Source organism: Pseudoalteromonas sp. NZS71 (assembly GCF_015864715.1).
Lineage (GTDB): Bacteria > Pseudomonadota > Gammaproteobacteria > Enterobacterales > Alteromonadaceae > Pseudoalteromonas > Pseudoalteromonas arctica.
Genome location: NZ_JADYWS010000001.1, coordinates 1 through 57671 on the forward strand (window position 1 = coordinate 1; position 57671 = coordinate 57671).

48 protein-coding genes (1 of these 48 running past the window's edge) are annotated in these 57671 nt (G+C 38.9%); 13 read left to right on the plus strand and 35 right to left on the minus strand.

Annotation, left to right across the window (positions count from 1 at the left end):
- The 4 genes from I6E85_RS00005 to I6E85_RS00020 form a co-directional block, all read right to left on the minus strand.
- Window positions 1-563, minus strand: a 563-nt coding sequence (locus I6E85_RS00005; RefSeq protein ID WP_197236432.1) for a transposase, incomplete at its 3' end; no start/stop codon positions are given.
- 222 nt (window positions 564-785) lie between these two features.
- Window positions 786-1178, minus strand: coding sequence for a hypothetical protein (locus tag I6E85_RS00010; RefSeq protein WP_101163157.1), 393 nt, complete (start codon window positions 1176-1178; stop codon window positions 786-788).
- Between the two features lie 328 nt (window positions 1179-1506).
- Window positions 1507-2598, minus strand: a complete 1092-nt coding sequence (locus I6E85_RS00015; protein WP_197236433.1) for an IS91 family transposase — start codon at window positions 2596-2598, stop codon at window positions 1507-1509.
- On the minus strand, window positions 2595-3428 hold the full coding sequence (locus I6E85_RS00020; RefSeq protein ID WP_101162798.1) for a tyrosine-type recombinase/integrase: 834 nt from the start codon (window positions 3426-3428) through the stop codon (window positions 2595-2597). Before I6E85_RS00020 ends, I6E85_RS00015 begins: the two co-directional genes overlap by 4 nt.
- A 304-nt stretch (window positions 3429-3732) precedes the next feature.
- On the opposite strand from I6E85_RS00020, the gene I6E85_RS00025 reads away from it, so the two are divergent.
- Window positions 3733-4701 carry an integron integrase gene (locus I6E85_RS00025; RefSeq protein ID WP_165735938.1) on the plus strand — a complete coding sequence of 323 codons (969 nt, stop codon included), beginning with the start codon at window positions 3733-3735 and terminating at the stop codon, window positions 4699-4701.
- Between the two features lie 191 nt (window positions 4702-4892).
- On the opposite strand, the gene I6E85_RS00030 is transcribed toward I6E85_RS00025, so the two are convergent.
- The 5 genes from I6E85_RS00030 to I6E85_RS00050 form a co-directional block, all read right to left on the minus strand.
- Entirely contained in the window at window positions 4893-7148 is a 2256-nt protein-coding gene (locus tag I6E85_RS00030; RefSeq protein ID WP_197236434.1) for an acyl-CoA dehydrogenase, read from the minus strand.
- Between the two features lie 339 nt (window positions 7149-7487).
- Entirely contained in the window at window positions 7488-8516 is a 1029-nt protein-coding gene (locus I6E85_RS00035) for a zinc-binding dehydrogenase (RefSeq protein ID WP_024599805.1), read from the minus strand.
- Window positions 8517-8526: 10 nt separating this feature from the next.
- Window positions 8527-9939 (minus strand): TolC family protein, encoded by a 1413-nt coding sequence (locus tag I6E85_RS00040; protein ID WP_197236435.1) that lies wholly within the window; start codon window positions 9937-9939, stop codon window positions 8527-8529.
- Complete coding sequence (locus I6E85_RS00045; RefSeq protein ID WP_007582022.1) at window positions 9932-13084, minus strand: efflux RND transporter permease subunit; 3153 nt, start codon at window positions 13082-13084, stop codon at window positions 9932-9934. The genes I6E85_RS00040 and I6E85_RS00045 overlap by 8 nt, the downstream gene beginning before the upstream one ends.
- Window positions 13085-13093: 9 nt before the next feature.
- Entirely contained in the window at window positions 13094-14263 is a 1170-nt protein-coding gene (locus I6E85_RS00050) for an efflux RND transporter periplasmic adaptor subunit (protein WP_197236436.1), read from the minus strand.
- Between the two features lie 119 nt (window positions 14264-14382).
- Here I6E85_RS00050 and I6E85_RS00055 point away from each other — a divergent pair, with 119 nt between their 5' ends.
- Complete coding sequence (locus tag I6E85_RS00055; protein ID WP_076925596.1) at window positions 14383-15321, plus strand: LysR family transcriptional regulator; 939 nt, start codon at window positions 14383-14385, stop codon at window positions 15319-15321.
- 10 nt (window positions 15322-15331) lie between these two features.
- Here the strand turns inward: I6E85_RS00055 and I6E85_RS00060 are convergent, their stop codons facing one another.
- From I6E85_RS00060 to I6E85_RS00090, 7 genes are all read right to left on the minus strand, one after another.
- Entirely contained in the window at window positions 15332-16369 is a 1038-nt protein-coding gene (locus I6E85_RS00060; protein ID WP_197236437.1) for a GGDEF domain-containing protein, read from the minus strand.
- A gap of 168 nt (window positions 16370-16537) precedes the next feature.
- Complete coding sequence (moaA, locus tag I6E85_RS00065; protein ID WP_170071385.1) at window positions 16538-17509, minus strand: GTP 3',8-cyclase MoaA; 972 nt, start codon at window positions 17507-17509, stop codon at window positions 16538-16540.
- A gap of 186 nt (window positions 17510-17695) precedes the next feature.
- Window positions 17696-19987, minus strand: a complete 2292-nt coding sequence (locus tag I6E85_RS00070; RefSeq protein WP_101217026.1) for a xanthine dehydrogenase family protein molybdopterin-binding subunit — start codon at window positions 19985-19987, stop codon at window positions 17696-17698.
- Between the two features lie 12 nt (window positions 19988-19999).
- Window positions 20000-20488, minus strand: coding sequence for a (2Fe-2S)-binding protein (locus I6E85_RS00075; RefSeq protein WP_007582016.1), 489 nt, complete (start codon window positions 20486-20488; stop codon window positions 20000-20002).
- 199 nt (window positions 20489-20687) lie between these two features.
- On the minus strand, window positions 20688-21281 hold the full coding sequence (locus tag I6E85_RS00080) for a nucleotidyltransferase family protein (RefSeq protein ID WP_024591793.1): 594 nt from the start codon (window positions 21279-21281) through the stop codon (window positions 20688-20690).
- Window positions 21275-22303 carry an XdhC family protein gene (locus tag I6E85_RS00085; RefSeq protein ID WP_024591794.1) on the minus strand — a complete coding sequence of 343 codons (1029 nt, stop codon included), beginning with the start codon at window positions 22301-22303 and terminating at the stop codon, window positions 21275-21277. The genes I6E85_RS00080 and I6E85_RS00085 overlap by 7 nt, the downstream gene beginning before the upstream one ends.
- Before the next feature lie 85 nt (window positions 22304-22388).
- Window positions 22389-23252: a DUF6279 family lipoprotein gene (locus tag I6E85_RS00090; RefSeq protein ID WP_024591795.1), complete on the minus strand. Its 864-nt coding sequence runs from the start codon at window positions 23250-23252 to the stop codon at window positions 22389-22391.
- Window positions 23253-23939: 687 nt separating this feature from the next.
- On the opposite strand from I6E85_RS00090, the gene I6E85_RS00095 reads away from it, so the two are divergent.
- A complete protein-coding gene (locus I6E85_RS00095) occupies window positions 23940-24665 on the plus strand; it encodes a tetratricopeptide repeat protein (protein WP_007582012.1) in 726 nt (241 codons plus the stop codon).
- Between the two features lie 144 nt (window positions 24666-24809).
- Here I6E85_RS00095 and I6E85_RS00100 read toward each other — a convergent pair whose 3' ends face one another.
- From I6E85_RS00100 to dnaK, 12 genes are all read right to left on the minus strand, one after another.
- Complete coding sequence (locus tag I6E85_RS00100) at window positions 24810-26228, minus strand: coniferyl aldehyde dehydrogenase (protein WP_024591796.1); 1419 nt, start codon at window positions 26226-26228, stop codon at window positions 24810-24812.
- Window positions 26229-26406: 178 nt separating this feature from the next.
- The gene (locus I6E85_RS00105) at window positions 26407-27882 is read right to left on the minus strand and encodes a DASS family sodium-coupled anion symporter (protein ID WP_024591797.1); all 1476 of its coding nucleotides are present in this window, start codon (window positions 27880-27882) and stop codon (window positions 26407-26409) included.
- A 9-nt stretch (window positions 27883-27891) separates the two neighbouring features.
- Window positions 27892-28848: a porin gene (locus tag I6E85_RS00110; protein WP_024591798.1), complete on the minus strand. Its 957-nt coding sequence runs from the start codon at window positions 28846-28848 to the stop codon at window positions 27892-27894.
- 174 nt (window positions 28849-29022) lie between these two features.
- Window positions 29023-30387: a sigma-54 dependent transcriptional regulator gene (locus I6E85_RS00115; RefSeq protein ID WP_024591799.1), complete on the minus strand. Its 1365-nt coding sequence runs from the start codon at window positions 30385-30387 to the stop codon at window positions 29023-29025.
- Window positions 30380-32110, minus strand: coding sequence for a cache domain-containing protein (locus I6E85_RS00120; RefSeq protein WP_024591800.1), 1731 nt, complete (start codon window positions 32108-32110; stop codon window positions 30380-30382). The genes I6E85_RS00115 and I6E85_RS00120 overlap by 8 nt, the downstream gene beginning before the upstream one ends.
- A 170-nt stretch (window positions 32111-32280) precedes the next feature.
- Window positions 32281-32544 (minus strand): hypothetical protein, encoded by a 264-nt coding sequence (locus I6E85_RS00125; protein ID WP_010553937.1) that lies wholly within the window; start codon window positions 32542-32544, stop codon window positions 32281-32283.
- A gap of 203 nt (window positions 32545-32747) precedes the next feature.
- The gene (locus I6E85_RS00130) at window positions 32748-32999 is read right to left on the minus strand and encodes a hypothetical protein (RefSeq protein WP_007585454.1); all 252 of its coding nucleotides are present in this window, start codon (window positions 32997-32999) and stop codon (window positions 32748-32750) included.
- Between the two features lie 147 nt (window positions 33000-33146).
- Window positions 33147-33515, minus strand: a complete 369-nt coding sequence (locus I6E85_RS00135; RefSeq protein WP_010553939.1) for a response regulator — start codon at window positions 33513-33515, stop codon at window positions 33147-33149.
- 92 nt (window positions 33516-33607) lie between these two features.
- On the minus strand, window positions 33608-34012 hold the full coding sequence (locus I6E85_RS00140) for a DUF1761 domain-containing protein (RefSeq protein ID WP_024591801.1): 405 nt from the start codon (window positions 34010-34012) through the stop codon (window positions 33608-33610).
- A 150-nt stretch (window positions 34013-34162) separates the two neighbouring features.
- Window positions 34163-34624, minus strand: a complete 462-nt coding sequence (gene ybaK, locus I6E85_RS00145) for a Cys-tRNA(Pro) deacylase (RefSeq protein WP_024591802.1) — start codon at window positions 34622-34624, stop codon at window positions 34163-34165.
- Between the two features lie 97 nt (window positions 34625-34721).
- Complete coding sequence (gene dnaJ, locus I6E85_RS00150) at window positions 34722-35861, minus strand: molecular chaperone DnaJ (RefSeq protein ID WP_010553942.1); 1140 nt, start codon at window positions 35859-35861, stop codon at window positions 34722-34724.
- A 202-nt stretch (window positions 35862-36063) separates the two neighbouring features.
- Entirely contained in the window at window positions 36064-37977 is a 1914-nt protein-coding gene (dnaK, locus tag I6E85_RS00155; RefSeq protein WP_024591803.1) for a molecular chaperone DnaK, read from the minus strand.
- A gap of 243 nt (window positions 37978-38220) precedes the next feature.
- Between dnaK and I6E85_RS00160 the strand changes: the two genes are divergently transcribed.
- Window positions 38221-39036, plus strand: coding sequence for a thioesterase family protein (locus I6E85_RS00160; protein WP_024593153.1), 816 nt, complete (start codon window positions 38221-38223; stop codon window positions 39034-39036).
- On the opposite strand, the gene I6E85_RS00165 is transcribed toward I6E85_RS00160, so the two are convergent.
- Entirely contained in the window at window positions 39025-39714 is a 690-nt protein-coding gene (locus tag I6E85_RS00165; protein ID WP_308807807.1) for a transporter substrate-binding domain-containing protein, read from the minus strand. The genes I6E85_RS00160 and I6E85_RS00165 overlap by 12 nt on opposite strands.
- A 221-nt stretch (window positions 39715-39935) precedes the next feature.
- On the opposite strand from I6E85_RS00165, the gene I6E85_RS00170 reads away from it, so the two are divergent.
- The 3 genes from I6E85_RS00170 to I6E85_RS00180 are packed head-to-tail and all read left to right on the plus strand — an operon-like array spanning window position 39936 to window position 43362.
- Window positions 39936-41102: a paraquat-inducible protein A gene (locus I6E85_RS00170; protein ID WP_010553945.1), complete on the plus strand. Its 1167-nt coding sequence runs from the start codon at window positions 39936-39938 to the stop codon at window positions 41100-41102.
- Window positions 41099-42754, plus strand: coding sequence for an intermembrane transport protein PqiB (gene pqiB, locus I6E85_RS00175; RefSeq protein WP_007582433.1), 1656 nt, complete (start codon window positions 41099-41101; stop codon window positions 42752-42754). Before I6E85_RS00170 ends, pqiB begins: the two co-directional genes overlap by 4 nt.
- Window positions 42754-43362: a PqiC family protein gene (locus I6E85_RS00180; protein ID WP_007582431.1), complete on the plus strand. Its 609-nt coding sequence runs from the start codon at window positions 42754-42756 to the stop codon at window positions 43360-43362. The genes pqiB and I6E85_RS00180 overlap by 1 nt, the downstream gene beginning before the upstream one ends.
- Here the strand turns inward: I6E85_RS00180 and I6E85_RS00185 are convergent.
- Together I6E85_RS00185 and I6E85_RS00190 are read right to left on the minus strand one after the other, a co-directional pair.
- Entirely contained in the window at window positions 43359-43700 is a 342-nt protein-coding gene (locus I6E85_RS00185) for a GNAT family N-acetyltransferase (protein ID WP_308807808.1), read from the minus strand. The genes I6E85_RS00180 and I6E85_RS00185 overlap by 4 nt on opposite strands.
- A 272-nt stretch (window positions 43701-43972) precedes the next feature.
- On the minus strand, window positions 43973-44128 hold the full coding sequence (locus tag I6E85_RS00190) for a hypothetical protein (RefSeq protein ID WP_231620984.1): 156 nt from the start codon (window positions 44126-44128) through the stop codon (window positions 43973-43975).
- A 323-nt stretch (window positions 44129-44451) separates the two neighbouring features.
- On the opposite strand from I6E85_RS00190, the gene I6E85_RS00195 reads away from it, so the two are divergent.
- Complete coding sequence (locus tag I6E85_RS00195) at window positions 44452-45834, plus strand: Na+/H+ antiporter NhaC family protein (RefSeq protein ID WP_165724927.1); 1383 nt, start codon at window positions 44452-44454, stop codon at window positions 45832-45834.
- Between the two features lie 69 nt (window positions 45835-45903).
- On the opposite strand, the gene I6E85_RS00200 is transcribed toward I6E85_RS00195, so the two are convergent.
- Window positions 45904-48786, minus strand: a complete 2883-nt coding sequence (locus I6E85_RS00200) for an insulinase family protein (RefSeq protein WP_197236439.1) — start codon at window positions 48784-48786, stop codon at window positions 45904-45906.
- A 238-nt stretch (window positions 48787-49024) separates the two neighbouring features.
- Here I6E85_RS00200 and I6E85_RS00205 point away from each other — a divergent pair, with 238 nt between their 5' ends.
- Window positions 49025-49441, plus strand: coding sequence for an MAPEG family protein (locus I6E85_RS00205; protein ID WP_024591809.1), 417 nt, complete (start codon window positions 49025-49027; stop codon window positions 49439-49441).
- A 67-nt stretch (window positions 49442-49508) separates the two neighbouring features.
- On the opposite strand, the gene I6E85_RS00210 is transcribed toward I6E85_RS00205, so the two are convergent.
- Window positions 49509-50249, minus strand: a complete 741-nt coding sequence (locus I6E85_RS00210) for a peptidylprolyl isomerase (RefSeq protein ID WP_024591810.1) — start codon at window positions 50247-50249, stop codon at window positions 49509-49511.
- Window positions 50250-50497: 248 nt separating this feature from the next.
- On the opposite strand from I6E85_RS00210, the gene I6E85_RS00215 reads away from it, so the two are divergent.
- Complete coding sequence (locus I6E85_RS00215) at window positions 50498-50683, plus strand: hypothetical protein (RefSeq protein ID WP_024591811.1); 186 nt, start codon at window positions 50498-50500, stop codon at window positions 50681-50683.
- 88 nt (window positions 50684-50771) lie between these two features.
- Entirely contained in the window at window positions 50772-52403 is a 1632-nt protein-coding gene (ushA, locus tag I6E85_RS00220) for a bifunctional UDP-sugar hydrolase/5'-nucleotidase UshA (RefSeq protein WP_197236440.1), read from the plus strand.
- A gap of 26 nt (window positions 52404-52429) precedes the next feature.
- Here the strand turns inward: ushA and I6E85_RS00225 are convergent, their stop codons facing one another.
- Both I6E85_RS00225 and I6E85_RS00230 read right to left on the minus strand, forming a co-directional pair.
- Window positions 52430-53374 (minus strand): hypothetical protein, encoded by a 945-nt coding sequence (locus I6E85_RS00225; protein ID WP_197236441.1) that lies wholly within the window; start codon window positions 53372-53374, stop codon window positions 52430-52432.
- A complete protein-coding gene (locus I6E85_RS00230) occupies window positions 53367-54233 on the minus strand; it encodes a hypothetical protein (protein ID WP_029751213.1) in 867 nt (288 codons plus the stop codon). The genes I6E85_RS00225 and I6E85_RS00230 overlap by 8 nt, the downstream gene beginning before the upstream one ends.
- A 251-nt stretch (window positions 54234-54484) precedes the next feature.
- Between I6E85_RS00230 and I6E85_RS00235 the strand changes: the two genes are divergently transcribed.
- On the plus strand, window positions 54485-55339 hold the full coding sequence (locus tag I6E85_RS00235; protein WP_197236442.1) for a S1/P1 nuclease: 855 nt from the start codon (window positions 54485-54487) through the stop codon (window positions 55337-55339).
- Window positions 55340-55382: 43 nt separating this feature from the next.
- Window positions 55383-57671: the 5' portion of a TonB-dependent receptor gene (locus tag I6E85_RS00240; RefSeq protein WP_024607515.1), read on the plus strand. Its footprint extends 885 nt past the window's final position; 2289 of the gene's 3174 nt are visible here — the first part of the coding sequence; the start codon lies at window positions 55383-55385; the stop codon falls past the right edge of the window.

Below are 57671 nucleotides of genomic sequence, written 5' to 3' on the forward strand. Positions count from 1 at the left end.
TCTTCGCCCAGTCCATCTTGTGATTGGTGGCGTTCAATAATACGTTTGCTTGCGCGTTCTAGTTTTGCTTTTTTGCGACCTAGCTCATCGAATGTGCCGCTCCACTCTTTACTCGCATTGGACTTTAATTTACACCCATCAATGGCAAACATGTTGCGGCCTATCAAGCCTTCCTCATCACATATCATCAGCACTTGCGTAAAAAGCGGCTCAATCTGTTCATGCATTTTAGCCACAAAACCCGCTATAGATGTGTAATGTGGCTGGATATCTCCCGACACACTCATGAATAAAATGTTCGTCTCACACGCTTTAGCAATTCTGCGGCTACTGATCAAACCATGTGCATAGCCCAGTAAAATAATCTTTAGCATTACCGAAGGTGGATACGCAGCAGCGCCCGTTTTGTCATTGTTGTACCACGCGTCAAATCCCGATAAATCGAGCTTATTTTCGATAATATAACAAAGGGCATACTCAAAGGTGCCAGGCAAAATTTGCTCAGCGAAATTGATAGGAATGAATTTATTTTGACAGGATAAGTCAGGCTTGTAGTTAGCCATAACGGTTTACCGTGGGTGAATAATATCTATTAGATCACAGCGAACGGATGGGTTCAAGGTTAAAAAGCAATCAATTTGAAATAGTAGAATACGTTCCTAAAAAGAGTAATTCTACAACCTCAACGCCCTGTTAACAGGCAATAAAATAGTTGGTTAAAATAAGCGACGAAGGAGCAAAAACCAACTGTTTTTTGTCCTTGTTTAACAGCTTGTTAGGCATATTTACAACCCATCTAGCTCTATCGTATAACCCAATAAATTTACCAAAAAACTAAGTATTATTGGAAAAAGCATAATGATGATAAACGACAAACCAATTTGATACTTTTTATTGCTCATATTTGATGTGGCAAGGCTAAATAATACAGTTAAAACAAGCCACTGAAAGATATTTAATATATTTGCTATAAAAGGAGAAAATACTAGATTGCTTTTATAAGCCTCTCGTATCACTAAACTATCATATGGCAAACTTAATTGAGGCCAAAAAAACATATAATTACTAACGAGCCGAGGAATAAAACTATTAGTGTAAACAGCTAAAACAGGCAGGAAAAATAAGCTTAAAAAGCAAACTATAAAAATAACTCCAGCAGTAATATATTTGCGATCCATCGATATGCCTAACACTTTAGTATTTATGCGACACGCAGTTTGTGTTGCATAATCGCTTGTTGGACTGAGGCGCTACCTGCTCGGTGTGTCAGAGTTGGTGTTGTTTATGCTATGGGAATTTGCTTTTTAGAGGCTCTAGCTAAATCAGCTAATTTAATAAGCTTACCTATTATAATTTAAGCTTTCCCTGCATTGCTCAGCGTTTATTATCTATTCATTAAACCGAATGTTTAACCGTTAAGCAAGGATATTTTTCGCTCGCATAGTCGCTATTAGCCTGAGCAATTAAGCAGGTTAACTTATTGATTTGATGCAGCAAGCAAGGCTGCTAACTCGTTCGCGCTATTTTATTTGTCGCCTCATCTAAATTCATCACACCAATAAATCGTAAGGTACCCGTCTTGCATGACTGGCAAGACCAATGGGGTATTAATCGTTCTTGCTCTACCTTCGGCTTCACCGCTTTGCATGGGGTTGCTGATACTTGAGCCTTTATTAACCCTAACTTTCGCTTGCGACATGCATTAGCTAAAAAGCCATAGTGGCGAATGCGCATAAACCCTTTGGGCAATACATGTTGTAAGTAGCGCCGTAAAAATTCATCACAACTCAGAGTCATGACTTTATCGCGGTTGTTATCTGCATAATCGCGGTATTTAAAGCTCACTGTTTCTTCAGTCGCTGACACTAATCGCGATTCTGACATCACGCCTTTTCGGGTATAACGTGCAAGGTAACTGACTAACTTTTCACTGTACGTTAAACAGGCTTTGCTATACACGCACCATTTGGTTGGTGTGCTTACCTTCGCGAATGAACTATCGCATTCATTGAGCGCCGCGAGCATTTTCCCTCTAAACACTGTTGATAATGCTTTAACGGGGTATAAATAGCCTTTTTCTATTTCATCCCAGTGCGCTTTATCAAGCGCGCCTGCGGATATCAAGCAATGCAGGTGAATATGCTGACTTAAGTTCTGCCCCCACGTATGCAGTACGCTTGTCATGCCTAGCTGGCCATGCCTCTTTCGTTTCGCAAATTTACACAGCGTTTGCCATGCGGCTTTAAATAAACAGTGATACAACGCGTTTGGGTTGTAGTGCGCAATGATATTTAACTCATGCGGGAGCGTAAAAACAAGGTGGAAATAGCGACACGATAATAAATCCTCTTGTTGTCTTTGCACCCATTTAGCCGTTGCCATACCTTGGCAACGTGGGCAATGTCGATCTCGACAGCTACATCCAATTTGTTGTACTTCACTACAGTTATCACATTGCCATGCTTGATAACCGAGCTGTCCCGTTCTGCATGATTGAAGGTGTTGGCAGACTCGTAACTGCTGATAACTCATTATGTGGTGCTGCCGATAATTCCCAAGGCCAGAATTTAAAATATCAGCGAGGTGCAAGCCGCTCATTGGTTTCCCCAACTTGCGAGTAAATCAATACCACCATGCCCTAATTCAGGTAACCAGTGTAAGTAACTTTGCGTGGTTCTAATGTCACTGTGACCAAGCTGATGTTGAAGTTGATGAAGCGGCATCCCTAACTCAAGTTGATGTGTTGCATAAGCATGGCGTAATACATGTGGATTACAGTGCTTTAAACCACACATTTGTGCATGTTTTTTCAATGCCTTTCTGAAGCTTGAGGGTGACATGGGTTTATCCATTAACCATCGTGAATAAAACATCCAGCCCGTTGGGTGATACATTTTCCAATAGCAACGTAATTGATTTAGCACGCTATCTGATACAACAACATAGCGTGACTTATCTCCTTTACCATGTTCAATTAAAATGGTTTTACGCTGTCCATCGATGTCTTGCACTTTGATGCGCAGCAGTTCGCCAATACGCAAACCACATCCATAACACACCACTATCAATGTTTTTAAGCGCATATCCGTGCAACTTTCTATAAGTCGTCGAATATCATCACGCGATAAATAAGTAGGTGCCCGAGGTTTTGCTTTAGGCAAGGCTATGTCTAAGTTCAGTGGGCGATGTAAAATATTCTTAAACAGAAACCAAATGCTGTTTATTTGTATTTTTTGACTCGCTCTGGAGAGCTTGCGAATAGCGGGATCTTTAAAAAAGATATTCAGCTCATCATCAGTAATTAAATCGAGTGGTTTATTAAAATAATGGCTGAGTTTAAGTAAATGCTCGCAGTAACTTTTACAGGTACTTTGTGAATAACCAAGATAGGCTATTTCAGTTTTGACTTGTTCAATGAGTGTATTCATTACTTACCTCCAAATATGGGATAACCCCAAGGTAAGTGTGGCTCAAATGGTCAGAATAGGATCTCCGCGTAGCGGCTTAGTTCAACAATTTAATAGTGCGCTCATCGCGCATATTTCTGCCAACGATACGCTCATGTTTTTTATAAATCTTTTTTACCAAATAACTTAATACATTGCTATATATAATTTTTATTAGCACTCAAACTCTCAATAAAAGACAAAATGCGCTCGCCGCTCATTTTCTTGAATATGTGTGCATCACAACTATACTGTATATAAAAACAGCACTATTGTTGGTAATAGTATGAAAACACGTTCCCCATTTTTAAATTACATAGCTGAATATATGCTAGTTCGTCAATATTCATTACGCACCGTCGATACCTACCTAAGATGGATTGCATCTTATATCCATTTTCATAATAAACGCCATCCCGCCTCAATGGGGGACAATGAAGTCGAACGCTACTTAGAACATTTAGTGTTAAAGCAAAACGTTGCACCACGTACGCAAGCTACCGCACTCAATTCATTGTCATTTTTATACAAGCACATAATAAAAAAAGAACTCTCATTAAATTTAAATTTTGCCCGTAGTAAAAAACAAGCAAAGCTCCCTGTAGTGATGACCCCAGAGGAAGTTAAAATGTTGATGGCTCATTTAAATAAGCGCTATTATTTAATTGCAGCCCTTATGTATGGAAGTGGCTTAAGAGTAATGGAAGCGGTGCAATTAAGGGTGAAAGATATTGATTTTGATTATAAATGCATTCAAGTATGGAATGGAAAAGGTAATAAACACCGCATTGTTACGCTGGCCACAGAGCTAATTCCTATGCTGAGAAATCAAATTTTGAACGTTGATGACTATTTAAAACTGGATTTAAATAATACGGAATATTCTGGCGTATGGATGCCATATGCTTTAACAAAAAAATATCCAAGTGCCGCAAAATCGCTTGCGTGGCAGTATTTATTTCCTTCTCATATATTAAGTTCAGATCCTCAAAGTGGTGAAATAAGACGACATCATTTTCATCACTCTTGTATTAGAAAAGAGGTTAAAAAAGCCGTCCAAAAATCAGGGTTAACAAAAATAATAACACCTCATACATTAAGACACTCTTTTGCTACTCATCTACTGCAAAATGGCGCCGATATAAGAACTGTTCAAGCTCAGCTTGGCCATTCTGATGTTAAAACCACACAAATATATACTCATGTATTACAGCAAGGCGCTAACGGGGTTGTTAGCCCTTTTTCAAGATTATAAACTTTTCTTTTCAACACCCTAAAAATACATACTTGTTTACAAATCAATACTGCCATCTGTTACTACTTTAAAACACATAAAAAAAGCCCCGCTTGTTTTTACACAAACGGGGCTCCACACTAATTTTTTAATCAAAAATAAAAGCGCCGATACTACGGGCGCTTTGCATCATTGAATATTGTTACTTTAACTTACTGATTAACTACACTTTTAAGCGGATTAATCGGCTGTGCGTTATCGTCTAGTAGATTCATATCAAAATCGAACTCATCTACACGAATCGCTTTTTCACGTTTGATGTTGTAATCAATTAACTGAACGTGTTCAGCTTGCGTGATTACGTTTGCCGCTAGTGCGTTATCAAGCGTGATGTTAAAGCGTATACCTGGTTTAATTACTTTAGCACGTAGTGCTTTTTTAACTTTAGCCAGCTCGCCAAGTGATGCCATTTTAGCTTTGTAAGCTTGCTCATTAATATGATGACCATCGCCTACTACTGGTTTAACTAAATGCGTAATTTGCGCTTTAAATGCGGTATCTAGCTGAGCTTGCTTAGCTAGTTCGCGGATTAAATCATCGCTAATTTTTGGCATTTTAGTTGAGTAGTTCATTGTAATGAAACGAATAAACTTACGTGTACCACTTGCAGGGAAGTTATCTAAAAACTTATGCAATGCTTCTTCAGCACTTTGTAGTGCAAAACGAGTCGCGTAATGGAAATACGGCGCTGCTTGCTCACGGTCACTACTTGATACTTTTTGCTCGTAGTATTTAATTGATGCCATAGCTGCATATAAGAAGCTCATTACATCACCTAAACGTGCCGATAGCATTTCTGCTTGTTTTAATTTACCGCCAAGTACCAGTAACGAGAAGTCTGCATATACCGCTAATTTAGCTGATAATTTATGCACAGCTTTTTCGTAGTCGCGTACTTCTGGTAATTCAGAGTTTGCACTTGCTGTAAATGGTAAAACACCAAGGCGAAAAGCACGTAAGCTGTTTGCTGTGCTGTAACCAATTGTTTTACGTAAAATGCCGTTAAATTCTTTATCTGCGCCTTTGTCTTCGCTGTGAATTGACTCAACCATAGATTGTAAATATGGGTGACAACGCATAACACCTTGACCAAAGATCATTAGGTTACGTGTAAGAATGTTCGCGCCTTCTACCGTAATGGCAATCGGCTGAGCAACATAACCACTTGCTAATGTATTTTGTGGACCATTTTGAATCGCTTTACCCGCTTGAATATCCATTGCTGAATCAAGCACGTCGCGACCAAGCTCTGTCATGTGGTATTTAGCGATTGCGGTTACTACTGATGGTTTTAAGCCCATGCCTAAGCCTTCAGTTGTAAGTACGCGCATTGCTTCTTGTAGGTATGTTTTACCTGCAATGTCAGCTAGTTTTTCTTGAATACCTTCAAACTGGCCAATGGCTAAACCAAACTGTTCACGCACTGCTGCGTATTCAGATGCTGATTTAAATGCAACTTGTGCTGTACTAACACCTAGCGCAGGTAATGAAATACCACGGCCAGCACCTAAACAGCTAACCAGCATTTGCCAACCACGGCCGATATTTTTTTGCCCGCCAATAACAAAGTCCATTGGTACAAATACTTTGTTACCACGTGTAGTACCGTTGTAAAAACGAATACCCATTGGGTCGTGACGATTACCAAGCTCTACACCTGGGTGCTCTTTTGGAATTAGTGCACAGGTAATACCTAAGCTTTCTTTACCACCTAATAAACCATTAGGGTCCATTACTTTAAAGGCTAAACCAAGTACAGTAGCAATAGGTGCAAGCGTTATGTAGCGCTTGTCCCATGTTATCTCAAGGCCAAGTACTTCTTCACCGTTGTACATGCCTTTAGTTACTGTACCAATGTCTGGAATGCCACCTGCATCAGAACCCGCTTCTGGGCTTGTTAATGCAAAACATGGAATGTCTGTACCATTTGCTAGGCGTGGTAAGTAATGCGCTTGTTGTTCTTGCGTACCAAAGTGAAGTAATAACTCACCCGGGCCTAACGAGTTAGGAACCATGACGGTTACCGCTACTGCTGAGCTTTTAGTCGCAATTGTGCCAACAATAGTAGAGTTTGCATAAGGGCTAAACTCTAAACCACCAAACGACTTAGGAATGATAAGCGAGAAAAAACGCTCTTTTTTCAAAAATTCTAAGATGTCATTTGGTAAATGAATGCCGTTTTGAATCACTGAATCGTCAATCATGCCCAGTAACTCTTTTACTGGACCGTCTAAGAATGCTTGCTCGTCTGCGCTTAATTTAGCAGCAGGTACGTCGCGAAGTGCACTGAAATCAGGCTTACCTTGGTAGATAGAACCTTCAAGCCATACATCACCCGCGTCTAGCGCTTCTTGTTCTGTGATAGAAATACTTGGTAATACTTTTTTTAGTTTTGTACGTAAACTCATGATTGAACTCATCCGACCAGCTAAATAATACCTACATTACGTCATAAAAAATCGTTTAGATCAATTACTCTATTCAATTAATTAACAGTTTTTTCAATTTATTTTCTTTACCTGAACGTAAACTGTTGAAACACAAAGGCTTACAGCTGTACGCTGAAAAAAAGTATTTTAACTAAAATGATGAATAAAACAGCAAAAGCGCTAGCGCTGTATCTATTTTTTGATGGGCATAAAAAAACGCAGCACAAATAGGCTGCGTTTTTATTCAATTTGTAGAGGCTACATTATCAGTTAATCTAGCTAAAACTACTTAAATTTAAATCAAATTGTATAAGCGCTTCACTTAGCAACTTTAACAACTTGCTTGCCGGTAAAACCACCAGCAAGTTGTTTATTAAGTGCTTGCGATACTGACTCTGCACTAAAATCTACGGGCGTTATTTCTGGGTGTTTAATGTCGCCACTAACAGCTCCTTCAAGTAACAAGTTGCCCATAAAACTCAAACGTTGTTGTGCACATAAACTATTAGCAAGCCATGCACCACCAATCGATACAACGCTAATATTGGGCGCTCGGTGATACATTAAGTCTTGATCAAAACAAGGTAGCGGATTTAAGCAGGCAATACGTCCGCAAAAACGCATTAACTCAATATTACGCTGAGTACACTCTCCACCTATCGTATCAATAACCGCGTCAAAACCTTGTGGGCCAAGTTCTCTACGGATTTTTTCGCATAGCTTTTTATCGCTATAGTCAAAAACCACATCAGCGCCTAGCTGCTTAACCAATTTATGGTTACGCTTTGATGCCGTGGTAAATACATCTGCACCGCGCTGTTTTGCATATTGAATAGCAAACTGCCCTACCGCTCCGGCTCCGCCTTCAATAAAAATAGTATCGCCTTCACTAATGCCTATTTTATCTAAGCTGATAAGTGCTGCCATACCGGCGCATGGAAGTGTTGCTGCAATGGCCGGATTTAAACTGCTTGGCACAACCGACACTGCAAAGTTAGGTACTTTGGTGTATTCGCTCAAAGCACCTTGCTCACCAATGTTGGCATGCCACATAACCCGCTCGCCAACATTTGGAAACACACCTTTATTAGCTTTAACCACAACACCTACGGCATCTAAGCCTAAAATGTGTGGATACTGCCACTTACAAAAGCCTGTTTTAGCAAATTGACCATCAACTGGATTTAAACCAACGTACTCTACTTTTACAAGCAGCTCGTTATCTGCACAAATAGGAACAGGCAGCTCAGCATCCGCTAAGTCAATTGCTTCATTTGGTTCTGGCAGTACAATAGCGCGCATCGTTTGCGGGATAATGTATTCATGTAAATTTTCAGTATTTGGCATCAATATAACTCTACTTATTAGTGTCGTTTAACGCATAACTCCATTGGCCATTAAATGACTGGTAAGCATTTACTTTGGCAAGCAGTGAAGTGATTGTTGTTTCAACAGCATTTTCTTGTGCTATTAAAACATCCTGGCGCGCATCTAACAACTCAAGATAAGGAATTTGACCTTCTTCATACATTGCTTGTGCTTGTAAAAATGCTTTATTAGCAAAGTCATAGCGTTCGTCGGCAAAGCGTTTTTGCTGTGCTTGATTGACCAACAATTGCAGTGAAAGTTCACTTTCACTTAGTGCAGTTAATACCACTTGTTGATAATCGCTGTAAGCGGCTTCACTTAAAAACTGCTGCGCGTCGCGCTGTGCTAATAATGCTGGGTAGCTTAATAACGACCATTGTAACTGCGGCGCTATTTGCCACTGTTGATCGGTATTTTTTAAGCCTGTGCTATCTATACTCACAACCCCTGCAAATGCAGATAAGCTAATATCGGGTAATAACGCTTTGCTCGCTGCAACACTTAAACTATTTGCTTGGCTAAAGTCAAATAGTGCACGGCTAATATCTGGACGTAAGGCAATGGCATTATTAGCGTTTTTTAGTGCGACGCTAAAGTCACGTTCCAGCACGCTTTGCTCGTTTTCAATAGCAATATTTTGCGTTAACTTACCGCTTAGTACTGCAAGTGCAGATAAATCGCTGTATTTTGCATATTCAATAGCAGGCATTAGTGCTTGTTGCTGCCTAAGCTGCGCCATCGTACGATTTAAATCAAGCTCATTTGCTACACCTTCGTCAACGCGAGCTTGAAGAACGTCAATACTTTGCTCAAGCGCTTCTATTTGAAGCGTAACAATGTGTTGTTTTTCAACATTTCCTTGATAACTTACAAAGCCTTTAACGACTGACGAAACAACTTCAATTTGCAGTAAACGTACTTGCTCTGCTTGGCTCATGGCTGATGCATTTGCAGCATCAACCAACGCCGTTATACGACCAAATAAATCTAGCTGCCAATCAAGTGCAACGTTTGCACTTGATTGACGGTCATAAACGCTTGGTGCATCGCTTCGAGCTGCGCCAACATTTACGCCACCTTGCGGAAGGTACTGGGCTTTTTGCTCTCCTAGTCGCGCTAATGCACTTTTAAGTGTTAGCTGGCTTGTTTGCAAATTATAGTTATTTGCAAGCGCACCGGTAACAAGCTCATTTAGTTGATCAGAATTAAGCTTTTTCCACCAGTTTGTTTCATCAGCAACGCTAACGTTACTAGCAATATTAGCTTTGGCAACAAATTCGTTAACGGCTTTTTGCTCGCTCATGGTGTCTATTTTACTCGCACACCCGGCTAAAAACGCAGCGACTAATACTGCACTGGCGGTCAGACTTGTTTTAAGTCTTTTTTGCATTAATTTAGTCATGAGTATTCTCCTGCGCTTTCTCTTTTTTGTTAGTCACTAACATATAAAATACCGGCGTAAACAATAGGCCAAACACGGTTACACCTATCATCCCTGAGAATACTGCGTTACCCATTGCGTGTCGCATTTCGGCGCCTGCACCGGTGGCAAGTACTAACGGTACAACACCTGCTGTAAATGCAATTGAGGTCATTAATATTGGGCGCAAGCGCATACGACATGCCTCAAGTATTGCCTCTAAGTGCGATAAGCCTGAGTCGTGTCTATCTTTTGCAAACTCAACCATCAATATTGCATTTTTAGAAGCCAACGCGACCAGTACTATTAACGCTATTTGAGTGAATATGTTGTTGTCAGAGCCAACAAACCACACACCTAACAAGGCTGAGAAAATAGTCATTGGTACAATTAATATAATTGCCAGTGGTAAACGTAAGCTCTCGTACTGCGCTGCAAGTACCATAAATACAAGTAATACAACTAACGGGAATACATAAACCATGGTGTTACCGGCAAGTACTTGTTGGTACGTTACTTCAGTCCACTCATATTCAATACCTGTTGGTAGTGTGTCTGCGAGTACTTTTTCAATAGCAACTTGTGCTTGATCAGAACTATAACCTGGCGCTGGGCTACCATTTAGCTCTGCACTTGGGTAACCGTTGTAATGCATAACACGGTCAGGACCAATTGTTGGTGTTACAGTTAGTACAGATCCCAGTGGCACCATATTACCTGAGCGGTTACGTACTTTTAAATTAAGTATTTGATCAGGGTCTAAGCGGTAGTCAGCATCGGCCTGTGCATTTACTTGGTACGTACGACCAAACATATTAAAGTCATTTACGTACACAGAGCCTAAGTAAATTTGCAGTGCGTTAAATACTTCATCAAGTGGAATACCTTGAATAAGCGCTTGCTCACGGTCAATATCAATATCCATTTGTGGAACTTGGATACGGAAACTTGAGTACAGGCCCATTAATGCAGGGTCTTGTTGCGCTTTAGTAATTACGGCTTGCAGACTATTAAATAGTGCTTCAAATCCTTTATTAGCTCTGTCCTCTATTTGCAGTTTAAAACCACCGGTAGTCCCTAAACCTTGAATTGGCGGCGGTGGAAATACCGCTACAAATGCCTCATCAATGGCGGCAAAACGTTTATTCAACTGCGCCGCTATCGCCATCGCTGATTGGCTTGGGTCGGTACGTTTATCAAAGCTCTCAAGTGGTGTAAATACAATGCCGCTGTTAGGGCTATTCGTAAAACCGTTCACTGATAAGCCAGGAAAAGCAACAGTATGTGCAACGCCTGGTACTTCTAATGCAATTTGCTGCATTTGAGCAAGTACGTCTTCAGTACGATCAAGGCTTGATGCGTCAGGTAACTGCGCAATAGCCACTAAATACTGTTTATCTTGCTGTGGAATAAAGCCACCTGGTACGGTATCAAATAACTTAATTGTGCCGCCAACAAGTGCGATGTAAGCCACCATTACAACAACGGTCATACGAATTAGTTTTTGTACCAGTTTTTCGTAACCTTTAGCACCACGGTTAAATACGCGGTTAAATGGTTTAAACAACCAACGACCAAACAATTTATTAAGTAAACGTGTGAAGGCATCTGGTTTTGCATCGTGCGATTTTAATAACAATGCAGCAAGCGCAGGCGATAACGTTAATGAGTTAAATGCTGAGATAATAGTCGAAATTGTAATTGTAAGTGCAAATTGCTTATAAAACTGACCTGATAAACCGGTAATAAACGCAGTAGGAATAAATACAGCACTTAGTACTAGCGCAATGGCAATAATAGGCCCTGTTACTTCGCTCATTGCAACGCGGGTTGCTTCAAGTGGCGATAAGCCTTTTTCAATATTACGCTCTACGTTTTCAACAACTACAATCGCATCATCTACAACAATACCTATGGCCAATACTAAACCAAACAACGACAAGGTATTAATTGAGACACCTAACCACTGCATTACGGCAAACGTACCAATGAGCGAAATAGGCACAGCAATTAGCGGAATAATTGATGCACGCCACGTTTGTAAAAATACAATAACAACAATAACTACCAGTACAATTGCTTCAAGCAACGTTGCAATTACCGCGTCAATTGAGCCGCGAACAAATACCGTAGGGTCGTACACAATGTCGTATTCAACACCAGTAGGAAAATCTTTAGATAAGCGCGCCATTGTTTCACGTACTTGATCGGAAAGCTCAATAGCGTTTGAACCTGGGCGTTGGAATATTGGCATTGCAAGAGCTGGTTGGTTATCAAGCTCTGCACGCAGTGCGTAAGTGTCTTGACCTAAATCAACACGGGCTATATCAGATAAACGCGTTAACTGACCTTCGTCGCCTACTTTAATAATAACTTGTTCAAATTCTTCAATACTGTTTAAACGACCTTTAACGTTTAACAATATTTGAAATTGACTGTCGTTTGAAATTGGTTGCGCACCTAAGCTACCTGCAGCAACTTGCTGGTTTTGCGAGCGAAGTGCTGTCACTACATCTGTTGCTGTTAATTCGCGTGCAGCAAGTGCATCTGGGTTTAGCCATACTCGCATTGAGTATTTGCCAGCACCAAACATGCGAATATCACCTACGCCCGGTAAACGCGCAATTTCATCTTTAATGTTTAAATCGGCATAGTTAGATAAGTAAGCTGTGTCGTGCGTTTTTTCAGGTGAGTATAAATGCACTACCATGGTTAAATCTGGTGATGACTTTTCAGCCACAACACCTAAACGTTGTACTTCTTCTGGCAAACGCGGAAGCGCACTGTTTACACGGTTTTGCACTTGTACTTGAGCACGGTCTAAATCGGTACCTAAAGCAAAGGTTACCGTTAGTGTCATGCGGCCATCACTGGTACCTTGCGAAAACATATATAGCATGTTTTCAGTACCGTTAATTTCTTGCTCCAGCGGTGTTGCCACTGTTTGCGCAATAACGGTAGGGTTAGCACCTGGGTAGTTGGCGGTAACAACAACTGTTGGAGGAACTACTTCTGGGTATTCACTTACTGGTAATTGGAATAGTGATATACCACCAGCAATTAAAATAACCAATGACAGCATGGCCGCAAATATTGGACGCTGTATAAAGAAATGCGAGAATTTCATCAATAAACCTTATTGCTTAGCCACAAGTTGTGCGTTGTCATTTAACAATGTAAATGCCACACCACTTGTATCAATTGTTACTGTTTGCGGAGAGATTGGCATACCAGGGCCTACGCGAGCAGGGCCATTTACGGCAATAACATCACCTTCATTAAGGCCTGATGTAACCGCACGTAATGCACCGTAACGCTCACCTGTAGTGATAAGCTTGTATTCAAGTACGTTGTTTTCGCCAACCGTTAATACAAAACGATTTTTTAAGTCGGTACCAATTGCACGTTCTGGGATAATAATCGCGTCGCTAATAGAATTTGCAGCCAGCTTTATACGTGCAAACGAGCCTGCGCGTAACTGGTTGCTGTTTTCATTAAATACCGCACGTACACGTAATGTACCCGTTGATGAATTAATTTGGTTATCAATAAAGTTAATGTAGCCTTTGTATGCAAAATCGTTTTGACCGACCTTTTGCATTACAACAGTTTGATGGCTCGCAGCAGTAACATCATTGAAAGAGCTATTCCATGTGCGTTCATCAACATCAAAATAAGCATACATAGCTTGGTTTGAAACAATTGACGTTAATACGCTTTGACCCGCAAGTATGTTATTACCTTTGGTAATATTTGCGCGAGAAATAATGCCATCAATTGGTGATACTACTGACGTAAACTCTAAATCAAGCTCTGCTGAAGTAAGTTGTGCTTGCAGTGCAGAAAGCTGTGCTTCGCGTTGGCGCAGTGTTGAAGTACGCGCTTGTGCTTGCTCAGTTGAGATTGCCTTGCGGTCTAACAAACGTACCGCACGTTTGTCTTCACTTTTAGCTTGCTCTAAGGCAGCTTCTGCACTGTTGATTTGCGCTTTTAAGCTAGCAACCACAGCAGCAAATGGGCGAGCATCTAATTGAAATAAAACATCGCCTTCTTTAACCACATCGCCTTCTTTAAATTCAATGCTATCGATGATTCCCGATACGCGCGGCATTAAAGCAACTTCTTGTGGAGACTCTAAACGCGTTGTATATGTGTGCCAGCTTTGTACCGGCTTAACAAGCACCTGTGCTACATCAATTGGTTGAAGTTGCTGTGCAGGTGCTGATTGAGCTGTGCTCTCATCAGCACAACCCGCAAGTGTTAAAGATGCCGCAGTAAGTGCAGCAGCAATTAGATGTTTGTTCATGAAGACGCTCCATTGTTGATTAGCCTCGCATAATACGGATTAAACCCGTGTGTAAAAACCATAGATTTTTAAATTCATTAATGCCAAAATGGCATCAATAGATTAGTTAAGGTGTAATAATGGATACAACAAGTCGACTTTTAATGTTACTTGAAGTGGTTGAGCAAGGCTCTTTTGCTAAAGCTGCAGAAATACGCAACATAGATCGCTCTGTTATATCTAAACAAATTAGCCGTTTAGAGGATGAGTTAGGCGTTAGGTTACTTAATCGAACTACCCGTTCATTTTCGCTCACAGCGGCGGGTGCCGAAATGATCAAAAAAGCCGCTGAGCTTAGAGAGCTGCTCGGCGAAACCGTACGCATGGCTGAAAACTACCATTTAGAACCGCGTGGCGTATTAAAAATCACTTCATCAACACTTATTGGTCGTCGTTATTTACAACCTGTACTTAATGATTTTCAAAAACGCTTTCCTCAAGTAGAAGTTGAACTGCGTTTAGACGATAGATTAGTAGATATAGTCTCTGAAGGATTTGATTTGGCTTTTCGTGTAGGTGAGCCTAAAGATTCGTCACTTATTGCACGTAAAATAGCGCGTAACCGGTTATTAATTTTAGCTGCGCCACAGTTTATTGAAACTTATGGTATGCCAAAAACAATGGAAGAGTTAGCGCAATTACCAGCAGCAAGCTATGCCAGTAATTCTATTCGAGTAGAAGCTATAGATTACTACGATAGTAAAGGTGAACGCTGCGAGCAAAAAATAAAAAGTGTGTTTCGTGCAAACGATGCAGAGTCATTGTTAATGAAAACATTATCGGGCACAACTTACTTTGTCGCCCCTGCATTTATTATTGGTGATGAAATAATACAAGGTAAGCTAGTGCCTTTATTAACAGATGTGAAACTCATGGAGTTTAGTGCGATGTATGCCGTATATCCGCATCGAGATTTACCAGTAAGGACCCGGTTGTTTTTTGATGCTGTACGCGAGCATTTAGGAAAAGACAAACCGATTTGGGAAAATGGGATCCCCAATTTTGAGCAAATGTACTAAGTGACCCTACTTAAGCAACTACCGCCTCACGGTCGTGTTCTTGTTTAAACTTACAATACACTTTATTGCGGCCAAACTGTTTTGCTTTGTATAACTGCTTATCCGCTTGGTTTACAAAGCTTTCCAATGAATTAGTACTTTTAAATTTTGCGACACCAATACTTGTTGTCACATTAATAGCAAGGCCGTCAATGTCAAATGTTGTATTTTCAAAACGTGCTCTTATTTGTTCAGCGGTATTAAGTGCGGCCTCTTCATTAGCAAAAGAGCTAAATAAAGCAAACTCTTCACCGCCTACTCTAAATACGTACCCTCTACCAAGCACAACTCTTAGTAAAGTGGCCACTTCGATAAGTACTTGGTCACCGACACCATGACCATGCTCATCATTTATCTGCTTAAAAAAGTCTAAATCGAGTAAAAACAAATATAGCTGTGACTTATCTTGTAGTTCAACTTCAAAGTAGTGGTTCATTGAAAGGCGATTACCTGCACCCGTTAGCGGATCAAGTAATGCTAAATTTTTAAGGCGCTTTGAAAAATGTGAGCGGCTCCCTTCAAAAACATGAGAAATCGCCCAAATACTAAAATAAGCACAGATTAAATTAAGAGATAGGTTAAAATTTTCAAAGGGGGCAAGTGTAGACTTACTCCCTAAAATAAACACTTGGATAACTAATAAATTTGCAGAGAAAATTACACCGTATTGTTTACCTAATAACAGGTAGTACAAAATAGGTAATGCAAACGACCATACAAACACAGCATTACGAGGCGATGCTAAAGATGTACCCAAAATAACAATTAGCGTTATGAGCACACACATTATCAAGGATTGCCAAAACTGTAGTGGACGGCGTATAAGTGAAATATAAGTAAATATACAATAAATAGAAAAACAGATTTCGATATAGCCAAGCAATGGAAAGTTATTTACGGTTAAATTAAAACCCGCAAATCCTACCGATAAAAAACCAAAACAAAGACACATTCCTCGCAGAACGTCTTTTCTTAATGATTTAGTGCTATTAAGGGCGGCGATATCCATTCTAATCACTTAATAAAAATAAAAGTAAGTTTAACGTGAAAATACAATTTAACAAGCTTTGTTGATATAAAACCATGTAGATACAACCAGTTATTTACCTTTTAGGGATAATGTAGTGTATTTTAGGAACACGTTTAGTGCTTTTACTTTTCTAGGTAGCTTTAAAAGCTAGCCACCTAGCATTGATAAATTAGTCGTAATACCTGTATTGCCTTGGTGTAAAAGGTGAGTTGGCTTTTTGGTTTTAATATAACGAGATAGCAATGCCATTAATTTACTGTTTGAACTGTCGTTCATATATTCTCTTAGCGAAATACCCTCTTCAGAAAACAAACACAAGTGCAGGTTCCCTTTTGCTGTAACCCTTAATCGGTTACAGGTACTACAAAAGTCGTTGCTGTAAGGCATGATCAAACCAATTCTGCCTTGATAATCAGGATGAGCAAACTCTTGAGCAGGACCTGCTGATGCACTACGCGCAACTTGCTGCCAACCCGTTTGCAATAGCTGAGTTTTTAAAACTTGCCCAGATACATGGTTAGCATCAAAAAAGGCTTTGTTGTCGTTTGTTTGCATCAACTCAATAAAACGAATAGTAACGGGACGGTGTTTAACCCAATTTAAAAATGTATCAAACTCTTTCGCGTTGTATTGCTTCATCAGCACACTGTTTATTTTTACCGAATCAATACCCGTTTCAAGCGCAGTATCAATACCTTTCATTACTGAGGTAAATTTGTCATGCCCAGTAATGGTGTTAAACATGCGCGGATCTAAGCTATCAATACTTACATTAATGGCGTTTAAGCCCGCATCTACCCAGTCGTGGATATTCTTATGAAGAGAAAAACCATTGGTAGTCATTGCAATTTTTTTTATGCCCGCGACATCTTTTGCCGCGCGAACAACATCTATAAAGTCTTTTCTAAGAGTTGGCTCTCCGCCAGTGATCCTTACTTTTTCAATACCATGGTGCGCAAACGCTTTAAGCGTATTGCTAATTTCATCAATTGTGAGAAAACCACGGTCTGGCCCCCCCTGATAACCATCTGGTAAACAATAAACACACTTAAAATTACATACATCAGTAATAGACAAACGTAAGTAACTAAACTCTCGCCCTGTTGGGTCGATTAGCATAAATAAACCTTAACTAATATCAACAAGTAATAATAACCTAATACCAATTTGCAATAATACTTAATCATTTAATTAAGCGAATTGGTATAAACAACGCTACTTATTGATACATAAATAATAATTACATAAATATATTTAATAACTAAAAAGGGCTGCATAAAGCACACCCCTTTAGTTATTTTTGTTTTACGCTTCTAAGCCTTTTTTAAGTTCGCTTGGCTTCATTGGTAGGTCACGTAAACGCACGCCTACTGCATTAAATACAGCATTACCAATCGCAGGAGCCACCCCTATAACGCCAGGTTCGCCTAAACCAACTGGAAATTCATCGCTTTGTAAAAATTCAATGTCAATATCTGGCACGTCTTGCATTCTTAGCGGTAAATAAGTATTAAAGTTAGTCGCTGATACCTGTCCATCTTTATACGTATTTGATTCATGCAATGCAAGGCTGCTGCCCCATAGTAACGACCCTTCAATTTGCGCTAGTGCGCCATCTGGGTGAACTATTAAGCCCGCATCTACAACAACATAAAGCTTTTTAAGCGTTATTTTACCACTATCACGGTTAACATGAACATGCGCTGCGGTTGCAAGCCATGCTGGCATAGTACGTTCTTGCCCTGAGCTTACAGAAAAGCCAATGCCTTCATCTTTAGCTAATTTAACAGAAGCTACTTTGTCTGACACTGTTTTAAGCACATTACGTAAGCGCAGTGCTCCACCTACACTCTCAGGTGCTTTTCCTGCTTGCTTGCCTTTACCGTCTAACATTTCAATTCTAAATTGAACTGGATCTTTGCCTTGCTTATGGGCAATTTCATCAATAAACGACTCAAGACTCCAAGCAATCCAACCTGGCCCTACTGAACGTAACCAACCTGGAGTAAAGGTGCTTTGTGCAACTTCGTTATTAATAGCGCGTGCACGATGACTGCTCATGCTATACCAATGATCAGCGCCCGATGCCGAAAATGCATCAAATTTACCTTTACCATCAACACCCGGTGATAAAAACCCTGGTGCCATTGCTTTAGTAGGCCAACCTGCAGCAAATGCATGCTCTAAACCAGTAAAAGTACCATTTTTATCAAACGACGCTGTCATTTTTGCAGCAGATGCAGAACGAGACTGATCGAATAAACTATCGTCTGCTCGTGTAAATACCAGCTTTACTGGTTTACCTACTGCTTTTGCAGTTAGAGCTGCAGGTACAGTCCAGTCACCAAATAATCGACGACCAAAACCACCACCTAAATAATAAGGACGAATAATTACTTTGTTTTGTTCTATATCGAGTGCTTTAGCAAGCGCTGGTAACGTAAGTGACTGCCACTGGTTACCTGTATGAATAATCCAATTTCCGTCTTTAAATTCTGCAACCGCATTTAATGGCTCTAGCTGATAATGACTCGCTGTCGCTGTGGTATACATTGATTCTAACGACTCACTGGCGTCTGCTTGAGTTTTCTTTATATCGCCTTGATCAACAAATAAAGTACCCGAGTCGCGTTGCTCGCATAATCGCTTACCTTCTTTTTGAATATCAGCTTCAGATATATTTGCTGACTCACCCTTTTTGTAACTCACCTTTAAAGCATCTACTGCTTTAATGGCACTTGGGTAACTATCAGCTAATACAACAACCCAGCCTTGCACTGTGTTACTAGGGTCATTTAAAATTTCATAGCCTTTGTAACCTTTAATAGCTTTTGCTGCACTATCGTCAACGTTTGTTACTGTGCTGCCATAACGGGTTGGCGGTATTACTGGTCGCGCGTACAGCATGCCTTCAACTTCTACATCTATCCCGTATACTGCGGTACCATTTGTTTTGGCTGGTATATCAAGCGCTTTAAAGTCTTGTTTAAGCCCAGTTAAATGACGTTTATTAGCAGGTTTTAGTGGAAGGTTTGCAACTTCATCGCTGGTAAATGTACGATTAAACTCGCCTTTTTTAACTATGTCAGCATAACTAACCGATTTTTCGCCTGCAATAATATAGCCCTTTTCAGCACGACATTTGTCTGCAGGCACGCCGAGCATTTTAGCTCCGGCTTCTATTAATGCAATTCGACCCGCAGCGCCGGCTTGAGATAATGGCTTGAAGCTTTGAAATACAGACCACGAACCACCCGTTACCATAAAGCCCCATTTTTCATGGGTATCTACGTAGGTAATTGATACTTTATCCCAATCACATTCAAGCTCATCAGCCACAATGCGCGCAAGAGCAGTACCAATATGTTGACCCATTTCAGCTTTTGCAATACTTACTTCTACGGCGCCGTCGGTGCTCATAGTCCACCAAATAGTGGGTGAAAAAGCTTGTTGCGCAATTGATTCTTTTGCACTGAGCGAACCCGAAAATAACGCAGGGGCAAACGCCATGACTAAACCTGCGCTAGCAGTGCCAATCATAAACGAACGACGATTTAAATTAACGGTTTCGCTATTTTTTTGAAATAATTTTTTCATTATCGGCTCCAGTTAAGCGTCTTGTGCATTTGGATCAAATATATTTACTACACTTTGTGACTCATCTGCAGCGCGTTGAATAGCCGTTTTAATACGTTTATAAGCCATACAGCGGCAGTAGTTACCATTCATATGGCTTACTATTTCTTCATCTGAAGGACTTGGATTAGCTGCCAGCAAAGTAGCAGCTTGCATTATTTGCCCCGATTGACAGTAACCGCACTGTGGTACTTGCTCTTCAACCCATGCTTTTTGAAGTGGGTGTTCGTTATTAAGCCCTTCAATTGTGGTAATGTTTTTTCCTGCAATTGCGCCAATTGGTAAAACACATGAGCGAGTTGCTTGCCCATCTAAATGCACCGTACACGCACCACACATTGCAATACCGCAACCAAACTTCGTCCCTTTTAATCCAATTTCATCACGAATAACCCATAACAATGGTGTATCTTCACTTGCGTGTGATTCAACCACCTTGCCATTAATTGTAAACGTCACCATAGCTTGCCCCTTGATTAAGCTTTATAACCTGTGTTTAAATTATCCAATTTAAACACAGGTTATAACAGTTAAGATTGTTGTAACTACTAATCCATAACACATATAGTTACCGCATCAGCTACATTAACAGCTAAATACCATAACCACTGCACTAAAGCGTTAGCGCAGCTAAAACTTATTTTGCCCTACTAATACTTTTTCACTCATTTTTAGCTATAAAATTACTTAGCTGCTTTTGAGTATCTATGTCTAAACTCGCACTACGTAAACTAATTGTATTGACGACCTCACTGCTGGAGCGCAGTAATTGCTGTGCACCTCTATCTGAAGTTAAGCTTGCAAGCTGAGATAAATCAACCACTGGGAATATAGCGGGTACACCTAAACGCTCGCCATAGTTTGCGCACCAGCGCGATGGATTACGTGTAAAACCAGTAACTAGCTCACTTAAGTGCGCTACTTTTAGCTCAACCTGATCCGCGAGCATAAATAAAATCCCATCAAAGGACTTATTTTTAAACACAGTTTGAGAAGCTGTCGCGATTGAATGACCCAAACCTTGGCTCCATTGCTTGTTCTCAATCAGCTCTATGTTTTTATAACCTGCCAGTGCTTGCGCTACTTCTTTATGCCATGCCCCGGTAACTACATACACGGGCGTGTCATCAAGTGCATGCAGTGTATTTACAGCATGCTCAATCATTGTTTTGCCAAAGCCAATATCAGCTGTTAATTTACAGCCGTTAAAGCGAGATGATTGACCTGCGGCTAAAACAACTTTTGCAATTAGCACGGCTCTTGCCCCCAATGACTTAGTGATTGGGCATCTTTATCACACAGCACTGCATGTATTTCGCTGATCAGCGATAGTGCAATACTCTCTGGCGAGTCGCCGCCTAAATTTAAACCGACAGGCCCAAAAACAGGAGACTTAATTTGTGAAACACGCGTATTTGCGTGCTCTAAAACTTGTTCACGTCTGTGCTTAGGACCCAATAACCCTATGTATTTAAAAGGAACATCTTTAAATTGAGCCAACGTACTCGCGTCGAGCTCAACGCTGTGAGCCATTAAAATAGCAGCATCTACTTTATTAGTTATGCAATATTCTTTTAACTCACTCGGTGTGAAGCGCAAAATAGCATCAGCATTTTTAAAATATTGCCTTTTTGCATTGGCAGCACGTGTATCCCATACAGTTACACTCCAACCAAGTTGTTTGGCAAATGTATAAACCGGAACTGCATCTGCGCCACCACCCACTATTAATAAATGAGGCGGCGGATAAATAGAAGTTTGCAAGCACGTAGCGCCTTGTAATTCTACCAACTGCGCTTTGCGGTTCATTGATAAACCATGTAACTCATCATTTTGCGTAAATACACCACTGCCGGCTGGCAAAATGGGGCTTACTTGTTGAAGGTATCGCCCTGGTTTATTCTCATTAAGTGCTTTAGATACAAGCTCTAGCTGTAAATAGTCATTAGCTTTGTGAATGGGCTGCAGTAAAATGTGTACTATGCCCCCACAACCAATGCCAAGTTGAAATGTTAAATCGTCTTCATCGGTAGCATCATAACTAATGGTTTTACTGGTTAAAGTACTCATTACTTGTTTAGCGTGGCGCTGTATGTCAGCTTCTAAACAGCCTCCCGAAAGCATCCCCAAGCGCTCGCCTAGGCTCGAAATAAGCATCATAGCCCCTAGTTTTCTGTAGCTAGAGCCTTCAATTTTGTACAAAGTAGCTAAAACCCATTCTTGGTTGTCCCTATTGAGATACCAAGTGTTTAAGATACTTTTCAAATCTGTAACCATATATTGCCCTTTAAAAAGCATTTTTTGCGTTTAAAAACAAACCAGCCTAAACAGCTAATTTAAAACTTAATAATTCACGCACAATTTAGTTTTCTATTATATCGTTTAAGGTCTCAATTAACTCATCAAATTGATCATTAACGCTTTGGCGTTGTTTATCATTTAGAGTTAGGTTTAATTCGTAGAGTAAATTTATATATAAATTTAAGTTTGCTTCATTGCTTTTCAATAGTGCGTCGCTCATATAAAGTTCGCGCTCTTTAATAACCGTACTTAACTGATTTATAAATTCTTTTTTTGTAATTTCAGCATTTTTGAATACCTGTTTGGCTGCATTCAAACGGTTTTGCTTATACTCTAACCACAGCGCTCCTGAGTCTCTATGTTGCTCATTAGTTGATTTAATCAGCGCTTTTTGTTGTTTATTAAGCTTGCCTATCCACTGCTCGTAGTATTCAAATTGCTCTTCCAAACGCTCACTTTTTCGCTCAAGCGGGGTTTGTTCGTTAAACTCTTCGCGTTCGTCGTTAATTTTTATTTGGATATTGTTTAAAAGCTCACCTCTTTGCTCACTTGATAAGGTTGCCCCAAGTTCAGCTAAAGGCAGCTTTGCGTATCCAAGTAGGTTCTGCCAATGTTGTTTTGCAAGCACAACCTGTGTTTTTAATTGTTTAGCCTCCAATGTTTGGTTAAACAATACTTTTATATTTTGTATGTCTTGTCTGTAGGCGGGTAACTGGGTAGTTCGGTGCCAATTTTGTGTTGTTGTAATTATGTTTTTTAGCTGTGTATTTTGCTTTTTATTTAAATCAACATAATCGTCAACCCAAAACGATGAAAGCCAACTCAAATTATTGTAAGTAAAAGATGCCGAACAACTACATAAAAACAACATACTTACAGCAAGGCATATCTGTTTTAGTTTTTTTGCTTTGAAATTATTAAGCATAACCTTCTCTATTATTTAGATTGTGGCAAAGCTCAAAACTCATTTGATAATAATTATCATTTAAGTATTGACTTGCATTTAGATCTAACTGATAATCGTTCGCACAAACACAGTGTAACGACCTCAGTGCCTACGGAAGAATATTCAGCAAGGATGCTGACACATTAAAAGAAGATCGTGCCGCTTCGTGTTATTACTTACTCGACCCAAGTAATAACATCAAATATCACATTTACTTGCTACATTGCTCATATTAGTGACGGTTAATATGACTCAAAAAAGCCCTAACGGGCTTTTTTTATCTCTTTAAATTTTCTATAAAATCTGTATCTTACACTTCTTAAACTCGTTTACTTACCTTAAAAGCCCACCGCGCTATTATTTACATTTTATACGCACGATCTGATAAGGTATCGCCTTGCGTTTGCGCTAAAGCTGGCGTAAAACATAACAGTAGACATCCTTTTTTGCATCTATTTATAATAACCGATTTAGTCTCTACTTAAATGCATTGAGTATTAAACGTTTAAAATGCGCAAATAGTGCAAAAATTTAATAATTTAGCATTTAACTAAAGTCTGTTTACCTTTCGGGATTAAAACTTGTTCTATTTAGGCGCTATTTAATCGCGGCAAGATATACTGGCCCTAAAACCTATCGTAACTATTACTAATTGGAGACATTAATATGTCACAGTTTAATTTGAAAGCACTCGTTCTTGCTGGCGTTTTACTTGCCAGCCCTTTCGCTCATGCAACATTAGAAGATGGCATAAGAGCAGCTAACGAAGGTGAATTTGCAGTCGCCCTAAAAGAATTTCAATACCTTGCCGATAAAGGTTTTGCGCCAGGAATTTACGAACTAGCTAAATTATACGAAGGTGGATACGGTGTAACACGCGATTACCGCAAAGCTGCTGCGCTTTATCAACAAGGCGTTAAAAAGAACCATCCGGATTCAATGTTTGCGTTAGCTGTTTTATACGACGAAGGTAAAGGCGTAAAGCTTGATCACCAAATGGCTGTTACCTTATTTGAAAAAGCAGCCAATAAAAACCTGCCTGCGGCTCAGTTTAATTTAGGTGTAATGTATTCTAATGGCGTGGGCGTTACGCGAGATTATGAAGCGGCACGCAACTGGTACGAAAAAGCGGCTGCAAACAATTACTCTTTAGCACAATTCAATTTAGCCCTCATGTATTTTGAAGGGCTAGGTATGCCAAAAGATTTAGAAAAGTCATACATTTGGAATACTATCGCTGAGTACAACGGCAATATGCAAGCGAGTCATAGCCGCAAACTTGATGAGCGTAAAATGCTGCCTAAAGAAATTGAAGAAGCTAAAGAAAAAGCCGATGCCATTTATGCAAAAATACAAGTGGGTACTTATGCTGGCGAAGGTCGCTTATTTTAAAGTCTTATTTTAAAGTTTAAGAGTTTAAGACCTTAGTTTGAAACTAATCTAAAAAAGGCTGAATTACATAACGTAATTCAGCCTTTTTAATATCTTGATTTAGCAGATTCAAAATCTATTCAACTTTACAAAATCAACATACTCTTATTTTATGTAAAGCCACTTTAGTAGCTTAATAAGAAGTTTGCTTTGTTTTAGCAGCATAACAATACGAGGATTAAACGAGCCCGATACTAACGTGTTTTTAGCATGGCTAAACGTTAAAAACCCTTCTATGCCATGATAATGCCCCATTCCTGAATGCCCTACACCACCGAAAGGGGCATCGTCAGCAGTTACTTGCACTAACGTATCGTTTATCGCTACAGTGCCACTGATTGTTTGCTTCATAATATATTCTTGAGCGTGCTTATCTTGCCCTAAAATATAAAGCGCTAACGGGTGGTGATGGGCTTTAATATAGTCAATTGCGCTGTCGAGCTTGTCATAACTCATTATTGGTAGTATTGGGCCAAATAGCTCATCTTGCATAAGCTGCATTTCGTCAGTAACTTGAGTCACTAAGTGCAGCCCCATACGATGTTTTTGCTCATCTTGCTGGTTTTGCTCAAGTGGCTTAATAATGTTTGCGCCAAGCTCTTGGGCTTGCTCTAAGTAGGTTGCTAAACGTTTATAGTGTGCATCGCTAATAATAGAGGTTAAGTTTTTACCTTCAACACCGTCTTTAAAGTGCTTTTTATAAAGCTCGCATAATTGCTGAACCAACTGATGCTCAAGCTCTTTGGGTACAAATACGTAGTCGGGAGCAACGCATATTTGCCCTGCGTTGGCCATTTTTCCAAACAGTAAAGCTTGCGCCGCTTTTTTAATATCGGCATTTTGCGTAATAATAACTGGCGATTTACCACCGAGTTCAAGCGTTACTGGTGTTAAATTACGGCTCGCTGAAGCCATTACTAATTTACCAACGGCCGATGACCCCGTAAATAATAAATGAGCAAATGGTAGTGATGAAAACTGCGCGGCTACGTCGCTACCGCCTTGTATTATTTTGCAATGCGCTTGCATGTCGTCTTTAAATATTTTTTCGATAACGGCGTTTGTGTGAGGTGTAAACTCGCTTAATTTGAGCATAACTCTATTACCGGCAGCTATGGCGGTAAGCACAGGTACTAACGCTAACTGAATCGGGTAATTCCACGGTGCAATAATACCAACCACACCTTTAGGTTGGTAATTAACACTTACTTTTGAAGGCCACAAACTTAAACCTACAGAGCGATTACTTGGCTTTGCCCATTTTGGTAGCTTTTTGATAATGTGCGCGAGTGTTTGAACCGTAGGCAATATATCGCCAAGTAGAGTATCGAAAGCGGTTCTGTAACCAAAGTCTTTTGAAGCAGCATCCACTAGCTCTTGCTCAAGTTCAACAATACGTACACGGAGTTTTTTTAATAAAACGAGACGTTTATCAATTGGCAAGTAAGGTGTTTCGAGAAAGCTTTTTTGCAATTCATCAAATAGGGGAATTAAAGGCATTGCCTGTGATGTGTCGGTGCTCAAAATAGATTACTCAATTTTTAAAGTTACCGCAGACTATAACCTTGTTCTGTTTTTCGAGCAATAACACTAATTATCTAAAAAAGAGCTTCTTGAGCAATATAAATAAGTATAAAGAGTAGCTTTGTTTAAAACTGTAAATATAAACAAAGCTACTGGTTGGAACTAATTTAGTACAGCTTTAAAAGCCAAATACTTGCGCTGCAATCGTCATTGTTACCAGCGTAATTAATACAATAGCCACAATATTTAGCACAAAGCCGGCTCTTATCATGTCGCGCATTTGAATTTGCCCTGAGCCAAACACAATAGCGTTTGGTGGTGTTGCTACAGGCATCATAAATGCGCAACTACACGCAATAGCAGCAGGAATAACCCATACAAGGGGTGAACCTGTTATCGATTCAGCAACAGGACCTAATAACGGTAAGAAACCTGCAGCGGTTGCTGTATTGCTTGTAATTTCAGTTAAAAATGTAATTAAAGCAACCACAACAAGTACGCTCATAACAAGAGGAATCGCACTTGCGCCTTCAATCATGTGAGCAATAAACTCGGCAAGACCTGACGATTTAATTTGAGATGCAAGCGTAAGTCCGCCCCCAAACAATAGCAATACGCCCCAAGGCACTTGTGAGGCGTTTTGCCAATCAAGAATACGCTCATCACTGCCTTTATTAGCAGGCATTACAAACAGCAGTAATGCAGCAGCAATTGCAATTGTAGTATCTGAAATTTTAAGACCTGTTATATCACCCAATAAAGGTCTAAATATCCAGCAAAGTGCAGCAAGCACAAATACAAACAATACGCCTTTTTCTGCGCGTTGCATTATTCCAAGCTTTTTTAACTGTTCAGAAAATACCGCTTTGGTATCAATTTTTTGATCGTTTTTAACATTAGCATCTACTTTATACGCAAATTTGGTAAGCCAAACCCAACTAATAATAAGCATACTTAAAGACAGTGGTACGCCTACAATCATCCACTGAGCAAAGCCTATTTCAATTTGGTAACTGTCAGATAGGTATGCAGCCATTAATGCATTAGGCGGTGTACCAATTAAAGTAGCAATACCACCAATGCTTGCACCATAAGCAATTGATAGTAGCAATGCTTTGCCAAACCCTTCATTACTTGGGTCTGATTGCTTAACCAAATTGGTAATTGAAAGTGCAATAGGCAACATCATTACGGCTGTCGCAGTATTAGACATCCACATAGATAAAAATGCAGTAACAAGCATCATAGCTAAAATTTGTAAACTTGGTTTTTTACCCGCATATAACATGGTGCTTAATGCAATACGTTTATGTAAACCCCAACGCTCCATAGCAATTGAGATTAAAAATCCGCCTAAAAATAAAAAGATTAACGGGTGTGCATATGGCGCAGCCACACTTTTTATTGCTGCTATGTCAGCCAGTGGTGATATTACCAGTGGTAGCAATGCAGTTGCCGGAATTGGTACAACTTCACTTACCCACCACGATGCCATCCAAAACGCTAAACCTGCGGTTTTAAATGCCGCAACCGACATTCCTGTTGGCGGATCAAGTAAACATGTTAATAGCATTACTAAAGGGCCCAGTACTAAAAAAAGCCATTGAAAATGTCTGTTCTTATCTGGTTCTTGCGTCAATATATTATCTGTCATGGCTAGCCTCTAAAACTTGTATTTAAGACCAAGCGCAACACTGCTGTCGTCTTGTTCTTCTAAATTAAGATCGGTATATAAAAGATAAGCTGTAGTTTGCTTATCAAATACATAATCAAGGCCTGTGCTCCATTGCGTTGCCTCAGATGCTTGACGAAGAGTTGAGTCATCTTTACCAAATTGAATTTTTGGCACCCACTTATCAAGTGTATAACTGGCACTTAATACGTAACCATTGCCCGACTTTGTGCCATCTACTGATTCTGAATGTTGGTATAACGCACCAAGTTGTAATTGTTCGAACTTATAAACAACAACAAGGCGGCTTGCTTTTACATTGTTAAGTGAATCTACATGACTGAACGACACATAATATGAAGTACTTTTTAAATTACGGTCGCCATAAATAAGCGTAGCAGCAAAGCCTGCTTTATCGTCTTTATTGTCATCTTTTGGCGCATAAGTAAATGAAAACTGCGTATTATGCCAATAGTTTGAGGTGTAAGTTATTGTGTCACCGAGGCGGTCTTGACCTGCAATAACCTGTGCCATATCGGCTTGAGTTTCGTTAAAGTTATCGAGTTTACCTTCAGAGTATTTAAAGCGAGTGTCGTTACGACCTACAACAACTTCACCAAAAGCACCTTTTAAACCTAAGTAAGTATTACGTGCAGTAAAAGGCTCTTGCGTATCATCTTCTTCAAAACCTTTAACTTGTACCTCATATTTAAAAACAGCACTTAAATATTCGTTAAGTTTATGATCGCCCTTAATACCAATACGCGAGTATGGCGCTTCAATTTGAGTACCCTCTTCGGCATAACGCATTATGCCCGTATCAGTACTGGCAATTTGTACTTCGGCTTTACCGTATACAGCGTACTCTGCAGCAAAAGATGTGTGTGAAAATGTAGCTAAGCAACCATAGGATAGAAATAAAATACAGGTGTGTGTAGTTTTTGTCATCGTGTGCCCTAATTATTAGAATCTACTTGTTGTAGCGCTAATAAGGCAACTTTACTGCCAAGTGTATAAAAGCAATCTATTTCAATAGCTTACTAAAATAAGTCGTTTAATTTAAATAAAAGCGTGTGAATTACCACACATAAGAAAGTGGGTCTTGTCACCAAACCCACACATTTAGTCAGTAAACATATCTCTATTAAGATTGTATTTACTCATTTTATCGTAAAGTGTTTTACGAGCAATTTGCAGTGTTTCCATGGTGTTTTTAATACTGCCGTGGTTTTGCTCAAGCGCGTACTCAATAAGTGACTGCTCATAAAAAGAGACTTTTTCAGATAAGCTTAAATCGGGAGATAAGCCACCTAATTGTTGTGTTTTAACTTCAGCAAAGGCAAGTTCGGCACCAAGTAATACAGCTCGCTCTGCTTGATTTCTTAGCTCTCTCACATTGCCCGGCCAGTCATAGGCAACTAACCGCTGTTGTATTTCGTAATTTACTGCCGCCGGCGGCTTATGATAGCGAGTTGCAGCAATAGAGCTAAAGTGTTTAAACAAAAGTAATATGTCAGCTTTTCGCTCTCGTAATGGCGGAATATTAACGTTAACCAAACTAAGTCTGTAATATAAATCAGCTCTAAAATCACCCTTTTCAACTAACGCAAGTAAGTCTACTTTTGTAGCTGCAACAATTCTGATGTTTAAATCAATTGCTTTGTTATCGCCTACAGGTGTTACTTTTCGCTCTTCTAATACGCGTAATAACTTAACTTGCAGTGCCATTGGAGTGCTTTCTATTTCATCTAAAAAGACCGTACCACCTTGTGCATATTCAAACTTACCTTTTCGACTTTGAGTAGCCCCTGTATATGCACCACTTGCTGCACCAAACAATTCGCTTTCTATTAACTGCTCTGGTACTGCGCCACAATTAATAGCAACAAAATTACAGCTAGAGCGATTACTCTGATCATGTAGATACCGCGCTACAAGTTCTTTACCTGTGCCAGTTTCACCTTCAATCATTACATCGGTTGGGGTATCTATAATTGTGTTTAATAAGTGCATCATGTGTTGCATTTTAGGTGTGTCACCTAGTATGCGTACACCTGGGGCTGAGGTTTTCTGTACAGCCACTTTTAATGCGCGGTTCTCCATAACAAGGCTTCGTTTGTCGCACGCTCGTGCTATGCAATCAAGAAGATGTTCGTTAACTGGTTTTTCAAATAAATCATACGCACCTAATTGCATCGCTTTAACTGCTATCGATACATCAGCGTAACCAGTTAAAAATATTACAGGGAGCTCACTATCAAAAGCCGTTATTTGCTCTAAAAGCGTTAAGCCATCCATGTTCGGCATATTTATATCGCTCAGCACAACTCCAGCAAAGCGCCTATTGAGTTTGCTAAGAGCGGTACTTGCGTCATTAAAGCAATCAACGGTGTATCCTTCGAGAGTGAGCAATTGCTTTAAAGAGTCTCTGATCATTGCTTCATCATCAATGACTATTATGTGATTACATGGAGAGCTGTCAATCATCTTTATTTTCCTGCCTGTTAGAGAGGCTAATTATAAATTCAGCCCCGCCTTCAACTCGATTGTGCGCGCTCAAACAACCATTAAACGAATCTATTATTTGTTTTGATATAGATAAACCAAGGCCTAAACCTTTACTTGATTTAGTACTATAAAAAGGTTCAAATAAATTACCAAATGCATGTTGCTCAATACCAGAGCCAGTATCTAAAATCGACAGTTTTACGCGCTCTTCAAAACACTCCAGCTGAAAACTTAAGTTACGAATAATTGCGCCATTCATAGCTTGGCTAGCATTAGTAATTAAATTAACGAGTACTTGTTCAAATTTAAGCGAATCGACCCACACAACGACTGTTTCATCAAATTGAGGTGGCTCTACTTGTACGTTATCTTGCTTTAACTGCGCGCTAGAAATCATTAATGCGTTATTAACAAGCCCTGCAAGAGGGTAAGGTCTGAGCTGCATTTTGGAAGGTTTACTAAAATGCTTTAACTGACCTACAATTTGGTGCACTCGATTAACTAATCCCTCAATCACTACTAAGCTTTCACCAAGTGCTGAAGTATTTCCTTTAGCTAATAAACGCTTTGCCGAAGCTAAATAAGTATTAATAGCACTGAGCGGCTGGTTTATTTCGTGGTTAATTCCTGCACTTAGCTGTCCTATTGTCGCAAGCTTTGCAGACTGCACTAAAGCCGTTTGTACTTTTTCCAAAGCCTGAGTGCGCTCAAGGACTTCAAGTTCAAGGCTATGTCTGGAGTACACCAGCTTTTTATAACCCGCAAACCGAGTTAATAAAATATAACTAATAATAATAACTAAGCTACAGATAATAAATACCCAAAATAAGCGAGGCAGTTGAGCTGAATTAACTTTTGTTATATCAACGAGTACGTTCATTGTGGCATTAAAATATCGTAAAGGTCTTTGCGACATTACGTAAAGTTTTTTATCTATTTTTAAATGTTTAATACCTTCATTAGAAAATTGAAACTGCTTTATATACAAAGGCTGATGATCTAAATAAGCCCGACGAGATTTAATATCTCTGCGCATCGTTATATCAAGCTCAGTGAAGCTGTTTAATCGCCACATTTGCATATCTGACATTGCAATTACCTCATCTGCAAGCTGCAAAAAAAAGTGACTACCCTTTGAAGTATTTAGAAGCTCTCTGTCATCCTCAAATTTACTTACATTCACTTTTAACACAACAACACCAATGGCTTTATTGTCGCGATATACTGCTTGTGAAAAGTAAATACCACGCTCTTTAGAGCGCATGCCTAATGCAAAGTACGCTACTTTTTCGCCTGCAAATGCACGTTTGAAATAAGGTCTAAACGCAAAGTTGCTACCTAAAAAAGTATAATCTGCTTGCCAATTACTACTGGCAATAACTTCGCCTTGAGTATTTAGAACAAAAATATCTGAGGCACCACTGGCTTGTTGAATATCAGCAAGGTAGTTATTAATAGCGTTATAGTGCTGTGGCTGCGCATCTACAAAGTCTATCATTAACGAGTTATAGGTAAGTAACTGGGGAATAGCAGAAAAACGAGCAAGCTCAGTATCAATATAGTTATTTAATTGCGTAACTTGGCGCTCAGCCTGGTAGGTTGCTTGCTCAACATCATGAGAACGACCAAGCCAAAACGTAACAACTAATATAAGTACGAGTAACACACAAACAGTAATGATTTTTTTAGAAAAAGAAAACATGAAGAACTCGCAAAAAATAGCCAAGAAAATTTTAGGGCGCTAGTGTAACGGCTAATCTCTAGCAGAGATATAAACTTTTTGTTAACAACAGTTTTAAAGTGTTTAAAAACAAAAATCGCCGTAAACAACTATGTTTACAGCGATCTGTTTAGCATTAAATTAAAAAACAATTAATTTGTAGCTAATGTTGATCTATTTTTAACATATTTATATAAGCCAATTAACGACGCTGCAATCCAAAATATCTCGATTACAAAGCTCGCTAAATTAAAGTTATAACAAAGGCTAATTAACAGTAAAATTGCCCCTGTTAAATTCATCATATTATACGTTAAGCTAGCTGGAGATGTTTTACCTAGCTGCAGTAAAAAAAATGAACCAACTACTAAAAAAGTACCTGTCATGCCTATGATGTCAAATAAGAGTGCTATCACGAAACTATCCTTTATCCATTTTTAAATAACCCAATAAACTGGCCCGATCCATGGGGAGGGTATTTTTTCATTCATTGAAACAGCAAACCGGGCGATTCTATCAATATGGTAAATTCTAACAAGGCCATATGTCCGCATGCACAAGGCTTTATACTTATTCGCTTAATTAAGTATTATTGCGGTTTAGTATTACTTCATATACCTTATTTAAAGGTTACTTTGCCGCCAATTATTTTATAGGCAGGCGCACCGCGAATAATCGCTTCTCGGGCAAATGGCCGGCTACAGTTAGGGCAAATACAAGCCTCTGTTGTAAAGTCTTGGCTAATACGCTCTTTAAAGCACTTAACTAATGCTCCTTTCCCCCCTTTTCGATATTTAAATAAAGAGGCTTTACAAGCAGAGCAAAAAATATCAACCGTTTTAGTAGGGCCTTTTTTGTTGGGTTTTGCCATTACGTCCTGCGGTATTATATAAAGAGTAATTAGCAATTATATCAGTTTAGATGGGTAAAGGTTACCACCTCTGACTTAGAATTTAGATACGGCAGACTTAATCTATAAAGGCCCATTAAAATATAGCCCTTATAAAATAAACACATTCTAATCTTTAAAAAAGAAGCGGTTTAACTGAGATGACAATACATTCATATTAAAAGGTTTGACTATAAACCCTGATACCTTAGCTGCAATAACTTGCTTAACTTTATCTGTACTGTCTTCACAAGTAACCATTAAAACGGGAATATCAGCGAGTTCTTTATCTTTTCGAATGTTAGTAAGTAAACTAACGCCATCCATTTTTGGCATATGAAGGTCAGTAATAACCAAATCGAAATGCTGGTTGCGCAGAAATACCAAAGCTTGCAATCCATCAGTTGCTTCAACGATATTGCTATACTCTAGTTTTCTAAGCATATTAATTAATACGTGTCGCATGAGTGGCATATCATCAACAACTAATATTTTCATTAGTTTCTTTACCAAATTGTATAAATGGGATTATATAAAACTACTCTACTCGTAGATAAGGATCAAATTTGGATTTGCTGATTATTTAAATCTTACGGCCATATTCCTAAAATGAGCCCCATTAACGAAAACTGTAAAATATGGTACCCCCCGTTAATTAAAAAAAGCTTTAGAGGGCGTTGCTCAAATATATAACTCAATCCAAATGAACTACTGATCCAAAAAAAGCCGATCACAAAGCCGGTTCCTATACTTTCACCTACGCTTGCATCCTTACCTAAAAAAAGAGATAGCATTAAAGCCGCTATAAAAACTAAAAAAAAACTGCCACCAAATATCAACTTAGGGTTAGCCGATTGTAAATCCAGATCAGTTAAGCCAATACTTTCTAGCCATGCATTTTTAAAGAGAGCTTTTGAATACCATATACCACCAAGCATAAAAGAAGACAGTGCAGCCACTAGTATCGCAAAATAATCAACATCTAAAAGGTTCATACAAACAGCCATATACAAAAAGTGTAATACCGTTTGGTATTAAATATTAACGGTATAAAGATACTCCCAATGTAGTTATAAATAGGGGATTGAGCAAATGGCCTAACTTAAATTAATTTTTGGTATAGAAGGTAATTATAAAAATAAAATTTATAAATCGCCAAATTTTGCATTGGTCAATAAGGCTAAATCAGTTGGCGAGAGTGCTATTTCTAAGCCTCTTTTTCCGGCGCTCACATAAATAGTGTCAAAGAGAGAAGCACTGCTATGAATAAACGTAGCTAGACGTTTTTTTTGTCCAAGCGGACTCACCCCTCCTAAAATATAACCGGTACTAACTTGTACTTTTTGTGGGGCAGCCATAATTACTTTTTTAGCACCACATAGTTTAGCTAACTGTTTTAAATTAACTTGTTGAGATACAGGCGTTACAGCAACAATCAGATGCCCTTCATGTGTTTCAAGTACTAAGGTTTTAAATACTTGTGCACTGTCTAAATTTAACTTTTCAACGGCTTCAAGCCCGTAATGACTATTATTCTTATCGTGCTCATAACTGAGTACTTCAAAGGTTTTTTTTTGCTTTTTAAGCAGATCTATTGCTGGTGTCATGCTGTTTCATCTTTTTTATTCACAGTAACAAAAATTAAGTTTAAAGCAAAAAAAACGACGCTAAAAGCGTCGTTTTTTTGTTCATAATAATTTAAATTTATTTAGTTAAATCATCAAAAAACTTTTTAACACCGTCAAAAAAGCCTTGCTCTTTAGGACGGTTTTTAGAGCTATCTGTGCCCATGCTTTCATCTAACTCTTGAAGTAGTTCACGTTGACGCTCGTTAAGATTAACTGGCGTTTCGATTACCACTTTACAAATTAGATCGCCTTGGGCACCACTGCGTACAGACTTAACACCTTTGCCACGCATACGGAACATTTTGCCCGTTTGAGTTTCAGACGGTATTTTAAGTTTTGCACGACCATCAAGTGTTGGCACCTGAATTTCGCCACCAAGGCCTGCTGTAGTAAAGCTAATTGGCACTTCACAATATAAATTATTCGCTTCACGTACAAATATTTCATGTTCACGAACCGACACTTGCACATACAAATCGCCCGATGGCGCGCCATGCATTCCGGCTTCGCCTTCACCCGTTAAGCGGATACGGTCACCTGTATCAACGCCAGCTGGAATTTTAACTGAAAGCGTTTTAGTTTTTTCTACGCGGCCTTGTCCATGACAGCTGTTACAAGGATCTGAAATAATTTGACCTTGTCCCTGACACGTTGGACACGTTTGCTGAACAGCAAAGAAACCTTGGCGCATTTGCACTTGGCCAGCACCATGACATGTAGTACATGTTTTAGGTTTAGAACCCGCTTTAGCACCACTGCCATCACATGGCTCACAACCAACCCATGTAGGTACTTTAATTTCAACTTCTTTACCACGAACAGCTTCTTCTAAGCTTAAGTCCATGTTATAACGTAAATCAGATCCACGTTGTTGACGAGATTGACGTCGACCACCGCCGCCACCAAAAATATCACCAAATACGTCGCCAAATACATCACCAAAGTCGCCATGTCCGCCACCAAAACCACCGTGACCACCGCCACCACCTTGTTCAAAGGCTGCGTGACCATGTTGGTCATACATTTGACGTTTTTGATCGTCGGTTAGTATTTCGTACGCTTCTTTAACTTCTTTAAATTTTATTTCGAGATCTTTATCGCCTGCGGTACGATCTGGATGATATTTCATCGCTAAGCGTTTATACGCTTTTTTTATGTCTCGCTCACTCGCATCTTTGCTTACGCCGAGGACTTCGTAATAATCGCGTTTTGACATATCTATCACACTACTCTTTTCTGTTTACAGCGTAAGCTGCAGGATAAATCGATAAATCGCATCGATTTATCATTGAATTTTTAAACCTTGAATACATGCAAAAGGCGCGACAAGCTATTGCTCGCGCGCCTCAATTGTTCATCCTAACCTAAACACCTAACTGAGTTAAGTGTTTTTGGCTAGCGAGAAGCGGTAGCAACAATTACTTGTCGTCTTTCACTTCTTCGAACTCTGCATCAACAACGTCGTCGTCTTGCTTAGTTGACTGTTGTTCGCCAGCGTCTGCTGAACCTTGCTGTGCTTTCGCTTGAGCAATTTCCATTAGTTTTTGAGACTTTTCAGCAAGAGCTTGAGTTTTAGCTTCAATCTCTTCTTTATTGTCGCTCTTAATTGCAGCTTCTAAATCTACAACAGCAGCTTCAATTGCTTCTTTGTCTTCGTTTGGTAATGCATCGCCAGCTTCTTCAACTTGCTTACGTGTACCGTGAACTAAAGCGTCAGCTTGGTTACGAGCAGCTACAAGCTCTTCAAACTTTTTATCGTCTTCAGCATGTGCTTCTGCATCACGAACCATCGCTTCAATTTCGTCATCGCTTAAGCCTGAAGATGCTTGAATCGTAATTTTTTGCTCTTTACCTGTATCTTTATCTTTAGCAGATACATGTAAGATACCATCGGCATCAACATCAAATGTTACTTCGATTTGCGGTGTACCACGTTGTGCTGGACGAATACCTTCTAGGTTAAATTGACCTAGAGATTTATTGTCGCTTGAACGTTTACGCTCACCTTGAAGTACATGGATTGTTACAGCAGATTGATTATCTTCAGCTGTTGAGAACGTTTGCGATTTCTTAGTAGGAATCGTTGTGTTTTTCTCAATCAGTGCAGTCATTACTGAACCCATTGTCTCAATACCTAGAGATAATGGAGAAACGTCTAGTAATAGTACATCTTTAACGTCACCAGCAAGTACACCACCTTGAATCGCTGCGCCTACGGCTACTGCTTCATCAGGGTTAACATCTTTACGAGGTTCTTTACCGAAGAACTCTGCAACGATTTTTTGTACTAAAGGCATACGTGTTTGACCACCAACAAGAATAATGTCGTTGATGTCGCTTACTGATAAATCAGCATCAGCAAGTGCACGTTTAAGTGGCTCAATTGTTTTAGTTACTAAATCTTCAACTAGTGACTCAAGCTTAGCACGTGTTAGTTTCACGTTCATGTGCTTAGGACCAGATGCATCAGCAGTTACATACGGAAGGTTTACTTCTGTAGACTGTGCAGATGAAAGTTCAATTTTTGCTTTTTCAGCAGCTTCTTTAACACGTTGCATTGCAAGCGGATCATTTTTAAGGTCTAAGCCTTGATCTTTCTTGAATTCAGCTACTAAGTAGTTGATTACGCGGTTATCGAAATCTTCACCACCTAAGTGAGTGTCGCCGTTTGTAGCAAGTACTTCAAAAGTGTGCTCGCCTTCAACTTCATCAATTTCAATGATTGATAAATCGAAAGTACCGCCACCTAAGTCATATACTGCAACTACGTTTTCGCCACGGTTTTTATCCATACCGTAAGCAAGTGCCGCAGCCGTTGGCTCATTGATAATACGTTTAACTTCAAGACCCGCAATACGACCAGCATCTTTCGTAGCTTGACGTTGTGAATCATTAAAGTATGCAGGTACTGTGATTACGGCTTCAGTTACTTCTTCACCTAAGAAGTCTTCAGCTGTTTTCTTCATTTTTTTCAGTACTTCAGCAGAAATTTGTGGTGCAGCGCGTTTTTCGCCGCCCGCTTCTACCCATGCATCGCCGTTATCAGCTTTAACAATTTTAAACGGCATGATGCCGATATCGCGTTGTACTTCTTCGTCTTCAAAACGACGACCAATTAAACGCTTAATTGCAAATAATGTGTTTGTCGGGTTAGTAACCGCTTGACGCTTAGCAGATTGACCTACTAATGTTTCGCCGTCTTGCGTGTAAGCAATAATAGACGGGGTTGTGCGATCGCCTTCCGCGTTTTCAATAACACGTGCTTTGCCACCATCAAGTACTGCAACACAAGAGTTTGTAGTACCTAAATCGATTCCAATAATTTTACCCATGAAACTTCTCCAACTTCAATATTCGTTAATACGTTCGATGACATAGTAAATAGGGATGCGCCAAACTTATTTCAACTGTAAAAATGAAAAAAAATTCATTTTTTGTGATTTATTTACAAAATAACCCTAATAATTGTAAGGAATGATGATTTTTACACCGCTGGAGTCGCTTTTAATTACTGGTCTGACTAGTTTGATTGTGTTATAAATTTATTAAATCGCACTATAAAAGGATATCTTCATATGCATTTTGAACAATTACTTCAGCAAGCTTCAAAAATTGGAAATTCAGACAATACCGAACAATCAACAAGCACAATGCAATTCCCAGAAAACTGGTGTCAGGGCAGAACTGCTTTTGGTGGGCTTTCGGCTGCGCTGTTATATCAAGCAATCAGAGGCAAGGTAACGGATGATCGTCGCTTACTTTCACTCAGTACTAATTTTGTAGGGCCATTACTTGCCGATACCTCTTTTTCATTGTCTGTTGAAATACTGCGCCAAGGTAAAAGCAGTACACAGGTACTCGCCAAAGCGATTCAAAATGAACAAGTGTGCGTAATTGTACAAGCGTGTTTTGCTAAAAGTAGAGAGTCGGGTATTAATGTGCCTGTTTCGAAGTCTTTGGGTTTAAAGCCAGTAGATGAGCGCCACACATTACCTTTTATAAAAGGTCAGATGCCTGAATTTTTCCAACATGTTGATTTGTGCCCACAGCAAGGTGCTATGCCATTTAGTAGTGCAGAAACCTCTCATTTAGGTGGCTGGATGCGCTTTAAACATACGCCCGAACAAATAACTGAAGCCCATGTGATTGCATTGACCGATGCATGGCCGCCAACACTTTTACAAATGTTTAAACAACCCGCTCCTGCAAGTAGCATGTCGTGGTATTTAGAATTTGTGCAAGAGCCAAACTTAACACCTGGAGAATGGCTTGGCTTTGAAGCAATTACTCATCATTCAAAAGATGGTTACGGTTTAGAGGATGGCTGTATATGGTCGCAGTCGGGTGAGCTAATAGCGCTTACACGTCAAACAGTGGCTTTATTTGATTGATGAATGGGTTTGGCCTTCATCAACAATCCTTTTATAAGTACCATTTTGCTTGATGAGCGCCAAACCAATATCAAACTCAGTAGCTAAAGAGAAGTTGTTAAAATAAGCAGGTCGATCTGCTTTTGGAAATAAAGTGTAAATTTGCACAGCTTCGGGGGATTTATGCCGATTGTAGTAATGGTAAAAAATACGCTTATCTAACACAATTACATCAACCCAACCTTTTAACAGCTTATCTACCTGCGCTTTTTGATTAATAACCTCTTGATATGAGCTAAAGTGTTTAACATTCCTTTTAAATATAGGAGGCAGATATGCCGTTGCATTTTGAAAAGCAAGAACGTTTTTATTAAACATGCCTTCTATTTTATCAATGTTATATTTATTTCGCTTGAGTGTAATGGCCACATTTTCATAACTAAGTACCGTTTTACTTGGATAAATACCCGCACTAATTCCTCCAGCATAATTTAAAAGTATATCTACTCCTTTATTATGTAATTGATGCTCAGCGCGTTTGTTCGACATATATTGCACATTAATATTAGCAAATCCATTGGCCTTTAACGCGGCTTTTATTAAATTTAGGTGTATACCCGAGTCCGTTTTTACAAAAACATAGGGGGGAATTGATGCGCTCGCAGCGATCATTACCTCTCGCTCTTTATTAATAGCCACAGCATTTTGCGAGCAAATAAAAAGCCACATTAATATGTAGTAAAAATAATATTTCACACGCTTCCTTTATATAACGAACAGCTTGATAGCAGAACGCGTTGTATTAATGTATTAAATATAGCAAAATTGAAGAAATATTCTTCTTGCTTGGTATTAAATTGCAAACTGTATGCCCCTGCTGCGATCTGATCATAGATATACCTCGCATAATCGCAAAACAAATGGCGATATGCCCGCATTGCCACCATAAACTTTGCGAAGCCGATGTTAATCACGATAGTCGTATAGTTGCACTAAGCTTTAGCGCACTATTAATGTTGCTGAGCAGTATGTTTTACCCTTTTATTTCTTTTAGCAGTAGTGGTATTACTCAAACTATTACACTGCCCGACGCGGCTCGAATTTTATTTAATTACGATAGTGAACTGCTTGGCTTATTTATTGATTTGAGCATTATTGCTCTGCCTATGGGTTTGCTTCTTATTTTAATTCCTTTGCATCTTGGGCTTTTAAAAACATTACCAGAGGGCATAGCAAGGCGACTACTAAAGTTCACCCTTGCGTTAGAGCCCTGGATTATGTCGGAAATATTTTTAATTGGCGTACTTGTTAGTATGGTTAAAATCATGTCGCTGGCTGATATTAGCTTTGGCACGAGTTTTTGGGCTTATGTGGGGTTTGTTATTTTATATATAGCCGCGCTTGTTCACTTAAATCGCCCACGCTTATGGGCTCAAATAAAGCCTGTAAAAGTACTCGAAGGCGCAGAGCATGCTAAACGTGCAATAGATGAAAATATTAAAGCCTGCCATGTGTGCCATCAACTATGTACCGGTAATATTTGTCAGCGCTGCCATACAAAAACGCACGTTAGAAATCCTTACAGCGTACAAAAAGCAGCCGCTTGGCTAATTACCTCTGTTGTTTGTTATATTCCAGCTAATGTGTTGCCTATTATGCATACCACTAGTCTTGGGGATGAATCCCCTTCGACTTTAATTGGTGGTGTTATTACTCTTTGGAAAAGTGGCTCCTACCCTATTGCCGCTATTATATTTTTAGCCAGCGTTGTGGTGCCACTTGCTAAAGCTTTTGTGTTGAGCTTTTTATGCTTTATGGTAACGAGGCCTGCCAATAGACATACAAAAAGTTATACCCGAATTTATCAACTGACTGAGTTTATTGGAAAATGGTCGATGATAGATGTATTCGTGGTTGCTATTTTAGTTGCCTTAGTTCAACTGGGTAATTTAATGTCAGTAACACCAGGATTAGGCATTGTATTTTTTACAGTTATGGTAATATGCCAAATGATGGCTGCCCATGCCTTTGACCCACGCTTGTTGTGGGATTCCCCTAAAAACAAAAAATCAGAGAACAAAGCATGACCGAAACTGCCGAAATAACAAAAGAACCGAAAATTTCCGCTATCTGGATCATTCCGGCAATTGCGCTGTTAGTGGGCATGTGGATGTTATACCAATACCAAGCTAATAAAGGCCCTACAATTTTTATCGAGATGCCACAAGCTGAGGGCATTATTGCAGGTAAGACTGAAATAAAAGTGCGCAGTGTAAAAATAGGTCAAATTGATCATGTTCGACTATCAGACACCCAAGACAGCGTTATTGCCCGTGCGCAAATAGACAAAAACTACAATAACTTATTAACTGATGATGCCAAAATTTGGGTCGTAAAACCACGCATTGATGAAACGGGTATTAGCGGAATGAGCACGCTATTATCTGGTGTATATTTAGAGTTTTCACCCGGTGAAAGTAAAGAGCTAAAAGAGCGTTTTAAATTACAAGACGAACCCGCCCTCATTGGTAAAGATGTGAAAGGTGGCCGTTTCAAATTAATGAGTTACAACGCTGAAGTGCTTGATGTGAGTACTGGTATATTTTTCAAAAATTACAAAATAGGTCAAATAGAAACCGCCACTTTTGATTGGGAAAACCAAGCAATGAAGTACGGCGTATTTATTAAAGAACCTTATCAAAATCTCATCACCATGAACTCTATTTTTTGGGTGAACGCAGGGATTGAAATTGACCTATCTGCCGATGGCATCAATATTAATACGGGCTCTTTAAGTAAACTTTTAAAAGGCGGCATTTCGGTTGGCTTACCTGAGCAACAGGCCCCGGGTGAAATAGCACAAGATGGGCATAGCTTTTCATTAAGCCAAAGCTATAAAGAAGCGCTAGAAGAGCGCTTTTACGATTTTGATTACTACCTCATTGAATTTGAACAATCAGTTCGAGGACTACGCACAGGTGCTCCTGTCGAATATAGAGGTATGCGTGTAGGTACTGTTGTTGAAACCCCTGCCAATGTAATTATTGACGGTAAACCTGCCCACTTTAGAAACCATAATACGGCGGTTCCAGTACTTATAAAAGTAGAATACGGACGCTTGTATCACGACAGTGCCTCAGCTAAAGAGTATTGGCAAGGTAGTTTAAAAGGCTGGATTGAAAGTGGTATGCGCGCCTCGTTAAAGCCTGGTAATTTATTAACGGGTGCAGTGTACGTTGATTTTGATATATACCCAGATGCACCGCAAGCGCACCTAGGTAAACTTGTGCAGTATGATGTTTTTCCGAGTATTTCTAGCGGCATAACCGTATTAGCAGACCAAGTCTCTGACGTACTTAATAAAGTAAATAACTTAAAAGTTGAAGATAGCTTAGAACAAATGCAAGCCACATTTACCGATTACCGAGCGCTTGCTAATGAAATGCGAGAGCTACTAAGCCAAAAAGATACACAAAACTTACCAGGCGACTTTAATCGTAATTTCGAAAAGATGACAAAAAGTATGGAGCAGTTTGAAGTAACTATGCGCCAATTTGATAAAACCATGGCCAGTTACCAAGCAGGTTCTGAACTTCATCATCAAATACAGCAAACATTAAAAGAGTTTAAACGTTTAAGCGAGGGCCTACAGCCTCTAACTCGCGGATTAAACGAGCAACCTAATATGCTAATTTTTGATAAATCATTACCAGCAGATCCAAAACCAAGGAAGCAATAATGAAATCGTTATTTTTAACTGCAAGTTTATTATTACTATTGGCAGGTTGTAGTTCATCAATACAAACTGCGACACAGTATTACCAGTTTGAGCAGCCTATTGGTGCCTCTTCTCGAAATGTGACAGACACAGACGCACAATTAAGAATACAAACAGTTGTACTTAGAGGTGCTTTAAATAATTTAGGTATTGCTATGAAAATAGATAGCAACCAAATTCATGCCGCAAATTACAACCTGTGGGGCGAATCGCCGGATGTAATGCTCACTGCAACAGCCCAGCAAACTCTTTTTAATGCTATGCCAAATTGGATGGTAATAAAGGGCTTACCGGTCATTACCGAACTCGATCAGCAAACGTTTTATGAGCTTGAATACGAAATTCACCACTTTAATGGCGATATGGAAGGTAACGCTGATATTTCAGGGCTTTGGCGTTTATATTACACACACCCAGAAACAGGCCGACGTCTTATAAGTATTCATAATTTTTCAAACCTAGTACCTATAGATGATGATGGATACGACGGTTTAGTTTCAACGCTTGAAGCAACATGGCTAAATATAAACCTAAATGTTGCAAAACAAATAGAACAAGCAAGACTTTAATCATTAAGTGAAAATATAATTACGGCGGTTTTATCATCATTGATAACCGCCTTGCCCTTTATTTTAAAGCCCAATTTTAACAACACATTCTGCGATGCCCTATTATCTGGTGATGTTATTGCACACAGTTTTGTAATTCCAAATTCATGCTTATGTTGCAAAAGTGCGCTGGCCGCTTCAAAAACATAACCCTTTTTTTCAAAACCGCTTACAAGTGCAAAACCTAAATCAGGTTGCAGTAACGCGGCGCGTTTATAAAACCCAACAACGCCAACCACTACAGCATTATGCAAAGTAATAATGTAAGGCCCAAAGCCTTGGTATTTATGAGAAGCAATAAATGACTAGGGCCTGTTGACCTTTCAGGATTAAAATTTGTTCAATCTAGGGGCGATTTAATCGCGGCGTGAGGTTTGTAACCTAGTGGGCTAAGTAAAAACCGAGCAACAAAGAGTTAATTGCCCCTAGGTAGAACCCTTCGGGCAGCGCATGTTTGGCATTTATGCTGTGTTATCGCCTATTTATGGGGAATAACCACACTACATAGGCTCTGCCTTGCCTAAATACCAAACATACTGCTGCAAATTTAACCTCGAAAGATAAACAGGCCCTATAATATACGACTGGCATCATCAAGGGTATAAATTGCTTTATCACCAATATGCTCTATGAAACTCGCCTGATTAACTAGCTTAAGTAAAATAGCTGCATCAAGCTCATTTGCATGGCGCAACAACAGTCGATTTGTTTTAAATACAGCGTTCAATGTAAGCTCCTCTAAAAAACTTTGTTTTGCATGTAACTTTTTGTTGACTGAAATTAAAAAGCGGATTATTTTTGCGCCGATGTTTTTACAGGCACAACAATAGCGGTTTGCACTCCTTGCACCGTCTGGCGCCAAAGCCAACGCGTTTCACTTAAGCCGCTATTTAACATAACTGTTTATGTGTCCCTCCCTCGCGTACAAAAGCAGTGACTTGGAAGGTGATTTTACAACAAACTTATCATCTTCTTTGTTTTTGTATAAGCAGTTTAAAAATTAATACTATTGTAATTTTTATACATGCTTTTAATTTTGTGAATACTTAAATGCTTGAACCTTCTGCGTTGAGTTTACTACCACCGTTAGTGGTGGTTGTATTGGCTGTTGTATTACGCCGCCCTATTTTATCTTTACTTATTGGTGCTTTAGTTGGTTTAGTTATAGCCGATCCTGCACAGGTACTTACTAACTTTGCGAGTACATCGCTAAAAGTGATGACAGACGAAACCATTGGCTGGCTAATACTTGTATGTGGTGGCTTTGGCGCTTTAATCGCGCTATTAGTGCGCACAGGTGGCGCATCGGCTTTTGGCAAGTTAGCCCTTAAATACACTAAAGGTAAGCGTTCATCTTTGTTTATGACCTTTTGTTTGGGTGTAGTTATTTTTATTGATGACTACTTAAATGCGCTTACCGTGGGTGAAACCATGAAACGCATTACCGATAAATTTAAAGTGAGCCGTGAGATGCTTGCCTATGTTGTAGACTCTACTGCTGCACCAATTTGTGTACTTGTCCCTTTATCTACCTGGGCGGTTTTTTTTGGTGGCTTACTCGTAGATAACGGTATTGCTGAAGAAGGCAAAGGGATTGCAGTTTATATCCAAGCCATACCGTATATGTTTTATGCGTGGTTTGCAGTGCTTGTTGTTTTACTTGTTGTGCTGGGTATTATTCCTGCGATTGGTCCAATGAAAAAAGCAGAACAAATGGCACAAATTGAGCAAGCTCAAGTCGACCCTGCTCAATACAATGACGTTCAAACAGCGGATGAATATGCAGTAAAAGCAGCTGAAGAAAACTTTGAAGATGCTGATCCTAAAGGTAAATTACGTAACTTTTTGGTGCCGATTATTTTACTGGTTGCATTTACTGTTTACTTTGAAATAGACGTATACAAAGGCTTACTAGCAACAATGGCGGTCACTCTCCCGTTTTATGCGCTACAAAAATTAATGAGCGTAAGTGAAATGATTGAGCGCATGCTTGATGGCTTTAAAAGTATGATCCCCGCTATTGGTACTGTTATAGCTGCGTTTATATTTAAAGATGTATGCGACTTAATTGGTTTACCTCAGTTTGTTATTGGCAGCTTAAGCCCTTATATGACTGCTGCATATTTACCAGCCGTGGTATTTATTTCAATGGCTATTTTAGCGTTTGCAACAGGGTCTAGCTGGGGTATTTTTGCTGTATCAATTCCGATTGTTATGCCACTGGCAAATGCGGTTGATGCAAACATACCACTGGTCATTGGTGCGCTATTATCGGCTTCTTCTTTTGGTAGCCAAGCGTGTTTTTACTCAGATTCAACCGTACTCGCAGCGCAAGGCTCTGGTTGTAATTTAATGAGCCATGCCGTTACACAATTGCCTTACACGCTAATTGCTGCGGCATTAGCTGTTATAGGCTTTTTGATAATGGCATAAATTAGCTGAATAAATAAAAACCCCAATGTAGTGATACATTGGGGTTAATTTTAGCTACATAAATAAAGCTTATTTTTGTAGTTTAATACCATTGTAATAGGCATCAAGCGTTGTGATTTTAGTTTGATTTGGTAAATCGGCAAAGTCACTTTCTATAAACTTAGTACCACGTAATTGCACATTTAAACGTGCCGCATTAGGATTAAGCATTGTTTGCTTGTAGTAGTCTTTTATATCTGCAAGCGTTACTTTTTCAACTTCATCAATCAGCTTTTGCTTAGAATCAAAGGTAAAATTTTCACGGTACCAATCGTTTATAAGTGGGCTCATTTCGTCACTTAAGTTTTTAGGCTGCTCTTTAAGCGATACTAAGGTTGAATTTTTAAGCTGCTCAAAAGTCTCTTCGCTCATGTTATCAAGTTCAACTGCGTATTCTTTTTTAAACTTATCAAAACGAGCTTGTATTTCTTTAGGACCTTTAACCGGTGTTTGAATATACAAACCAATTGCTGAGTAATCCTCGATTGGGCGAGCTAATGCACCTACTGCGTATGCAAGTTGCTCCTCAGTACGCATTTTATCAAACGCAACTGTTCTAAAGTGGCTTTGTAATACAGCCGCTTCTGCTTTTTGTTTGTAACCCGCAACAGGGTGAACGGTCATATCAACCACCGCTACATCAGCTACATCTATATCTTTTTGCAGTACCAGCGTTTCGCCCAGTTGAGGCAACCACGCTTTGCTGCGCGCAAATTCACTGCGTTTATGGTTGCTTGGTAGCGTTGCACTTAATTCGTCTGCAATCGCGTCTATATCTTGCTGATTGTAGTTACCGTAACTAAATACGCGTAAATCGTTTTGTGCAAACGTAGCTGTTTTTAATTGTGCTAAGTCGGCAACACTCACTGAGTCAGCGGCTTTAATAAGCGCGTCTGTATCAAAACCACCTGTACGCGTTAGTTTTGAATACTCGCCAAATGCTTGTGCATACGGAAACTGTTTTTGTTGGTTTAGTAAATTACGTTTAAAGCGATCAACTGCTTGGCTAAATGCTTGTGCTGTTTCATCGGCTTTTAATCCGGTTAAAGCTTGTTTAAGCAATACATCTTGTTTATCTGTAAAACCACTCATAGATAAAACAAGGCCATTACTCGGCGCAAGGCTTACACTCATACCAGCGATTGCTGCTTCGGTACTTAACTGACTTTGTTGAATATTGTATAAATCAGCCCAAACAGAATAAAGTACTTCTGCTTTAATATCGTTCAAACCTGGTTGAGTATTTATATAAACTTCAACAAGCCCTTTTGGCTGCTCTGCAAATTTTTGACTTGCTTGGCGCCATACTTTTACACCATTTTTATCGTAAGCAAGCTCAGGATGTTTTTGCTCTTTAAATGCTTGCGTTTTTATTGCAAAATTTTCAGGCAATAAATTGTTTACAGTTGGTAGTGCTAACTTAAATTCGCTTGGTTTTTTCCAGCTGGCAATTTCATCATCGCTAATATCACTAATGCGGTATTTGCCGTCGTAAAAGTGTAGTTGTGAGTCTGTCTCTTCTTGCTGCGATACATACCAAATACGAAGAGTATCGGCATTTAATTGCTCAAGTACTTTATTTACAGCATCAGCGTCAAATTTTGCATAATAGTAAGGTGCATTAATAGCGTGATTTAACGGATAGTCTTGCATGCTTTGCGTAAGTGAGCTTACATAATTAAACTCATCACCTTTTTCTAAAAACTTAAACTGGTTATTTAGTGATGTACGAATTTCGTTGAAGTACTTGCTATCAACGCCCTCTTTTTTAATTAAATCGATGTACTGCATAATAGTCGCAACTATTTCGTCACGATTTTTCATGCCTTCATCTGTAAGCTCTGCGTTTACGTTTAATGACCCGTAGTTACCATATTGATTTGGTGCAGCTGAAGCTGACAACTGAGATACCCACCCTTTGTCACGAAGCAATTGCGCTGGGCTGCCCGGCATTTCATTACTTAGTAAATACGCTACAAATCGGTTTGGTTTAAGCGCGAATTCGCTATTATTATTAGCAATGGTGAAATCAAGTTGTAGTTGTTTTACATCTTCATTTGGTGCATAAAACACGCGTTTTCCGCCAGCGTTATCAAAATCAAGTTTTGCAGTCACTGTTGGTTTTTCTATGTTTTTATTTTTTATATCAGCAAAGTATTTTTGTGCTTTTTGCTCCATTTCAGCAATAGGTAAATTAGAAATAAGCGCTACTTTCATGACATTTGAAGAATAATATTTATTATAAAAATCAACCGTTTCTTTGTGAAGAGAACTATTTTCTTTGTCACCAAGTGTTTCTAGGTTACCAATTAAAAAACGATTAGCTGGGTGATCGCCCATCATTTTACGCGCTAGTTTAAATTGACCAAAAAAGTCCATTTCGCGACGCATTGACCACTCTGCGTTTACTGCATTTTTTTCTTTGTCTGTGTATTCAGGGTATAACTTAGGTGCTTTAAAAAAGTCGGCAAAACGGTCTAGCCCTTCATCAAACGCGTCGTTATTAATTTTAAACATGTAATTAGTAATATCGAGCCAAGTATATGCATTGTGCGCGCCACCATTTTTGGTCATAAAATCAGAATACCCTTTTGTATCTGGGTAACGATCAGTGCCTAAAAACAGCATGTGTTCTAAATAATGCGCCATACCCTGTTGCGACATCGGGTCGTGTAGTAAACCAACACCTACACTTAGTGCCGCTGCTGACTTTTCAGCACCCGGATCAGACACTAAAATAACTTCAATGTCGTTTGCTAATTTAAGTGTTTTATATTCGCGGTTATCGTTAGGACTTACAACTAACGTGTCTGATAATAAAGAGGCCGGAGGCGCCACAGAAACCGAAGCTGTATTTGAACAACCACTTAAAACTGCAAGTGCGATAGCACTAAAACCAATAATCTTTTTCATTTTTGTTTTCCATTAAAAAGTATTGCGCAAAATAGCGTGCGCCAATTCAAAGCAATATAGTTAAGCTAAACTAACATTTTCAATTAATAACTTTCTACAAAATAACGCTATTTTGTGTAACACATTGTGAAAAATGTCTTCATAATCGGTTATTAGTTGCGAGTCTGCCAACCTTCGAGATTAAAAATCATTCAATATCAAAAAATACGCAAATTCTAAATAATAATAAGGAAAAACAATGGAAAAAATCATCATACTTGCCATGTTTGCACAAGTTACGCTTTCACTGGTTGTCATGCTCATTATGGGTAAAAGGCGCTTTGCAGCAGCTAAAAACAAACAGCTTGATTTAAGCGATTTTAAAACAATGCAGTTAGATAAGGCTGGCGACACTATCAGGGTTGCAGATAGAAACTTTTCAAATCAGTTTGAAATACCTGTACTTTTTTACGCGGGATGTTTACTTGCACTACAGCTAAATAGCGCCAGTACACTTGTGGCTGTACTGGCCTGTTTATTTGTAGCAACACGTATTGTGCATAGTGTTATTCATTTAGGTGAAAATAACGTACGAGCACGTTTTAAAGTGTTTTTACTAGGTTGTGTTTGTGTGTTTTCAATTTGGCTAGCGATGGTTTGGCGAGTGTTACTTTAAATAGCAAAGTTTAATAATGGTAATGTGGGCGGCTGGTTTACGCCATCCACATTACCATTAATTTTAATTATTTAGCACGTTTTAAACGAGGAACCGCAAGTAAAAAAGCACCTAACAGCCAAATTAACCCGCCGCCAGAACTGCTACTAGAATCTGTTGATGAGTTAGAATCAATTAGCGTATTTTCAGTAACAGTAAGACCTGCGGCTGAATTAGGATCATCATCCATTATCGCCACATTTTGAATAGTCACTAAATTAGCACTGCTAATTGTTACATCAGTGCTTGCACATTGTTCAGCAGTAATACCAACAACGGGTGTTTCACCACAGTGTACTAATGCTGCAATTTTATCTAACGTTGATTGGCTTGCTGCAGTAATTTGTCCAAACACAGTAAAGCCACCGTTTTGGGTATCAAGTGCTGCACTATTGTCTGTAATATTAAAAAACCACTGGCTCGTTGCACTATCAGCATTACCCGATAGTTTAGCCATCGCAATGGTGCCCTTAACATTAGAAAAAACGGGTTCATTTTCTACAGCAGGTTTTGTGGTAATCGCATCTAGCGAGTCAGAAAATGTAAATCCCCCCCCTTGAATAACAAAGTTACTAACAGAGCGGTGAATTACTGTTTCGTTATATGAATCGTCTTGAACGTAACTTAAAAAATTTGCAACTGTTTTAGGTGTTTGTTGATCAAACAAGTTAATTTCTATGACACCTTGGCTCGTGTTCATTTCGACAATAGTGGCAGCACTTGTAAAGCTTGCTGCGGCGAGTACTGAGCCAAGTAAAAGTTTTTTCATGTTGTATTCCTGTTGTTATATTTTTAGATAATTGTTAATGCGTTAACACATTAATGCCATAGGCGATTAAAATCGATTCTAAAGTGAGAGTTGATACAAATTAGACCGTGTTGATAACAAATTAATTACATATACCATTACTTATATTCTTTTTAGCTATATAAATCTAATTATTTAAAATTAAATCATCTTAAGAGTATGGCTACTTTTTGTTACCTTTATAAAACACAAAACAACAGGATCTTATAATGCCACACACTAAACATGCAATTTGCGACTTTGGTTTACACAAAGGCGAACCCTATACAAAACTGCCAGCAAGCTTTTTAACCTGGATGATAGGTACTAATCACCATAAGCGAGAGTATGCGAATACGGAGTTGAAGCGTCGTGAACGTGCTGCCACAAACCAATTAACAGCCCCTTCCAAATAAAATGTAAAATAAGTACGTTTTTTTAGCATAGAACTAGTTTAAACTAGCTGCCTGATAAATTAAGTAGACCTTAATCCATAGGTATTTTATGCGTATAATTATTTTATTTTCGGTTATTTTTAGTGTACTTGGATGCACATCTCCTGCTCCTGAATCCGTGTTTAGCGCTACCCCGACTAAATATTTAACTGTTCTTCATACTAATGATAACCACGGGCGTTTTTGGCAAAACGAAAAAGGCGAATACGGTATGGCCGCTCGCAAAACGTTAATTGACTCTTTACGCAATAAAGCTCAAAAGCAAGGTCATGCAGTATTACTACTCTCTGGTGGTGATATAAATACAGGTATTCCTGAGTCAGACTTACAAAAAGCAGAGCCTGACTTTAAAGGAATGTCGCTGATTGGTTACGATGCAATGGCATTGGGTAATCACGAATTCGACAACCCTATTGATGTATTGAAGCAACAGCAAAAATGGGTGAATTTTCCTTTTCTATCAGCCAATATATTTGAAAAGGAATCAGGCGAACACGCGTTTGATAGCTATAAAATATTCAAAAAGAATGGATTAACTATTGCTGTTATTGGTTTAACAACAACCGACACAGCTAAAATTGGTAATCCTCAGTATATTGGGCACTTAGAGTTTAAAGACCCTGTTGACGTTACAGCAAAACTAGCTAAAGAAATAAAAGCTAAGTATAACCCTGACATTACAATCGCCCTGACTCATATGGGTCATTATGTTGATGCTAGCTTTGGTATTAACGCACCCGGTGATGTAACACTTGCTCGCTCACTTCCTGCAAACACCCTTGATATGATCATTGGTGGCCACTCTCAAGAACCTGTATGTATGAGCGATACAAATGTAAATGACGATAGCTTTAAACCAGGTCTTGCCTGTAAACCAGACCAACAAAACGGTACTTACATTATGCAAGCCCATGAATGGGGTAAGTATGTTGGTAGAGCTGAGTTTAAGCTTGAAAACGGAAAATTAACGTTACTAGACTACAAACTGATGCCAGTTAATTTGTATGTAGATAAAGTACAAGCTGATGGCTCAACTAAAGAAGTGTTAGCAAACGAGTACATTAAACCAGACTCAAAACTTGAATCTTATTTAGCGGTATATCAAGCAAAAGGCGCTAAACAAATTGAAGGTACTATAGGTGAAGTTGATGCTCGCTTAGAAGGTGACAGAAACAAAGTTCGCTACCAACAAACAAATCTTGCACGCGTAATTATTCAAGCTCAAATGGATGTAGTGGGTGCAGACTTTGGACTAATAAGTGGTGGTGGTATTCGCAGCTCAATAGAGGCTGGTGAAGTGAGCTATAAAGATATTTTAAAAGTACATCCTTTTAAAAATCGTATTACTTATATGGATTGGCAAGGCAGTGATTTATGGGACTATTTAAATACAGTAACGAGCTTCCCACCGGATGCTGGCGCTTATTTGCAATACCATAAACTATCGTTTGAGCGTAAAAATAATCAGTTAGTTAATGTTGTTATTAACGGCCAACCTTTGAACAAAAATAAAACTTACCGTATGAGCTTAAATAGCTATAACGCATCAGGCGGTGATGGCTATCCTGCGCTTACAAATAAAAAAGGCTTTGTTAGTACAGACGAAACAGATGCCCAAGCACTTCAAGATTTTATATCAAAAAACAGCCCTCTTAAAACGGCTGAATTTACTCCTAAATAGCCTCTAATAATAGGAAAGTAACCTTGTTACTTTCCTATTATTTCAATACTGCCCTTTTTAATATTTGCCAGCCCATAACTATGCAAACGAGAACGAGAGCCTTCTCCATAGGCTTTAGGTGGGTAATATAACTCTTTTTCTTCAGGACACTCACTAAGTACTTCATCTAACGCCGCACGTATCTCACTCAAGGTTTTTTCTAGGCTATTATTAAAATTAGGTCTTTTTCTAACCGTATGACCAAGTTCGACCAACCTATAAAAATACTTGTTAGCAAGCTCTAGAAGCTCCTCTGGCACATCTTTATTATGACTAAGCGCTACATCATCGTTATTTGTACAATACTCTACAAGTGCTAAATAAAAGCACAATGGCTTATTGGCTAAACACATTTTTTGTTTTGTATTACAACTACTTGATAATGTTTTATCATTAAGGTCAACAATAAGTATCAACGGCGTAGGCTCTGCAATTGATTGATGCTGTGCATTATTAAACTGCTTATTGCTCTGTTTAATAAACGCAAATTTCACCCAAAAACTAATCAACACACTTAATACTAAAAATATAAAATAGTAAATAAAATGACTCAATGCAAAGTGGGTTTGTTGGACGTTAAATACAACTAATACGAACCCATTACTAGTGCTCAAACTACGTATTATTTGGTGTGAGTTTACAGGTGTTACCATCTCGTTTTTTGGTGCAATAGCAACAACTTTGAGCTCGTTCGAATTAATGTAGCTGTTTAAAGTTTTAATGTAGCTGTTAACTGCATCTTTATTACCTGAATGCTTTAGCAGCTCATTCGATAAATCGAGTAATGGTAAGTCGAGTGCTATTTGCCTCTCTATCTGCGTAATTTTTTGTTTAGCTACTTGCTGGCTTTTTTGAGTTACAGAAATATAAAAGACAGACGACAAAATAAAAAACAAACTTATAATAACAAGTAATTGCTTATACTTACTCATCACCAGCCTCCTCTTTTAAGCCTACTAAGCTGGCGCCACAGCGCCAAAATGGCTGGACGTTTTGATAGTAATGCAAACTTTGATCTTTAGACATATCAAGCAAATTTTCCTGCACTGCGCATAATAAATCAGTGTTGTTTTGCTGCATTTTTAAATACCATCTTGTTCCAGAAATATTATTACTCAATGGCGTAATATAGTTTTTTGAAAAACGTTTTTCGTCGCTCTCTTTCCAAAACGAAGCAATAATATCTACTTTTCCATTAGCGAGTAAATCACGTAATTCGTTATGAGAGCTAGCATAAGTGATTTTCAAATTGGCTAAATTAATATCCAACTCTTTAAACGTTTGCTTTGGTAAAATATGTCCTGATCGGCTGGTCGGATAATCAAGCAAACCTATGCGCTTATCTAAAAAGTATTGTTTAGTGACTCGAGGTTTTTCTTTAGAAGATATAAAAAAAGCCGTGTAGTCAGAAAAACCAACAACGGGCTGGTAGTTATAGGTCGACTCTGCTTTAAAGGCTGCCATAATATTGTTTTTAGCCAAAATTAAGTCAGCAATTCCTTTACCCACAAACTCAAAGCTGTCTGCAGTTCTATACCCCCAATACCCTTTTACAGAGCCATATTGCTTAGCCACCACGTTATCAGAGCATAACTTTTGTGTTAATAACTTAGCTATTTTTTTTGATTGCGTAAAAACAATTAATTGGCCTTTGTTACTTGTTGCAGTTGTTTGACACTCTGTTGAGGTTTCGATCATAACTGGAAAGTGTAATTCATCATTGTATACACTAACTTGACCGCAAACCCACGTAACGACCAACAATAGAAACAAAAATGTAACAATTAACATTTTGTGCAACACGATATTTTTAAAATTCAAAGCAATGCCACTCAAAAATAGACGATATAGTGCATTTGAACAATTTCGCTTACTTATTACAACAAGTAATTTTACCTGTTAAACATAAACCATTGATTTAAAAGCAATGTGAATAAGAAACTATGAATTTTAATGAGTCCTTCCTATCAACACCAAAAGTAAAGACAATTGACCGCATTAGCCTGTAGCAACGCCATGAAATATTCATTAAGGAAGTTCTAATGCATAGCAATATAAAGTACTCGATATCTTCTGCGCTTTTGATTAGTGCAATATTTACAAGCACTGACTCACATGCTTGGGGTCAAAATGGCCACCGCATTGTAGGTAAAATTGCAGAATCTCATATAAGCGAAACAACTAAAGCTGCTATTAAACCTTATTTAGCTGGCGAATCTCTGGCACAAATATCAACGTGGCCTGATGAAATGCGCTCTGCTCCTGGCGAATTTTGGCAAAAAAAATCATCTCGTTGGCATTATATTAATGCGGCGCCAGGGAAATCTTTCAGCTTCAATCACGATCACACTAAAAATAAAGAATCTGTGAGTAATATCCTTGAGGGTATTCACTATTCAATGCAAACGCTCACTGATAAAAATAGCACCTTAGATGCTAAACAGTTCAGTTTACGTTTTTTAGTACATTTGGTGGGCGACAGTCACCAACCATTTCATGCTGGTCGAAGTGAAGATAGAGGCGGTAACCGTATTAAGGTTTCATTTTTTAACGAAGAAACAAATCTTCACAGCCTTTGGGATACAAAGTTAGTTGAGAACGAGAATTTATCGTTTACTGAGTACGCACAATTTATTGATACAAATAACAGCGAGTTAATTGCTGAGTATTTACAAAGCTCACCTATGACATGGGTTGAAGAATCTCATAATTTAGCCACAAAAATTTATAAATATACCAACAACGAAATTGGTTATAGCTACATATATAACAATACTCCAATTATAAAGACACGCTTACAACAAGCGGGTATTCGATTAGCTGGATTACTAAATGCCTTATTTGACCCTTCTGCAAAAGAGTTAGAAACGGCACTGAAAATGACGACTGACAAATAAACTGTATTAAATTTATATAACCTACACACGGGAAATCAACATTATGACTAAGCTTCGCCTTTCGAAATTAACTGGAGCGGTAATTTTAGCTCTAGGTGTTTCTACAAGCGCAATGGCTGCTGATACTTCATCTGCAATGCGTGGTAAAATTACAACGCCTTCAGGTGGCAGTGCTGCAAACGTTAAAATCAAAGTAATTCACCAACCAACGGGAACTATTAGCGAACTAACTACAAACGAAAGTGGTACATTTATCGCTAATGGTTTACGTGTAGGTGGTCCTTACATGGTTATCATTGATTCTGATACGTTTAACGATACCACTGTTGAAAATATATACTTGAACCTTGGTGAAACTTACCGTTTAAGCTCGCAGCTTGCTCCGCTAAACATCGAAAAGATTGAAGTGTCTGGTTATAAGATTGTTCAACAATCAGGTGGCTCTAGCAGTACATTTGGCTCTGACACTATTGAAAATATGCCAAGCTTTAATCGCGACATTAAAGATATTGCGCGCTTAAACCCACTTGCCAGTATTAATGGCAATGGCGAGCTAACGTTTGCAGGTAGTAACCCTCGTACCAACGGTTTAACAGTTGACGGTATTGGTCAAAATGATGACTTTGGCTTGAACTTTGGTGGCTACCCTACTTCTCAGCCTCCTGTAGCACTTGACGCTATTGAACAAGTTTCTGTTGATGTATCTCCTTTCTCAGCTTCTAAAGGTAACTTTGGTGGCGGTACTATTAACGCAGTAACAAAGTCTGGTACGAATGAGTTTAAATTCTCTGGCTTTTATGAAATATCTACTCCTGAGATAGCTGGCGATGTTGATAATATTGTACAAGAAGACGATCTTGATGAGCTAGGTCATAAAACTTACTCTACAAATAAAGTAGAGCCGATTAAAACTGAAGAAAGATTTGGTTTTAATGTCGGTGGAGCGATTATTGAAGATGAACTGTTTTATTTTGTTAACTATGCAGAATGGTCAAGTGAATTAGATCTAGATTACGGCTTTGACGGTTCTGGTGCTTCAAATGAATTTAATACTTCTGAAGCTAACTATAATCGTTTCATTTCTATCTTAAATAATGAATATGGCTTAACTGATTCATTAGCCGGTGCGCCAGAAGATACAAACAAAAACTTGCTTGTTAAATTAAGCTGGAACGCAAGTGATGACCATCGTTTAGATTTCACTTATCAATGGCAAGACGACCAAGATGAGCGTAATTCTAGCACGGGCGGTGATAATATAGCCTTAGTTTCAAGTACTTATGCATACGTAACTAAGTTTAATAACTTTTCATCTAAGCTTTACTCTGATTGGACTGAAAACTTTTCAACAGAAATTGGTGTGTCGTATAAAGATGTTACCTCTGATAGCGCAACTCGCTCTAACTTAGGAAGCATTACTGTTGAGGAAGACGGTCGAAATGGTCCTTCTTACAACTTTGGTACAGATCAATACCGCCATGCAAACCGTTCAGAAACACAAAACCTAACTTTTACGTTAGACGCTACGTATTTAATGGATGAGCATGAAATAAACTTTGGAGCTCAGTACGAGTCACTTCGTTTATATAACTTGTTTGCTCAAAACTCTCTTGGAACGTGGAAATTTGATAGCTTAGAAAATTTTGAAAACCGTGAAATTGGTTCTTATGATTTCTCTTATCAAAATGCTTACACTAATGATTCAGCTGATACAGCATATGATGTAAGACGTAACCAGCTAGCGCTTTACATAGAAGATACTTTTTATGTAGGTGATGATTTAGAAGTTACAGCAGGTGTTCGTTATGAGCGCTTATCATCTGATGATAAACCAACTCTAAATGAAAACTTTGCTAATACGTATGGCTTTACTAACCAAGAAAATCTTGATGGCCTAGACATTATACTTCCTCGTGTTGGCTTTAAGTACTACGTAACAGAAGCGCTTACTATTAATGGTGGTATTGGTCGTTTCCAAGGCGGCATTCCAAATGTTTGGTATAACAATTCATTCCAAAGTGATGGCATTACTTTAGTATCAGCACAAAACGATGTAATTAATGATTACTATGCAAATAACACAGCTGATATTACTCAGGTTCCTGATGAAATAAAAAATACATTAGAGCAAGGTGCTGGTAGCGTTGCGTATATCGACCCTGACTTTAAATTGCCTTCAAGCATTCGCACCCAAATAGGTTTTGAATATGAGTTTGATTCTGAACTATTAGGTGATGGCTTTAAATGGCAAGCAGAAATTGCTTACCATAAAAAAGAGAATGAAGCGGTATGGCATAATTCGTCTATTAACCCAGTAGGCTTAGCAGCGGAC

What these genes read in the sequence shown, in the direction of transcription:
- I6E85_RS00020 (WP_101162798.1), bottom strand. Translation starts at nt 3,428, where the DNA reads ATGAATACACTCATTGAACAAGTCAAAACTGAAATAGCCTATCTTGGT.
- I6E85_RS00205 (WP_024591809.1), top strand. Translation starts at nt 49,025, where the DNA reads ATGGAAAAAATCATCATACTTGCCATGTTTGCACAAGTTACGCTTTCA.
- I6E85_RS00110 (WP_024591798.1), bottom strand. Translation starts at nt 28,848, where the DNA reads ATGACAAAAACTACACACACCTGTATTTTATTTCTATCCTATGGTTGC.
- I6E85_RS00060 (WP_197236437.1), bottom strand. Translation starts at nt 16,369, where the DNA reads ATGGATATCGCCGCCCTTAATAGCACTAAATCATTAAGAAAAGACGTT.
- I6E85_RS00070 (WP_101217026.1), bottom strand. Translation starts at nt 19,987, where the DNA reads ATGAAAAAATTATTTCAAAAAAATAGCGAAACCGTTAATTTAAATCGT.
- moaA (WP_170071385.1), bottom strand. Translation starts at nt 17,509, where the DNA reads ATGCTAATCGACCCAACAGGGCGAGAGTTTAGTTACTTACGTTTGTCT.
- I6E85_RS00025 (WP_165735938.1), top strand. Translation starts at nt 3,733, where the DNA reads ATGAAAACACGTTCCCCATTTTTAAATTACATAGCTGAATATATGCTA.
- I6E85_RS00035 (WP_024599805.1), bottom strand. Translation starts at nt 8,516, where the DNA reads ATGCCAAATACTGAAAATTTACATGAATACATTATCCCGCAAACGATG.
- I6E85_RS00090 (WP_024591795.1), bottom strand. Translation starts at nt 23,252, where the DNA reads ATGCTTAATAATTTCAAAGCAAAAAAACTAAAACAGATATGCCTTGCT.
- I6E85_RS00200 (WP_197236439.1), bottom strand. Translation starts at nt 48,786, where the DNA reads ATGAAAAAGATTATTGGTTTTAGTGCTATCGCACTTGCAGTTTTAAGT.
- I6E85_RS00215 (WP_024591811.1), top strand. Translation starts at nt 50,498, where the DNA reads ATGCCACACACTAAACATGCAATTTGCGACTTTGGTTTACACAAAGGC.
- I6E85_RS00010 (WP_101163157.1), bottom strand. Translation starts at nt 1,178, where the DNA reads ATGGATCGCAAATATATTACTGCTGGAGTTATTTTTATAGTTTGCTTT.
- I6E85_RS00105 (WP_024591797.1), bottom strand. Translation starts at nt 27,882, where the DNA reads ATGACAGATAATATATTGACGCAAGAACCAGATAAGAACAGACATTTT.
- I6E85_RS00030 (WP_197236434.1), bottom strand. Translation starts at nt 7,148, where the DNA reads ATGAGTTTACGTACAAAACTAAAAAAAGTATTACCAAGTATTTCTATC.
- I6E85_RS00210 (WP_024591810.1), bottom strand. Translation starts at nt 50,249, where the DNA reads ATGAAAAAACTTTTACTTGGCTCAGTACTCGCCGCAGCAAGCTTTACA.
- I6E85_RS00050 (WP_197236436.1), bottom strand. Translation starts at nt 14,263, where the DNA reads ATGAACAAACATCTAATTGCTGCTGCACTTACTGCGGCATCTTTAACA.
- I6E85_RS00130 (WP_007585454.1), bottom strand. Translation starts at nt 32,999, where the DNA reads ATGGCAAAACCCAACAAAAAAGGCCCTACTAAAACGGTTGATATTTTT.
- I6E85_RS00140 (WP_024591801.1), bottom strand. Translation starts at nt 34,012, where the DNA reads ATGAACCTTTTAGATGTTGATTATTTTGCGATACTAGTGGCTGCACTG.
- I6E85_RS00085 (WP_024591794.1), bottom strand. Translation starts at nt 22,303, where the DNA reads ATGGTTACAGATTTGAAAAGTATCTTAAACACTTGGTATCTCAATAGG.
- I6E85_RS00160 (WP_024593153.1), top strand. Translation starts at nt 38,221, where the DNA reads ATGCATTTTGAACAATTACTTCAGCAAGCTTCAAAAATTGGAAATTCA.
- I6E85_RS00170 (WP_010553945.1), top strand. Translation starts at nt 39,936, where the DNA reads ATGGCGATATGCCCGCATTGCCACCATAAACTTTGCGAAGCCGATGTT.
- dnaK (WP_024591803.1), bottom strand. Translation starts at nt 37,977, where the DNA reads ATGGGTAAAATTATTGGAATCGATTTAGGTACTACAAACTCTTGTGTT.
- I6E85_RS00180 (WP_007582431.1), top strand. Translation starts at nt 42,754, where the DNA reads ATGAAATCGTTATTTTTAACTGCAAGTTTATTATTACTATTGGCAGGT.
- ybaK (WP_024591802.1), bottom strand. Translation starts at nt 34,624, where the DNA reads ATGACACCAGCAATAGATCTGCTTAAAAAGCAAAAAAAAACCTTTGAA.
- I6E85_RS00135 (WP_010553939.1), bottom strand. Translation starts at nt 33,515, where the DNA reads ATGAAAATATTAGTTGTTGATGATATGCCACTCATGCGACACGTATTA.
- I6E85_RS00040 (WP_197236435.1), bottom strand. Translation starts at nt 9,939, where the DNA reads ATGACTAAATTAATGCAAAAAAGACTTAAAACAAGTCTGACCGCCAGT.
- dnaJ (WP_010553942.1), bottom strand. Translation starts at nt 35,861, where the DNA reads ATGTCAAAACGCGATTATTACGAAGTCCTCGGCGTAAGCAAAGATGCG.
- I6E85_RS00095 (WP_007582012.1), top strand. Translation starts at nt 23,940, where the DNA reads ATGTCACAGTTTAATTTGAAAGCACTCGTTCTTGCTGGCGTTTTACTT.
- I6E85_RS00075 (WP_007582016.1), bottom strand. Translation starts at nt 20,488, where the DNA reads ATGGTGACGTTTACAATTAATGGCAAGGTGGTTGAATCACACGCAAGT.
- I6E85_RS00195 (WP_165724927.1), top strand. Translation starts at nt 44,452, where the DNA reads ATGCTTGAACCTTCTGCGTTGAGTTTACTACCACCGTTAGTGGTGGTT.
- I6E85_RS00055 (WP_076925596.1), top strand. Translation starts at nt 14,383, where the DNA reads ATGGATACAACAAGTCGACTTTTAATGTTACTTGAAGTGGTTGAGCAA.
- I6E85_RS00115 (WP_024591799.1), bottom strand. Translation starts at nt 30,387, where the DNA reads ATGATTGACAGCTCTCCATGTAATCACATAATAGTCATTGATGATGAA.
- I6E85_RS00120 (WP_024591800.1), bottom strand. Translation starts at nt 32,110, where the DNA reads ATGTTTTCTTTTTCTAAAAAAATCATTACTGTTTGTGTGTTACTCGTA.
- I6E85_RS00225 (WP_197236441.1), bottom strand. Translation starts at nt 53,374, where the DNA reads ATGAGTAAGTATAAGCAATTACTTGTTATTATAAGTTTGTTTTTTATT.
- I6E85_RS00045 (WP_007582022.1), bottom strand. Translation starts at nt 13,084, where the DNA reads ATGAAATTCTCGCATTTCTTTATACAGCGTCCAATATTTGCGGCCATG.
- pqiB (WP_007582433.1), top strand. Translation starts at nt 41,099, where the DNA reads ATGACCGAAACTGCCGAAATAACAAAAGAACCGAAAATTTCCGCTATC.
- I6E85_RS00230 (WP_029751213.1), bottom strand. Translation starts at nt 54,233, where the DNA reads ATGTTAATTGTTACATTTTTGTTTCTATTGTTGGTCGTTACGTGGGTT.
- I6E85_RS00015 (WP_197236433.1), bottom strand. Translation starts at nt 2,598, where the DNA reads ATGAGCGGCTTGCACCTCGCTGATATTTTAAATTCTGGCCTTGGGAAT.
- I6E85_RS00235 (WP_197236442.1), top strand. Translation starts at nt 54,485, where the DNA reads ATGCATAGCAATATAAAGTACTCGATATCTTCTGCGCTTTTGATTAGT.
- ushA (WP_197236440.1), top strand. Translation starts at nt 50,772, where the DNA reads ATGCGTATAATTATTTTATTTTCGGTTATTTTTAGTGTACTTGGATGC.